This is a genomic window from Sphingomonas phyllosphaerae (assembly GCF_029623345.1).
Lineage (GTDB): Bacteria > Pseudomonadota > Alphaproteobacteria > Sphingomonadales > Sphingomonadaceae > Sphingomonas > Sphingomonas phyllosphaerae_C.
In genome coordinates, this window is record NZ_JAPYKH010000005.1 from 53,744 (window position 1) to 108,486 (window position 54,743).

General features: G+C 69.9%; 56 protein-coding genes and 1 other RNA gene (2 of these 57 running past the window's edge). 25 read left to right on the top strand and 32 right to left on the bottom strand.

The genetic code is table 11. The annotated features are described in order from the left end of the window. The 3 genes in view from QBJ89_RS06660 to QBJ89_RS06670 are tightly spaced (each overlapping or abutting the next) and all read right to left on the bottom strand, a layout consistent with a single transcriptional unit that may run on beyond the window. Positions 1–517, bottom strand: partial view of a sensor histidine kinase gene (locus QBJ89_RS06660; protein ID WP_277979747.1) — the 5' portion only. Its footprint begins 683 nt before the window's first position; the window shows 517 of its 1,200 coding nt (coding positions 1–517); it begins with the start codon at positions 515–517; the stop codon falls past the left edge of the window. After that, complete coding sequence (locus QBJ89_RS06665; protein WP_277979748.1) at positions 514–924, bottom strand: VanZ family protein; 411 nt, start codon at positions 922–924, stop codon at positions 514–516. The genes QBJ89_RS06660 and QBJ89_RS06665 overlap by 4 nt, the downstream gene beginning before the upstream one ends. Beyond that, the gene (locus QBJ89_RS06670) at positions 921–1,589 is read right to left on the bottom strand and encodes an HAD-IA family hydrolase (protein WP_277979749.1); all 669 of its coding nucleotides are present in this window, start codon (positions 1,587–1,589) and stop codon (positions 921–923) included. Before QBJ89_RS06670 ends, QBJ89_RS06665 begins: the two co-directional genes overlap by 4 nt. A 61-nt stretch (positions 1,590–1,650) precedes the next feature. Between QBJ89_RS06670 and glmU the strand changes: the two genes are divergently transcribed. Together glmU and glmS are read left to right on the top strand one after the other, a co-directional pair. Continuing rightward, the gene (glmU, locus tag QBJ89_RS06675) at positions 1,651–3,009 is read left to right on the top strand and encodes a bifunctional UDP-N-acetylglucosamine diphosphorylase/glucosamine-1-phosphate N-acetyltransferase GlmU (protein ID WP_277979750.1); all 1,359 of its coding nucleotides are present in this window, start codon (positions 1,651–1,653) and stop codon (positions 3,007–3,009) included. A gap of 1 nt (position 3,010) precedes the next feature. After that, on the top strand, positions 3,011–4,834 hold the full coding sequence (gene glmS, locus QBJ89_RS06680; RefSeq protein ID WP_277979751.1) for a glutamine--fructose-6-phosphate transaminase (isomerizing): 1,824 nt from the start codon (positions 3,011–3,013) through the stop codon (positions 4,832–4,834). A gap of 193 nt (positions 4,835–5,027) precedes the next feature. Here the strand turns inward: glmS and QBJ89_RS06685 are convergent, their stop codons facing one another. Both QBJ89_RS06685 and QBJ89_RS06690 read right to left on the bottom strand, forming a co-directional pair. After that, the gene (locus QBJ89_RS06685) at positions 5,028–6,206 is read right to left on the bottom strand and encodes a winged helix-turn-helix domain-containing protein (protein WP_277979752.1); all 1,179 of its coding nucleotides are present in this window, start codon (positions 6,204–6,206) and stop codon (positions 5,028–5,030) included. Positions 6,207–6,255: 49 nt separating this feature from the next. Further along, positions 6,256–7,164, bottom strand: coding sequence for an alpha/beta fold hydrolase (locus tag QBJ89_RS06690; protein ID WP_277979753.1), 909 nt, complete (start codon positions 7,162–7,164; stop codon positions 6,256–6,258). Positions 7,165–7,298: 134 nt separating this feature from the next. Between QBJ89_RS06690 and QBJ89_RS06695 the strand changes: the two genes are divergently transcribed. Then, positions 7,299–7,742: a MarR family winged helix-turn-helix transcriptional regulator gene (locus QBJ89_RS06695; RefSeq protein WP_277979754.1), complete on the top strand. Its 444-nt coding sequence runs from the start codon at positions 7,299–7,301 to the stop codon at positions 7,740–7,742. Further along, positions 7,743–8,657, top strand: coding sequence for an ROK family protein (locus QBJ89_RS06700; RefSeq protein ID WP_277979755.1), 915 nt, complete (start codon positions 7,743–7,745; stop codon positions 8,655–8,657). It abuts the gene before it with no gap. A gap of 630 nt (positions 8,658–9,287) precedes the next feature. Here QBJ89_RS06700 and QBJ89_RS06705 read toward each other — a convergent pair. Then, positions 9,288–11,045: a hypothetical protein gene (locus tag QBJ89_RS06705; RefSeq protein WP_277979756.1), complete on the bottom strand. Its 1,758-nt coding sequence runs from the start codon at positions 11,043–11,045 to the stop codon at positions 9,288–9,290. Continuing rightward, positions 11,042–11,290, bottom strand: coding sequence for a hypothetical protein (locus QBJ89_RS06710; protein WP_277979757.1), 249 nt, complete (start codon positions 11,288–11,290; stop codon positions 11,042–11,044). The genes QBJ89_RS06705 and QBJ89_RS06710 overlap by 4 nt, the downstream gene beginning before the upstream one ends. Positions 11,291–11,372: 82 nt before the next feature. Between QBJ89_RS06710 and QBJ89_RS06715 the strand changes: the two genes are divergently transcribed. Continuing rightward, the gene (locus QBJ89_RS06715) at positions 11,373–11,771 is read left to right on the top strand and encodes a hypothetical protein (protein WP_277979758.1); all 399 of its coding nucleotides are present in this window, start codon (positions 11,373–11,375) and stop codon (positions 11,769–11,771) included. A 557-nt stretch (positions 11,772–12,328) separates the two neighbouring features. Here the strand turns inward: QBJ89_RS06715 and QBJ89_RS06720 are convergent. From QBJ89_RS06720 to QBJ89_RS06735, 4 genes are read right to left on the bottom strand one after another with little or no spacing between them, the layout of a single operon-like run. Beyond that, a complete protein-coding gene (locus tag QBJ89_RS06720; protein WP_277979759.1) occupies positions 12,329–13,183 on the bottom strand; it encodes a magnesium transporter in 855 nt (284 codons plus the stop codon). Next, positions 13,180–13,836 (bottom strand): hypothetical protein, encoded by a 657-nt coding sequence (locus tag QBJ89_RS06725; RefSeq protein ID WP_277979760.1) that lies wholly within the window; start codon positions 13,834–13,836, stop codon positions 13,180–13,182. The genes QBJ89_RS06720 and QBJ89_RS06725 overlap by 4 nt, the downstream gene beginning before the upstream one ends. After that, positions 13,833–15,140, bottom strand: a complete 1,308-nt coding sequence (fliM, locus tag QBJ89_RS06730) for a flagellar motor switch protein FliM (protein ID WP_277979761.1) — start codon at positions 15,138–15,140, stop codon at positions 13,833–13,835. Before fliM ends, QBJ89_RS06725 begins: the two co-directional genes overlap by 4 nt. Then, the gene (locus tag QBJ89_RS06735) at positions 15,137–15,652 is read right to left on the bottom strand and encodes a flagellar basal body-associated FliL family protein (protein WP_277979762.1); all 516 of its coding nucleotides are present in this window, start codon (positions 15,650–15,652) and stop codon (positions 15,137–15,139) included. The genes fliM and QBJ89_RS06735 overlap by 4 nt, the downstream gene beginning before the upstream one ends. Before the next feature lie 189 nt (positions 15,653–15,841). Here QBJ89_RS06735 and QBJ89_RS06740 point away from each other — a divergent pair, with 189 nt between their 5' ends. The 5 genes from QBJ89_RS06740 to QBJ89_RS06760 all read left to right on the top strand — a co-directional run bounded on the left by QBJ89_RS06740 (position 15,842) and on the right by QBJ89_RS06760 (position 19,265). Beyond that, positions 15,842–16,588 (top strand): flagellar hook-basal body complex protein, encoded by a 747-nt coding sequence (locus QBJ89_RS06740; RefSeq protein ID WP_277979763.1) that lies wholly within the window; start codon positions 15,842–15,844, stop codon positions 16,586–16,588. A 38-nt stretch (positions 16,589–16,626) separates the two neighbouring features. Beyond that, positions 16,627–17,412 (top strand): flagellar basal-body rod protein FlgG, encoded by a 786-nt coding sequence (gene flgG / locus QBJ89_RS06745; protein WP_277979764.1) that lies wholly within the window; start codon positions 16,627–16,629, stop codon positions 17,410–17,412. Between the two features lie 5 nt (positions 17,413–17,417). Continuing rightward, on the top strand, positions 17,418–17,876 hold the full coding sequence (gene flgA / locus QBJ89_RS06750; RefSeq protein ID WP_277979765.1) for a flagellar basal body P-ring formation chaperone FlgA: 459 nt from the start codon (positions 17,418–17,420) through the stop codon (positions 17,874–17,876). Between the two features lie 16 nt (positions 17,877–17,892). Continuing rightward, complete coding sequence (gene flgH, locus QBJ89_RS06755) at positions 17,893–18,660, top strand: flagellar basal body L-ring protein FlgH (RefSeq protein ID WP_277979766.1); 768 nt, start codon at positions 17,893–17,895, stop codon at positions 18,658–18,660. Positions 18,661–18,962: 302 nt separating this feature from the next. Beyond that, the gene (locus tag QBJ89_RS06760) at positions 18,963–19,265 is read left to right on the top strand and encodes a L,D-transpeptidase family protein (protein ID WP_277979767.1); all 303 of its coding nucleotides are present in this window, start codon (positions 18,963–18,965) and stop codon (positions 19,263–19,265) included. Positions 19,266–19,288: 23 nt separating this feature from the next. Here the strand turns inward: QBJ89_RS06760 and QBJ89_RS06765 are convergent, their stop codons facing one another. The 4 genes from QBJ89_RS06765 to gltX form a co-directional block, all read right to left on the bottom strand. After that, positions 19,289–19,903: a glutathione S-transferase family protein gene (locus tag QBJ89_RS06765; protein ID WP_277979768.1), complete on the bottom strand. Its 615-nt coding sequence runs from the start codon at positions 19,901–19,903 to the stop codon at positions 19,289–19,291. Positions 19,904–20,016: 113 nt separating this feature from the next. Then, complete coding sequence (locus tag QBJ89_RS06770; protein ID WP_277979769.1) at positions 20,017–20,214, bottom strand: hypothetical protein; 198 nt, start codon at positions 20,212–20,214, stop codon at positions 20,017–20,019. Between the two features lie 4 nt (positions 20,215–20,218). After that, positions 20,219–21,502, bottom strand: coding sequence for a citrate synthase (gene gltA, locus QBJ89_RS06775; protein WP_277979770.1), 1,284 nt, complete (start codon positions 21,500–21,502; stop codon positions 20,219–20,221). Between the two features lie 13 nt (positions 21,503–21,515). After that, a complete protein-coding gene (gene gltX, locus QBJ89_RS06780; RefSeq protein WP_277979771.1) occupies positions 21,516–22,940 on the bottom strand; it encodes a glutamate--tRNA ligase in 1,425 nt (474 codons plus the stop codon). Positions 22,941–23,044: 104 nt separating this feature from the next. Between gltX and QBJ89_RS06785 the strand changes: the two genes are divergently transcribed. Next, positions 23,045–25,201 carry a ComEC/Rec2 family competence protein gene (locus QBJ89_RS06785; RefSeq protein WP_277979772.1) on the top strand — a complete coding sequence of 719 codons (2,157 nt, stop codon included), beginning with the start codon at positions 23,045–23,047 and terminating at the stop codon, positions 25,199–25,201. A 49-nt stretch (positions 25,202–25,250) separates the two neighbouring features. Here QBJ89_RS06785 and lexA read toward each other — a convergent pair whose 3' ends face one another. The 6 genes from lexA to QBJ89_RS06815 are packed head-to-tail and all read right to left on the bottom strand — an operon-like array spanning position 25,251 to position 30,001. Then, complete coding sequence (lexA, locus tag QBJ89_RS06790; RefSeq protein WP_277979773.1) at positions 25,251–25,916, bottom strand: transcriptional repressor LexA; 666 nt, start codon at positions 25,914–25,916, stop codon at positions 25,251–25,253. A gap of 58 nt (positions 25,917–25,974) precedes the next feature. Then, the gene (locus QBJ89_RS06795; protein ID WP_277979774.1) at positions 25,975–27,168 is read right to left on the bottom strand and encodes a molybdopterin molybdotransferase MoeA; all 1,194 of its coding nucleotides are present in this window, start codon (positions 27,166–27,168) and stop codon (positions 25,975–25,977) included. Further along, positions 27,168–27,635, bottom strand: coding sequence for a cyclic pyranopterin monophosphate synthase MoaC (gene moaC, locus QBJ89_RS06800; protein WP_277979775.1), 468 nt, complete (start codon positions 27,633–27,635; stop codon positions 27,168–27,170). Before moaC ends, QBJ89_RS06795 begins: the two co-directional genes overlap by 1 nt. A gap of 1 nt (position 27,636) precedes the next feature. Beyond that, a complete protein-coding gene (gene trpC, locus QBJ89_RS06805) occupies positions 27,637–28,422 on the bottom strand; it encodes an indole-3-glycerol phosphate synthase TrpC (protein ID WP_277979776.1) in 786 nt (261 codons plus the stop codon). Continuing rightward, complete coding sequence (gene trpD, locus QBJ89_RS06810; RefSeq protein ID WP_431522517.1) at positions 28,419–29,396, bottom strand: anthranilate phosphoribosyltransferase; 978 nt, start codon at positions 29,394–29,396, stop codon at positions 28,419–28,421. Before trpD ends, trpC begins: the two co-directional genes overlap by 4 nt. Before the next feature lie 14 nt (positions 29,397–29,410). Further along, entirely contained in the window at positions 29,411–30,001 is a 591-nt protein-coding gene (locus tag QBJ89_RS06815) for an anthranilate synthase component II (protein ID WP_277979778.1), read from the bottom strand. 159 nt (positions 30,002–30,160) lie between these two features. Between QBJ89_RS06815 and QBJ89_RS06820 the strand changes: the two genes are divergently transcribed. Further along, positions 30,161–30,592 carry a hypothetical protein gene (locus tag QBJ89_RS06820; protein ID WP_277979779.1) on the top strand — a complete coding sequence of 144 codons (432 nt, stop codon included), beginning with the start codon at positions 30,161–30,163 and terminating at the stop codon, positions 30,590–30,592. Positions 30,593–30,736: 144 nt separating this feature from the next. On the opposite strand, the gene trpE is transcribed toward QBJ89_RS06820, so the two are convergent. Both trpE and QBJ89_RS06830 read right to left on the bottom strand, forming a co-directional pair. Further along, complete coding sequence (gene trpE, locus QBJ89_RS06825; RefSeq protein WP_277979780.1) at positions 30,737–32,245, bottom strand: anthranilate synthase component I; 1,509 nt, start codon at positions 32,243–32,245, stop codon at positions 30,737–30,739. Further along, positions 32,229–34,160, bottom strand: coding sequence for a peptidylprolyl isomerase (locus tag QBJ89_RS06830; RefSeq protein ID WP_277979781.1), 1,932 nt, complete (start codon positions 34,158–34,160; stop codon positions 32,229–32,231). The genes trpE and QBJ89_RS06830 overlap by 17 nt, the downstream gene beginning before the upstream one ends. A 111-nt stretch (positions 34,161–34,271) precedes the next feature. On the opposite strand from QBJ89_RS06830, the gene tpiA reads away from it, so the two are divergent. Then, on the top strand, positions 34,272–35,021 hold the full coding sequence (tpiA, locus tag QBJ89_RS06835; protein WP_277979782.1) for a triose-phosphate isomerase: 750 nt from the start codon (positions 34,272–34,274) through the stop codon (positions 35,019–35,021). Between the two features lie 233 nt (positions 35,022–35,254). On the opposite strand, the gene QBJ89_RS06840 is transcribed toward tpiA, so the two are convergent. Next, complete coding sequence (locus QBJ89_RS06840) at positions 35,255–36,640, bottom strand: leucyl aminopeptidase family protein (RefSeq protein WP_277979783.1); 1,386 nt, start codon at positions 36,638–36,640, stop codon at positions 35,255–35,257. A gap of 77 nt (positions 36,641–36,717) precedes the next feature. Here QBJ89_RS06840 and trxB point away from each other — a divergent pair, with 77 nt between their 5' ends. Further along, complete coding sequence (gene trxB / locus QBJ89_RS06845; protein ID WP_277979784.1) at positions 36,718–37,686, top strand: thioredoxin-disulfide reductase; 969 nt, start codon at positions 36,718–36,720, stop codon at positions 37,684–37,686. 3 nt (positions 37,687–37,689) lie between these two features. Here trxB and QBJ89_RS06850 read toward each other — a convergent pair whose 3' ends face one another. Beyond that, positions 37,690–37,947, bottom strand: a complete 258-nt coding sequence (locus QBJ89_RS06850; RefSeq protein WP_277979902.1) for an acyl carrier protein — start codon at positions 37,945–37,947, stop codon at positions 37,690–37,692. Between the two features lie 160 nt (positions 37,948–38,107). Here QBJ89_RS06850 and QBJ89_RS06855 point away from each other — a divergent pair, with 160 nt between their 5' ends. Further along, complete coding sequence (locus tag QBJ89_RS06855; RefSeq protein ID WP_277979785.1) at positions 38,108–39,595, top strand: AMP-binding protein; 1,488 nt, start codon at positions 38,108–38,110, stop codon at positions 39,593–39,595. Then, positions 39,592–40,815 carry a pyridoxal-dependent decarboxylase, exosortase A system-associated gene (locus QBJ89_RS06860; protein ID WP_277979786.1) on the top strand — a complete coding sequence of 408 codons (1,224 nt, stop codon included), beginning with the start codon at positions 39,592–39,594 and terminating at the stop codon, positions 40,813–40,815. Before QBJ89_RS06855 ends, QBJ89_RS06860 begins: the two co-directional genes overlap by 4 nt. Before the next feature lie 153 nt (positions 40,816–40,968). Here QBJ89_RS06860 and QBJ89_RS06865 read toward each other — a convergent pair whose 3' ends face one another. The 3 genes from QBJ89_RS06865 to QBJ89_RS06875 form a co-directional block, all read right to left on the bottom strand. Continuing rightward, positions 40,969–41,916, bottom strand: coding sequence for an alpha/beta hydrolase (locus tag QBJ89_RS06865; protein ID WP_277979787.1), 948 nt, complete (start codon positions 41,914–41,916; stop codon positions 40,969–40,971). A gap of 305 nt (positions 41,917–42,221) precedes the next feature. Continuing rightward, positions 42,222–43,298, bottom strand: coding sequence for a 1,9-bis(guanidino)-5-aza-nonane synthase (locus tag QBJ89_RS06870; RefSeq protein WP_277979788.1), 1,077 nt, complete (start codon positions 43,296–43,298; stop codon positions 42,222–42,224). A 102-nt stretch (positions 43,299–43,400) separates the two neighbouring features. Continuing rightward, positions 43,401–44,633 (bottom strand): type III PLP-dependent enzyme, encoded by a 1,233-nt coding sequence (locus QBJ89_RS06875; protein WP_277979789.1) that lies wholly within the window; start codon positions 44,631–44,633, stop codon positions 43,401–43,403. Positions 44,634–44,805: 172 nt separating this feature from the next. On the opposite strand from QBJ89_RS06875, the gene QBJ89_RS06880 reads away from it, so the two are divergent. Both QBJ89_RS06880 and QBJ89_RS06885 read left to right on the top strand, forming a co-directional pair. Continuing rightward, positions 44,806–45,780 (top strand): threonine ammonia-lyase, encoded by a 975-nt coding sequence (locus QBJ89_RS06880; RefSeq protein WP_277979790.1) that lies wholly within the window; start codon positions 44,806–44,808, stop codon positions 45,778–45,780. After that, entirely contained in the window at positions 45,777–45,956 is a 180-nt protein-coding gene (locus tag QBJ89_RS06885) for a hypothetical protein (protein ID WP_183920463.1), read from the top strand. Before QBJ89_RS06880 ends, QBJ89_RS06885 begins: the two co-directional genes overlap by 4 nt. A 310-nt stretch (positions 45,957–46,266) precedes the next feature. Here the strand turns inward: QBJ89_RS06885 and QBJ89_RS06890 are convergent, their stop codons facing one another. Further along, entirely contained in the window at positions 46,267–46,923 is a 657-nt protein-coding gene (locus QBJ89_RS06890; RefSeq protein WP_132907843.1) for an alpha/beta hydrolase, read from the bottom strand. Between the two features lie 114 nt (positions 46,924–47,037). On the opposite strand from QBJ89_RS06890, the gene QBJ89_RS06895 reads away from it, so the two are divergent. The 7 genes from QBJ89_RS06895 to mdoH all read left to right on the top strand — a co-directional run bounded on the left by QBJ89_RS06895 (position 47,038) and on the right by mdoH (position 53,419). Next, complete coding sequence (locus QBJ89_RS06895; protein WP_277979903.1) at positions 47,038–48,105, top strand: cysteine desulfurase family protein; 1,068 nt, start codon at positions 47,038–47,040, stop codon at positions 48,103–48,105. Continuing rightward, positions 48,102–49,178 carry a cysteine desulfurase family protein gene (locus QBJ89_RS06900; protein ID WP_277979791.1) on the top strand — a complete coding sequence of 359 codons (1,077 nt, stop codon included), beginning with the start codon at positions 48,102–48,104 and terminating at the stop codon, positions 49,176–49,178. The genes QBJ89_RS06895 and QBJ89_RS06900 overlap by 4 nt, the downstream gene beginning before the upstream one ends. Beyond that, complete coding sequence (locus QBJ89_RS06905) at positions 49,175–49,486, top strand: 2Fe-2S iron-sulfur cluster-binding protein (protein ID WP_277979792.1); 312 nt, start codon at positions 49,175–49,177, stop codon at positions 49,484–49,486. Before QBJ89_RS06900 ends, QBJ89_RS06905 begins: the two co-directional genes overlap by 4 nt. A gap of 55 nt (positions 49,487–49,541) precedes the next feature. After that, positions 49,542–49,859: a hypothetical protein gene (locus tag QBJ89_RS06910; protein WP_277979793.1), complete on the top strand. Its 318-nt coding sequence runs from the start codon at positions 49,542–49,544 to the stop codon at positions 49,857–49,859. A 39-nt stretch (positions 49,860–49,898) separates the two neighbouring features. Continuing rightward, positions 49,899–49,996: signal recognition particle sRNA small type (gene ffs / locus QBJ89_RS06915), an RNA gene on the top strand. A gap of 97 nt (positions 49,997–50,093) precedes the next feature. Further along, complete coding sequence (locus tag QBJ89_RS06920; RefSeq protein ID WP_277979794.1) at positions 50,094–51,605, top strand: glucan biosynthesis protein; 1,512 nt, start codon at positions 50,094–50,096, stop codon at positions 51,603–51,605. Next, positions 51,602–53,419 carry a glucans biosynthesis glucosyltransferase MdoH gene (mdoH, locus tag QBJ89_RS06925; protein ID WP_277979795.1) on the top strand — a complete coding sequence of 606 codons (1,818 nt, stop codon included), beginning with the start codon at positions 51,602–51,604 and terminating at the stop codon, positions 53,417–53,419. The genes QBJ89_RS06920 and mdoH overlap by 4 nt, the downstream gene beginning before the upstream one ends. Positions 53,420–53,486: 67 nt before the next feature. On the opposite strand, the gene QBJ89_RS06930 is transcribed toward mdoH, so the two are convergent. The 3 genes from QBJ89_RS06930 to QBJ89_RS06940 all read right to left on the bottom strand — a co-directional run. Further along, the gene (locus tag QBJ89_RS06930; RefSeq protein WP_277979796.1) at positions 53,487–53,735 is read right to left on the bottom strand and encodes a hypothetical protein; all 249 of its coding nucleotides are present in this window, start codon (positions 53,733–53,735) and stop codon (positions 53,487–53,489) included. A 133-nt stretch (positions 53,736–53,868) separates the two neighbouring features. After that, positions 53,869–54,654 carry an SDR family NAD(P)-dependent oxidoreductase gene (locus QBJ89_RS06935; RefSeq protein ID WP_277979797.1) on the bottom strand — a complete coding sequence of 262 codons (786 nt, stop codon included), beginning with the start codon at positions 54,652–54,654 and terminating at the stop codon, positions 53,869–53,871. Positions 54,655–54,666: 12 nt separating this feature from the next. After that, a protein-coding gene (locus QBJ89_RS06940; protein ID WP_277979798.1) for a zinc-dependent alcohol dehydrogenase crosses the window boundary here: on the bottom strand, positions 54,667–54,743 show its end. The gene runs 1,102 nt beyond the window's last position; the window shows 77 of its 1,179 coding nt (coding positions 1,103–1,179); its start codon lies beyond the right edge, outside the window; it ends in the stop codon at positions 54,667–54,669.

Here is a 54,743-nt window from a genome sequence, read left to right on the forward strand (position 1 = left end):
AATCGACGCGCATCCGCTCGGCGGCATATTGGTCCGTCTGGTCGACGAGATGGACCAGCCGCAGCTCGGGCCCGAGCGCGGCGGTGCGCATCTGCCAACGCTGATCGAGCGTGCCGATGCCGACGAGGTCGACGGGATGCTCGGCGCCCTCGGCGAGATGCTCGGCCGCGCCGGGGTGACGGATCGCGACGCGCGCGTCCTCGCCCAGGATATGCTGGCCGAGCAACGCGCGCGCCGCGGCGTTGGCGACCACGACGCGGCCGGCGCGGAGCACCAGCACGGGTTCGGCGATCGCTTCGAGCGCGGCCTCGTAAGGCACCTCGGCGCGCGTCGGCTCGGGGGCGGCGTCGGCAGGCAGCTCTTCCGGGATGGTGGCGATGATCACCACTAGGGCGGCGCAGCCCGCCAGCGCGGCGAGCGGAGTCTGATAATCGTCCGCCAGTACGAGCACGACCGCGGCGGTCGCGACCGCGATCGCGATCGCGAGCCAAGTGCGGAGCGGGATCTCGTCGATCACGTGCGGCGGTGCAGCGCGGATCGTCCCAGTTGGGCAGCGGGCGCGCGCGCGGAGAGGCGGCGAAATGCCACGATCACCGTCAGCACGGCGATGATGATCAGCGTGTCGGCCAGCCAGTCCATGACGTCACAGTCGCGGTGGAGCGAGGGGATCGACTGGAATACCTCGATCAGCGCGCCGAGGAAGGACATGCGCTCACCGATCCGCAGCAGTGAGGTCGCCGGGAAAGCCAGCACCGACAGGATCGTCAGCGTGCCGAAGGCGAACATATGCTGCCATTTGTCGCTGATATGGCCCACCGACGGCGGGTGCGGCATCAGCGCCAGCGTCACCGCGCCCACGGTGGCGACGATCAGCGCGATAAGGAACAGCGGGCGCACCTGCGCCAGCGACGTGGTCTCGGTCATAGCCGCTCCAGCGTGGGGATGAGCTCGTCGAAGCCGTCGATGGTCGCCTCCGCGCCGAGCTCCTCGACGGGCTGCATCAGGAAGCCGAAACGGCAGGCCACCGCAGGCAGGCCTGCGGCATGCGCAGCCTGGATGTCGTAGATCGAGTCGCCGACGAACGCCGCCCGGCCACCGCCGCAGCGCGCCACCATCGCGTCGAGCGGCAGCCGCGACGGCTTGCCGTTGCCCGGCCCCATCGTGTCGCCGCCGATGATCGTGACGAACCGGTCGGTCAGGCCGAGCTGGTCGAGCACACAGCGCGCGAGATGCTCGAGCTTGTTGGTCACGACAGCGAGCCGGACGTCGCGCGCGGCGAGCGCGTCGAGCGCCTCGATCACGTGCGGATAGGGCTGGGTATGGACGGTGAGATGCGCCTCATAATAGTCGAGCAGCCGGCGGTGGAGCACCGCCAGCTCGTCCTCCGAGCAGCCCCCGGTCGCGGCCATCCCCTGCGCCAGCATGTGACGCGCGCCGCCGCCGATCATCGGCTTGACCTCCTCCACGCTGAGTGTCGGCCGTCCCACCGACGCGAGCGCGTGGTTGGTGGCCGCGGCAAGGTCACCCGAGGTGTCGAGCAGCGTGCCGTCGAGGTCGAACCCGACGATCGGGAAAGGGAAGTCGGTCATGCGCGCGCCGCGTTGCCGCCTCATACTGGAATTGGCAAGCAAAGGGTGGCAGGGCACGCCCATGTCGAGCCAGCCGCCCGTCGCCCCCGTCGCCATCGTCGTCCTTGCCGCGGGCAAGGGCACGCGGATGAAATCCGATTTGCACAAGGTGCTGCATCCCGTCGCGGGACGGCCGATGCTGCTTCACCTGCTCGCCAGCGCCGCCACGCTCGCGCCGGAGCGCACCGTGGTCGTGGTCGGCGCCGGGCGGGAGCAGGTCGAGGCGGCGGTGGCGCCGCTCGGCGCCGCAACCGCGCACCAGGCCGAGCAGCTCGGCACCGGCCATGCTGTGATGCAGGCCGAGGCGGCGTTGGCGGGCTTCGCGGGCGACGTGCTGATCCTCTACGGCGACGTGCCGCTGGTCGGCGCGGCGACGATGCGGGCGATGCTCGACCGGCTCCACGCCGCCGACTCGCCCGAGGTGGTGGTGCTCGGGTTCCGCCCCGCCGATCCGGGCGCCTATGGCCGGCTGATCGTCGCGCCCGGCGGCGACCGGCTCGAGAAGATCGTCGAATATAAGGACGCCAGCGCCGCCGAACGTGCGGTCGACCTGTGCAACACCGGGCTGATGGCGGTGCGCGGCGACCGCCTGTTCAAGCTGCTGGCGCGGCTCGGCAACGCCAATGCGGCGGGCGAATATTATCTCACCGACGTGGTCGAGCTGTCGGGCCAGGCCGCGGTGATCGAGGCGGCGGCTGACGAGGTCGCGGGGGTCAACAGCCGCGCCGAGCTCGCCGCGGTCGAGGCGACGTGGCAGCAGGCGCGCCGCGCGCGCGCCATGGCGGAGGGTGCGACGCTGCTCGCGCCCGAGACGGTGTGGTTCGCGCACGACACGGTGATCGGACGGGACGTCACGATCGCGCAGAACGTGGTGTTCGGTCCAGGTGTCGACGTGGCGGACGGCGCGACGATCCACGCCTTCAGCCATATCGAGGGTGCCAAGGTGGCGAGCGGGGTCGAGGTCGGCCCCTATGCGCGGTTGCGGCCGGGCGCGGTGCTCGAGGCGGGCGCGAAGGTCGGCAATTTCGTCGAGGTCAAGAACGCGGTGCTGCACGCCGGCGCCAAGGCCAACCACCTCAGCTACATCGGTGATGCCGACGTAGGCGCCAAAGCCAACATTGGCGCCGGCACGATCACCTGCAACTACAACGGCTATCTTAAGAGCCGTACCGTCATCGGGGCGGGCGCATTCGTCGGCTCCAATTCGGCGCTGGTCGCCCCCGTGACAATCGGAGACGGCGCCATCGTCGCGGCAGGTTCCGTTATTGTCCGGGACGTTACCGAGGATTCACTTGCCCTCGGACGCGCCCGGCAGGAAGAGCGCGCGGGTTGGGCGGCGCGCTTCCGCGCGTCGATGAGAGCAAAGAAGGGCGGCCAGTAGCATGTGCGGTATCGTCGGTATCCTCGGCCATGACGACGTGGCGGATCGCCTGCTCGACGGGCTCAAGCGGCTCGAATATCGCGGCTATGACTCGGCCGGCATCGCCACGGTGGTTGACGGACACATCGCGCGCCGGCGCGCCTCGGGCAAGCTGATCAACCTCCAGCGCGAGCTCGCCGCCGATCCGCTGCCCGGCCATACCGGCATCGCGCACACGCGCTGGGCCACCCATGGCGGCCCCACCACCAATAATGCGCACCCGCACGCCACCGACGAGGTGGCGGTGGTGCACAACGGCATCATCGAGAACTTCAAGGCGCTGCGCGACGAGCTGATCGCGCGCGGCCGTGTCTTCACCAGCGAGACCGATACCGAGGTGGTCGCGCACCTGATCAGCGAGAAGGTCGAGGCCGGTGCCGCGCCCGAGGACGCGGTGCGCGAGGTGCTGCCACGGCTCCACGGCGCCTTTGCGTTGGCGATCCTGTTCCGCAGCCACCCCGGGCTGCTGATCGGCGCGCGGCTCGGCTCGCCGCTGGTGGTCGGCCACGGCGACGGCGAGACCTATCTTGGCTCGGACGCGCTCGCGCTCGCGCCGTTGACACAGCGCATTGCGTATCTCGACGAGGGTGACTGGGTGGTCTGCACGCGCGACGGCGCGCAGGTGTACGACCGGGAGAACAAGCCCGTCGAGCGGCCGGTGACGATCTCGGGTGTGACCGGCGCGCTGATCGACAAGGGCAATCACCGCCACTTCATGCAGAAGGAGATCTACGAGCAGCCGATCGTGGTCGCCCAGACGCTGCGCAGCTATCTGCAGCGTTTCGAGGGGCGGATCACGCTGCCGATCCCCGACTTCGATCTCTCCGGCATCCGCCGGGTGACGATCGTGGCGTGCGGCACGAGCTTCTATGCCGGGATGGTCGCCAAATATTGGTTCGAGCAGTTCGCGCGCGTGCCGGTCGACCTCGATGTCGCGAGCGAGTTCCGCTACCGCGCGCCGGTGATGGAGGAGGGCGGTCTCGCGCTCTTCATCAGCCAGTCGGGCGAGACCGCGGACACGCTCGCCGCGCTGCGCCACGCGCGCGCCGAGAAGCAGACGATCGCGGTGGTCGTCAACGTGCCGACCAGCACGATGGCGCGTGAGGCCGACCTGCTTCTGCCGACCCATGCCGGCCCCGAGATCGGCGTCGCCTCGACCAAGGCGTTTACCTGCCAGCTCGCGGTGCTCGCCGCGCTCGCTGCCAACCTCGCCAAGGCCAAGGGGCGGTTAACCGAGGCGGAGGAGCGCAACATCGTTCGCCAGCTCGCCGAAGCGCCCGCAGCGATCAACGGCGCGCTCGCCTATGACGAGTCGATCGAGGCGATCGCGGGCACCGTCGCCGGCGCGCGCGACGTGCTTTATCTGGGGCGCGGGACGGACTATCCGCTGGCGCTGGAAGGGGCGCTGAAGCTCAAGGAGATCAGCTATATCCACGCCGAAGGCTATGCCGCGGGCGAGATGAAGCACGGCCCGATCGCATTGATCGACGAGCATGTGCCGGTGGTGGTGATCGCGCCGACGGGTCCGCTGTTCGACAAGACCGTCAGCAACATGCAGGAGGTGCAGGCGCGCGGCGGCAAGGTGCTGCTGATCAGCGACTATGACGGCGTCGAGGCGGCGGGCGAGGGCTGTGTCGCGACGATCACCATGCCCAAGGTCCATCCGCTGATCGCGCCCTTGGTCTATGCCGTGCCGGTGCAGCTGCTCGCCTATCACGTCGCGGTGGCGAAAGGGACGGACGTCGACCAGCCGCGCAATCTGGCGAAGAGCGTCACGGTGGAGTGACGCGGACGCTTTGCAAACGCCGGACCCCTCGCTCGCGTGCGCGCTCGCCTGCCTGCTGCCCTCGCCACCGACGTCATCCTGAGCTCGTCTCAGGATCTACGGTGCCTCAAACGGAACGGCGGCTGAACACGCGGCGCGGTGGATCCTGAGACGAGCTCAGGATGGTGGAAGGCATGGATCGGGTTGTTGGTACTCAATCACCGCCCGCCAGCTCGCCCAGCACCACCCGCTCAAGCCCGAGCCATGCCGCCATCCGCTCCAGCTCGGCGAGGAGCCTCGGCATCGTGTCCGCGGGCGCGCCCCGCTCTAGCGTCACGCGGCGCGCCGCCAGGACATCCTCGGCGCGCTCGGCCTTGAGGTCGACGCGCGCAACCAGGGCCTCGTCGAGAAGGAATGGAAGGACGTAATAACCGTGTTGCCGGCGCTCCTGCGGCACGTAGATCTCGATCCGGTAGCGAAATCCGAACAACCGCTCGGTCCGGCTGCGCTCCCACACCAGAGGGTCGAACGGCGCGAGCAGCGCGGCGCCGCGCACGCGCCGCGGCGGCGCGATGGCACGATGCAGCCACGCGCGTTGCGACCAGCCCTCGACTCTCGCGGGCAGCAGGACGCCGGCCTCGGTCAGCGCGGCGATGGCGTGGTCGCCCTCGGCGGGGCGGAGCCGGTAATAGTCGCGCAGATCCGCCGCGGTGGCGACACCCAGCGCGCGCGCGGCGCGCTCTACCAATGCGGCTTGCGCCTCTTCGACCGAGGGTGTCGGCAGCGCCAGCAGGTCCGACGGAAGGACTCGCTCGGGCACATCGTAGACGCGGGCAAAGCTGCCGCGCCGGGTCGCGGTGGTGATCCGGCCCGACCAGAATAGCCATTCGAGCGCGTGTTTGGTGTCGCTCCATTCCCACCAGCCGCTGCGGCTCGCGCCGCTCTCGAAATCGGCCGCGGTGAGGGGGCCTTCGGCAGCGATCCGTTCGAGCACCGCCATGGCCTGGGCGCGGTCCTCGCCAGCGAAGCGGCGCAGTCGCACATAGCCGGTCTCGCCACGCTCGGCGCGCGCCATCCGCCAGCGCAGCAGCGGGTGGAGGTCGAGCGGCAGCAGCGACGCCTCGTGCGCCCAATATTCGAACAGCCGCCGCTGCCCTCGCGGCCCCCAGGCGCTGCGCTCCAGCAGCGCGCGGTCATAGCCGCCGAGCCGCGCGAAGGCCGGAAGATAATGCGCACGCGTCAGCACGTTGACGCTGTCGATCTGGAACAGGCCGAGGCGATCGGCGGTCGCCCGTAATGCCGCCGCCCCGACCCGCAGCGGCAATCGCCGGCCGAATCCCTGTGCCGAGAGCGAGATGCGACGCGCCTCGCGCAGCGAGAGGGTCAGCGTCATGCCGCTCGTCCTGACCGAGCCGGCGGCCCGGCGTCAACCCTCCGACAGATCAGGCGGCTTGCGCCACTCCCGGTGTCGCGCCGGCACGCACGTGATCGTCGATGGCCTCGACGATCGGGGCGATCAGCTCGGGCGGCAGGGTATGCCCCATGCCATCGATCTCGAGCAGCCGCGCGCCCGGTATGGCGCGGGCAGTCTCCCGCCCGCCCGCCGGCGGCACCAGCGGGTCGTCGCTGCCGTGGATCACCAACGTCGGCGCCGTGATCGCGCGCAGCCGCTCGGTACGGTCGCCATCGGCCACGATCGCCGCCATCTGGCGCAGGAAGCCGGTGGGGCAGCGGTTGCGCAGCGTCTCGGCGCGGATCCGCTCCGCCATCAGCGCGTCCTCCATCGGAAATCGTCCGCTGACCGCGCGGCCAGCCATCGTGCCATGCGCGACGATCGCCTCGACGTCGTTGCTGCGCGGTTGTCGCAGAAGCAGCGCGGTGGCGCGCATCGACGGGCGCGAGCAGCCGGGATGCCCCGTGGTGGACATGATCGAGGTGAGCGAGGCCGCACGCTCCGGCCACCCCGCGGCGACCAGCTGCGCGATCATCCCACCCATTGACGCGCCGACGAAATGCGCGCGCTCGACGCCAAGCGCGTCGAGCACGCCGACCGCGTCAGCCGCCATGTCGGTCAGTGTGTAGGGCACAACGGGCACCCGGCCGAACTGCTTCTGCATCACGGTCCAGACGATGCTCGGCACGCCCGCGTGGTCGAACTTGGTGGAGAGGCCGACGTCGCGGTTGTCGAACCGGATCACGCGATAGCCGCGGGCGACAAGCGCATCGACCATCGCCGGTGGCCAGCGCACCAGCTGTGCACCTAGGCCCATGATCAGCAGGATCGCCGGCCCGTCGCGCGGGCCCGCCTGTTCCACGTCGATCTCGATCCCGTTCGCTCGTACCAAGGCCATCGCTTGCTCCGTCCCGGACGCGCCTCCCGCCGCACCCCTAGGCTTGTATAATAGGCGTCATATCGTCGTCACGTGAATGCAACATTTCCATTCCGGTTCCGCTGCGCCGCATCCCGTGTTAGCGCAGCGACTTTATGGCCGATCGCCTCCATCTCGACCGCTTCCTGCCCTATCTGCTGTCGGTCACCTCCAATCGGGTGAGCGATCGAATCGCGCGCGCCTATGACGCGCTGTTCGGACTATCGATCCCGGAGTGGCGGCTCGTCACGCTGATCGCGGAGCACGCGCCGATCACCCAGGTCGAACTCGGCGAACGCAGCCGGATGGACAAGGTGACGGTGAGCCGCGCCGCGATCGCGCTGACCGGGCGCGGGCTGCTCGAGCGCAGCCCCAACGACACCGACCGGCGCTCGCATCACCTGCGGCTGAGTGCGGCGGGGGAGGTACTGTACGCGCAGGTCGCGCCCGAGGCCAAGGCGCTGGAGCGGCGCATCTTCGGTCGCTTCACGGCGGCGGAGCTCGAACAGTTCACGGACATGCTGCGGCGGGTTGACGCCGCAGCGCAGGAGGAAAGTTGAATGGCGCAATTGCCGCTGATCGCGGGCGTTGAACTCGGCGGGACGAAGTGCATCGCGGTCCTGTCACGCGGGCCGGACGCGATCCTCGAGGAAGTGCGCGTTCCCACCACGCGGCCGGAGGAGACGCTGCCCGCGCTCGAGGCGGCACTCGACCAGTGGCGCGGCTTCGCGGCGATCGGCGTGGCGAGTTTCGGCCCGGTCTCGATCGACCCGCACTCCGGCGACTATGGCAAGATTACCTCGACGCCGAAACCGCATTGGGCGAACACCGACGTCGCGCGGCGGCTCGGCGCGCGCTACGACGTGCCGGTGGGCTTCCACAGCGACGTCGTCGGCGCGGCGCTGGCCGAGGCGCGCTGGGGCGCGGGGCAGGGGCTGCCCGACCTCGCTTACGTCACGGTGGGAACCGGAGTCGGCGCGGGTATGATCGCACATGGACGCCCGGTCGACGGGCTGACCCATTCCGAGTTCGGCCATATCCGCCCCCCCCGTGTCGCCGGTGACGACTGGCTCGGTGCCTGTCCCTATCATGGTGCCTGCGTCGAGGGGCTCGCCGCCGGGCCCGCGATCGCGGCACGGACGGGGATCAAGGGCGAGGCCCTCGCCGCCGATCACCCGGTGTGGGAAACGGTGGTCGGCGCGCTGTCGACGCTGTTCGCGACGCTGACGCTCACCGGTGTGCCGCGCCGGATCGTGCTGGGCGGCGGCGTGATGGTAGGCAACCCTTGGCTGCTGCCACGGTTGCGTGCGGCGACGGCGGCGAACCTGAACGGCTATGTCGCGCTACCCGAGGTGACGGACATGGACACGTTCATCGTCCCCGCCGCCCTCGGCGGCAACGCTGGGCCGCTCGGCGCGGTGCTGCTCGGCGCGTTGGCGGTAGAGAACCGGCTCGGCACTGCGTTAGCGGGGTAGATAGCGGGAGAGCGGGCGGGGCATGCCGCATGTTTCGCTCGCGAACCCCTGCTCGACTTATGTGAGTCGCGAGAAGCGCCTGTCACCGCGGGCGGCCGCTTCGTACCTGGCGCGGATCGACGCAGCAGGCGACCAGGCGATTTCTTCTAGATTCGTCTGTGGAGTCAGCGCGACGCTCCTTACCCTTCGTCACCCGGACTTGTTTCGGGATCCACTCTTCCGCGAGGTCGACGCGTCCGGACTATGCGGCGCGATTGATCCTCGACCAAGGCTGTCTTTATATTAGCGACGGGTCGAGTGAAGGAAGAGTTTCGCAGAGGGATCCCTCAAGAGAAGGCTCCGACATGTCCTGGCAGGTGAGTCTTATGCTCGATCCGCCGTCATCTCTCCCCGGTCCGGCTTTACACGACGTACAACAGCGCGGCGCAGACGGCACGTTGCGTCGAGACGTATGTCGAACGGCGGCCGATCTCCCGCGCCATGGCGTGCGCGGGAGATCGGCCCTTGATCCCTCCCGCGAGGCTTCCTCCCGCCGGGTGGTTCTTTCCACCCCGTGACCATTCCCATCGGAAGCGACGACCCCCGACCCGCCGACGCGGGCGCGCCTTCATTACGACGACAGATCGGACCTCATGTCGTAGGTGCCTCCGGCGTGACCGGCGAGTCCAGGAGCGGCGCGAGCGCATCGACCGGGCTGACCGTTGGCAGCGCCGCGAGCGCTTCCTCGAGCCGCGTCCCGCTGCCACGATTGAGCGGTCCGCTGAGTAGGCCGAAGACGCGATCACTCGGCTTGGTCTCGAATCCTGCGGCGTAGCGCTGGTGCAGCGAGCCGAGCTCGCCCATCCGGCCGAGCATCGCCAGCGCGATCGCGTGACGCAACACCACGATCTGTTCGACGTCGCTGAGCGGCGCCGCTGCGCGGGGCAGCAGTGACTGATCGGCAGTTACGAGATCAGCCCAGCGCCGCTGCTTCCACAGGATCTCGCTGCGCAGTGCGGCACTGTTCGGCACCTCCGCCAAGATCGCGACCGCCTGGTCGACCCGGCCGAGCTGCGACAGAGCGATCGCCTGGATACGCTGGCGCTCCGCGATCATCGCGGGCGTATAGTCGTTCCTCGCGGTGGTGCGCAGCAGCGTCACCGCGTCGCCCGGCTTGCCCGCGAGGATCTGCAGCGTGGCCACCCGCGCGGACAGCGGCCCCTGCGCGATATCGCTGGTGCGGTAGCGTAGCTGATAGGCGAGCAGGTCGGCCGCCTGCTGGTACAGACCGGCTTGCACGAGGCGCTGCGCAAAGGTCTCGATCAGCTGATTGCCGCTCGCGCCCGACGGCAGGATGTCGCGATAGTCCCACAGCAGGGTCGCGCTGCGCGGAAGCGGCATGGTCGCACCCGGACCGATCAACGCTTCGAGCTGGCGCTGCACCTCGGCGCGGAAGTCGGCCGGGCGGCGGTTCACGTCGAAATAGCGGAGCAGCGCGCCGCCCGCGGCGAGCGCGACGGCGTGATCGCCGCGCTCGGCGGCGAGCCGGAAGGTGAGTGCGCGCGCACGCTCCTCGATCGCATCGCTGCGCCAGGTGAAGGTGAGCGCGTCGAGCTGCTTGATCGCCGCCCCCGGCGCGAGCGACCGGTCCGCCAGGCCGACCTCGATCAATCCCAGCTTCGCGGTCGCACGATCCGCCGCGGACCCCTCGCGTTCGACCTTGCCAAAAAGCGTCCGCGCTGGGGCATATTGTCCCTGGAGCGCCTGCGCCCGTGCACGCAACAGCGTCGCGCCCGGGTGATCCGCCGGCATACCCGCGAGCACCGCCGTCGCGGCCTCGGGGCGGCCCGTTTCGAGCGCGACCGTGGCGATCGCTAGCGTGAACGGCGTCCTCGCTACCGGGGGCCTGGCCATCAGCGCCGGCGTGGCGCAGTTCACCAACGCGCGCGCTGCCTCATATTGGGCGAGCTCCGCCAGCGCGCGTAGCCGCCAGGCGCAACGCTCGGCGCTCGGCGCGTCCGTCCCGCCCGACGGCGGCGTGAGTGCGACCAGCGCTTCACTGTCGTGATGCGCCAGCGTCAGTGCGGCGCCATAGGCGATTCGGAACGAGTCGAGCAGCAGCAGATCGGGTTCGTCCTGGCGCATCGTCTCGAGCACGCCCAAGGCCTCGGCGCCGCGATCCTGCCCAATCAGGCTGCGGGCAAACGCCCAGCGCGCCGGCTGCCGCTCGCTCGCGGAAACGCTCAACGCGTGCCAGGACGCGGTGTCGGGCACGATCGGCCAAGCCGCCTTGCCGCTGGGCAGCGGCAGCCGCGCGAGCGTCGGCGCGAAGGTGGCGCCGCTCGTCTGCGCCATTGCGCCGCCGGCGGCGAGCGCCAGCGCGAGCGCCGCGCTGAGGCGCGCGCTCACGACAGCACATCCGGGATCAGGCCGAGCAGCGCCACGCCGGTACCGCCCGCGGCGGTGGCGAAGAAGAACAGGCCGATCAGCGGCCATGACGGCGCATCCTCACGGCGATCGCGGGGCGCTGTCGAGGGTTCGATGTCGAACGGGTCATCGTCCCAGCGGCGATCGCGCTGGTCGTCGCGTGACGCCGGTGTCTCACTGTCGCGGGTGATTACGCGATAGCGTGGCGGAAGGTTTCGTCCAGGCATTGACCATCCATCGAGTTGCTCGTCCTATCATAGGAGCGGATGAGCGGCGCGCGGTGGTGCCGCGACGCTTTCGGAGGATCGCTTGAGACGCTCGCTGCTGCGTGCCCTGCTGCCGCTCGTGCTGGTCGCGGCTGACCGCGGCGCCGACATCCGCGGCTATATCACCGATCGGCCGATCGTGTACGTCGATCCGATCGAGCTGCCGCTGTTCGAAGGTGGCACGATCGGCGGTCGGATGCGGGTGCGGCTGGCCTTGCAGGCGTCCGACTCCAATGGCGCGCTGCGACTCTATCAGCAGCGCCCAGAGGCACGATCGGTGCTGCTGGTCGCGCTCATCGACTTTGATCGCGCCGAATGTGGCCCGCTGGCGCCGATCAATGCCGAGCGGATGAGCGGCGTACTCAATCGCGCCATACAGCGCACGGGGCTGAGCGACGCACGCCAGGTGCTCATCCTTGAAGTGACCAGCGAGCCGGTCTGAGCGACGCTGGCTTCACGCCGGCGGGGTGGCAGGCGCGTGCGGAGGCGCGACGGGCGCGGCGCGCCGGCTTCGGTACAAACGCGGGAGCGTCAGGGTAACAGCGAATGTGCCGGCGAGCCGTTGCCGCTCAAGACCGCGGTGGCGCAAGCGTCGAGCGCGAGCGTTGATACGCCAAGCTCGTCATGCACAGCGTGATTGGTGCGCCCGACCACCGCTGCCGCTCCGATCAACGCGCCCGTCGCTACGGTCCTTGTTCGCGATGCGCGATCATCGGGAGGTTGCTAGCGCCTATGATCGGCCGCGGTGTGTCTTCGACCGACATCGTGGCAGGCAATGGCGGGAAAACGCAAACCGAACTGGCGTGCGCCGAGATGCGCTGTGCCGGCGACAAGCCGCCAAGCGACGCGGCCCGACGGGCGCCGATCATAACGGGCGATCGATCGCAGGTAAGGGCCGCTAGGACCGTACGGTCGCATCGCGCAGAGTCGGGCATACACCCGACGGCGCGGCGTCGATCAGTTCGCGTCGGCGGACGGCATGCCGCGACCGCGCGCGACCTAGGTCGCAGGTCGCGCTGATAGGCCTGCGGACCGAGCGGGCGTGCCGTTGGCGTCAGCGGGTGGGAGCGGCGGAGCAGCGACGCGCGGTGTGCTCACCCGCGGCGTGGCGGGACCCAAGCGTGGTGGGTCAGTGCGCGTCGGTGCCGGCGTCTGGGCCGCCGCCGGCCGCGGTATCGACGGTCGCGGCGCAGGCGAGAGCGCAGTGAGTCCGGCCGCACTGGCGACGCGCTGCTGCGCCACCGGCATCTCGGGCGCGGCACGTCCGGCGAGCGCGGTGCTAAGCCTGAGCGCGGCTGCAGGCGTCATCGCCCCCATCATCAGCGCCAACGACCGACCGCGCATGCGCCGCGCGACCTGTGCCTGCAGATCGATATCCAACGCCGCAAAGACAGGCGCTGCGCGGTTCGGCTTCATCGTCTGATAGACTCGCGCGAGATCCTCAATCGGTTGTGGCGCATCGCCGTGACCGCCCGCCTGATCCGCGCGCGTGCCGTCGCTGCGGCGGGCACCGAGCTGCGATTGGACCCGCTGCTCCAGCGCCAGCGCGCTCTGCTCGCGGAGCTCCGCCGCACGATTGCGTCGCGCGATCGCTTGGTCGCGCTCGCTGATGCTCTGCGCGATCGCGTTGCCGAAACGATTATCGCTCACCGCCTCGGTCGCACTTGTCCCCGCCACCGCATGCGCGATCGTCGAGGCCGCGGCAGCCCCGGCGGTGAGCGTGAGCAGCGAGGGCCGCAGCAGGCGCTTGGTCCAGCCGCGCGCCGGCACTGCTGTCGTATTGGCGGGGGTCAGGCGGCTCGCAGCCGCCACACCGGCGCGCGCCGCGCCGAGGGGAACAACTTGGTCGGTCACGATCGGAATTCCTCGGCAGCGGCGTTGGGCGACGGTTCGGTGCGATCGACCTCTCCGTTGGGCAGTTGGCCGCGCTCATCGGTCGAAGAGCGCGCTTCGGTCGACGGGACAACCGCGAGCGCTCTGCCCTGGCCATTCCGGCCACTCTTCTCCACTCGGCGCGCGCTGGTGATAGGTGTGGGCGAGGATTGGACGGGAGTCGAAGCTGCGTCGTCGCGCGCCTCGCTCGCTTCCTGCGTGGGCGACGAAGACGCCCGTACCATCGCGTCATCGGCGGCGCTCGCGTCGGCCTCACCGGCTTCGCGCGGCGCGCCCCGTGCGCCGTTCGCCGCCGCCAAGATGCGCTCGGCGACGCCGTTGCCGATGTCGATCATCAGCGACAGCTCGTCGCGCAGAGCGGTCAGCTGTGCCCGCAGGTCGCGTGCGCCGCGCACCGCCGCGTCGAGCGGCGGCCCTTCGGCGCTCAGCACCTTGGTGAGCGCGCCGAGCGCCTGCTGCGAGGTGTCGGTGGCGGCTTCGAGCGAGGCGACGACCTCGATCAGCCCGGCGTGGCGAAGCTTGTGCACGGCGCGCGAGAGCCGCACCGTCTGCACCAGCACCGCGGCACAGAACAGCGAGGTGATGACGTTGGTGATGAAGGAGAGGTCCGTCACGACGCCACCTGACCGACCGGAGTGCTCAGCCGGATCGCAGCGAGCGAACTGTGCGTGCCGATCGTCCCCGCCGCGAGCGGGACACCGCGGCACTCGAGTGCGACGCCGTCGCCGGGTGCGTGGTCGAGCGTGATCGTGCGCCCCACGCTGAGTGCGAGATAGTCTTCGATCCGCAGCTCGCGCTCGCCGAGCACGGCGTCGACCTGCACCTCGGTGTGCAACAGCTCCTCCGCGATATGGCTCTCCCACATCGTGTTGCGTCCCATCTTCTCGCCGACGAAGCGCTCGATCAGCTTTTCCCGTACCGGCTCGATGGTGGCGTGCGGGAGGACGAGATGGAAGCGACCGCCGCGACCTTCCATGTCGATGCGGAAGCTGGCCACCGCGGTGAGGTTGGTGGGCGCCGCAATCGCGGCGAAGCGCGGTGTCACCTCCACTCGCTCGAGCGCGAAGTCGACGGGCTCGATCGCCTCGAACGACTGGGCGAAGTCGTCGAGCGTCTGCTGCATCATGCGCCCGACGAGATGGGTCTCGATCGCGGTGAAGGCGCGACCGTCGATGCGCATCGTACTCGGCGCGCGGCGACCGCCCAGGAGCGAGTCGACCACCGCGTAGACAAGCGACGAATCGACGGTGATGAGCCCGTAATTGCCCCATTGCTTGGCGAGGAAAACGCCGATCATGGCGGGGAGCGGCAGATGATCCATGAACTCGGCGAACCGCATCGTGCTGACGCGCTCGGCGCGGACGTCGAGCGAGTCGGCGGTGAGATTGCGCATGCTGGTACCGAGCGTGCGCACCATCCGCTCGCACACGACCTCCAGCATCGGTAGTCGCTCGTGATTGGCGACGTCCGCCTCGATCAGCGCGCGCAACCCGGTACGCCGCGTCGGTCGCGGCGCGCTTTCGACGCCGAAGAGAGCGTCGATGCTCGCCTGGTCGAACGTGTCCGGCGCGCCACCGCTTGCACCTGGCTCGCTCGTGTCGGTCGCCTTGGCCTGACCTGAGTCATTCATGGTGTCGGTCGCAGCCGGGGTGGCGATGGGGGCGGCGCTCGCCGCCGCCGCGGCATTCGGCCGCGCCGGTGTCGGCGAGGTACCCGCGCGTGCCGCGGCATGCGAGGCGTCATCTTCGAGCGCCGTCGCTCGGGCCGCCGCGGGTGCGCGCGCGTCGCTCGATCGCGGCGTCGCGGCGGCGGTCGCACGATCGGTGTTGACGCGGTCGCCGGGCGCCGAACCGGTATGTTCCGGGCGTGCGGGGGAGGGGGTGGAGCCGGGCGCGCGGCCGTCGGGACTGGTGGTCATTGCTCGATCAGATCCTGGATCAGCACCTCGTTCACGCCATCATGGCCGAGTGCGTCGCGCAACCGCACCAGGATCTCTTCCTTGACCCGGAACACGGCGGCCGAACCGCTGAGATCCTCCGGGCGCAGCTCACGCAGGAACGACTGCAGCGTGTCGAGGATCAGCGGCATCGCCGAGGTGATCCGGCCAACCTGCGCGGAATCAGAAGCGACGATGACGAAGTGCAGTTTGAGGAAATGCTGTCGGCCGTCGGCGCTGCGCAAGGTCACCACGATCGGCGGCACGTCGACGTAGCGCGCGCTGGCCGCCTGGCCGCTTGGCTGTCCAGCCGTGTCCCCGCCGCCGAACGGCCATACGCCGGCGAGTGCCAAGCCACCGCCGATGATCAGGAGAGCGGCCAGGCCGACGATCACCGCCAGCAACAGGCGACGTTGCTCGTCGCGCGGTTCCGTCGTCACCGCCGCGGTGCCGCGGGACCGGTCGAATCTCAACACGTCGGCTCGTTCTGCCACGTCATACCTCATGCTTGGCCGCGCAATTTCGGGCGGTGAGCCACCACCCGGCGCGGTTGATCCTATTATAGGGGCGAGCCTCGGGCAGTTGTCGCGACGCGCTGGTTTTTGGTGCGAGGTCCGCGCCGATCCCGGTCGCGACGGCGGCGCCGCGGCGTGAAACGCAGGAAGGTTGGGCGAGAGAGACGAATGGGAGCCGACGTATCCACCTATGTGCTGCTGAGTCACCAGGCCGCGCTGCGGCGTCAGCTCGACGTCACCGCCAACAACATGGCGAACAGCAGCACGGTTGGCTTCAAGCGCGAGCAGGAAGTCTTTCGCGAACATGTCGAGCGCGTCCGTCGCGCCCCGATCGAGGACGCCAAGCGCCTGTCATTCGTGTTGGATTACGGTCAGGTGCATGACTCACGCGCGGGCGCCTTCCAGGCCACCGGCAATCCGCTCGACGTGATGATCGACGGCCCGGGCTACCTCTCGGTGGAGGATGCGAGCGGCGTGACCGCTTACACGCGCGCCGGGTTCATCACGCTGCTCACCAACGGTGAGCTCGGCACGCCCTCGGGCGCGCCGCTGCTCGACGAGAACGGCCGCCATATCACGGTACCGCCGGAGGAGCAGGGCAGTCTCGCCATCGCCGAGGACGGTACCGTCTCGACCAGCGCCGGCCCGATCGCGCGGCTCGCGGTAACCCAGTTCGACGAGATGCGCGTGAACGAGCGCGGCGACGGCCTGCTCACCGGCGCTGGCGGGCGGCTGCTGCCGGCGGCTGAGACGCGTCTGCGGAGCGGTGGCGTCGAAGGCTCGAACGTGCAGCCGATCATCGAAACGACCAACATGATCGAGGTGCTGCGCGCCTATCAACGTACCACCGAGGCCGCCGCCAACATCGACACGTTGCGCAAGCTGGCGATCTCGCGGCTCGCCAAACCCGACTGATCACCTTTCCGATCCACTCTCTTCACAGGAAAACCTAGATGCGCTCCCTGTCGATCGCCGCGAGCGGAATGCTCGCGCAGCAGACCAACGTCGACGTCATCGCGAACAATATCGCGAACATGAACACCACCGCCTTCAAGCGGCAGCGGCCCGAGTTCGAGGATCTGTTGTACGAGCAGGTGAGCCGGCCCGGCGCGGCGACCAGCGCTGACGGCACGCGCGTGCCGGCGGGCATCCAGCTCGGCAGCGGCGTGCGCGCCGCGGGCGTATATCGCGTCCTCGAACAGGGTGCGACCACCGAGAGCAAGAGCAAGTTCGACATCGCGATCCTGGGCCAGGGTTACTTCCGGATCGCGCTGCCCAACGGCGAGGTCGCTTATACCCGTTCGGGCGCGTTCAAGCTCTCGGACCAGGGCGAGGTGGTGACGACCGACGGCTATCGCGTCCAGCCCGACATCACGATCCCGAACGGCGCCACCGACGTGTCGATCAGTCCAACCGGGCTCGTTCAGGTCAAGCTGGCGGACCAGGTGCAGCTGCAGGATGTCGGCCAGCTCGACCTCGCCACCTTCGTCAACGAGGCGGGGCTGGAGGCGCTCGGCTCGAACCTGTTCCAGGAGACCGAAGCCTCGGGCCAGCCGACGGTCGCCAACCCAGGGCAGCCGGGTTTCGGCTCGCTCAAGCAGGGCTATCTTGAGGCGTCGAACGTCAACCCGGTGGCCGAGATCACCGCGCTGATCAGCGCCCAGCGCGCCTATGAGATGAACAGCCGGATCGTGAAGACGGCCGACGAGATGCTCGCCACCACAACGCAGCTGCGGTGAGGGCGATGCGGATCGGGTTCGCCCGCCTCATCGTCGCACTCCTGCCGCTGGCGGGAGCCTCTTCGGCGGCGCAGCCCGCGGCACCAGCGGCACCGGTCGTGCTCGCGCAGCCGGTCGCCGCCGGAGCGGTGATCGGTGCCGACGACCTGCGCGAATGGGGAGTGGGCGATCCGCCACCGATGCGCGGCGCGCTGGCGGCGGCGAACATCGTCGGGCGCGCCGCGGCGCGCCGGCTCGCTGCGGGGATGGTCGTACGCGAAGGCGACGTGCGCGCGCCGCAGGTGATCCAGCGCGGCGAACCTGTGACGATCGTGCTGCGCAGTGGCGCGCTGACGATCAGCACGCAAGGCCAGGCACTCAACGCCGCGGGATTGGGTGAGCCGGTCCGGGTGATGTGCGATCCCACCAAGCGGACGCTCTCGGGCCGTGCCGAAGCGCCGGGCCGCGTCGTGGTCGCCGGGTGAAAGAAGGAACAGCGTGATGAGACTGCAGCCCTACCGCGGCGCCCTGCTGCTGACTGCGATCGTGCCGCTGCTCGCCGGCTGCGGCTCGGTCGGCCGGCTCAAGGCGATCGGCAAGCCGCCCAAGATCGAAGCGGCGGAGACACCGGTCGCCCCGACGGTGACACCGTCGCTCGGCGACCGAGCGCAATATGGTCGAGATCCGGCAACGATGACCGAGCCGGGCGGCAGCGCTTCGCTGTTCCGCACTGGCGCCGGCGCCTTCTTCCATGACCAGCGTGCCTCACAGGTCGGTGACATCCTCACGGTGCGGATCAGCATCGCCGACAGCGCCACGCTCGACAATAAGTCGAGCCGGGCGCGAAGCGGCAGTGACAGCATCGGCCTGCCCAATTTTCTCGGGCTGGAAAATACGCTGAAGAAAGTGCTGCCGTCGGGCGCCAACCCGGCGTCGCTGATCGACACCAAGAACGCGTCGGGTAGCACCGGCACGGGCAACACGTCGCGCAGCGAGCAGATCAACACCGTGGTCGCTGCCACGGTCGTTGGAGTGCTGCCTAATGGCAACCTCGTGATCCGCGGTCACCAAGAGGTGCGGGTCAATTTCGAGCTGCGCCAGCTGCTCGTCAGTGGCATCGTCCGACCGCAGGATATCGCGCGCGACAATAGCGTGCTGAGCAGCCAGATTGCCGATGCCCGCATCAGCTATGGCGGTCGCGGGCAGATCACCGACGTGCAGCAACCACGCTGGGGTCAGCAAGTGATCGAGGCGGTCTCACCCTTCTGAGCAAGACGGGCGCACGTCTAGGCCCTTCGTGCCACTCGTGAGGACGTGATCGGCAAATCGCGAAGCGGTCGCCGGTCACGTCGCGGTCTTGGCTGGCCTTGGTCCGGGACTTGGCGACGAGATGCGCGCGCGACGATGGTGAGCCGAGGTTTGTGAAGAGGCGATGAGCAAGCCTATCACGGCCTGCCGCACCCGTCCTGACCTCATCACTCCGCTGCGACCTGCTTCGTTCGCCGCAAGGATATCGTGGCGACCGAGCGATGGGGCGGCGCACACCTATCTGACTGGGGCGCGGTAATTTGATGGGGCGGGTCAAATTCCTCTTTCCCAACGATGAGGGCAACTACCTCCACGACACGCCGGACCGCGACCTGCTCGACCGCATTGACCGTCATCTCAGCAACGGTTGTATCCGGCTGGAGAAAGCGCCGGTGCTGGCGCGCTGGCTCACAGGTCGTCCGCTGCCGGTGTCGACGCGGATGCCGGAGCAGGCGGTGGCGCTCCAGGTGCCCGTTCCGGTCTTTCTCACCTATCTCACCGTAACCGAGAGCAAGACGCGTGTGGCGTTCCACGACGACACTTATGGTCGCGACGCCGGAGGTTGAGGCGCCACCCACGCCAGCGTCGCTCAGCCGGAATTCGCCAGGAAGGCGGGTAGGGCGGCGGCCCGGAGCGACAGTGCCGCCAGCGCGGGCGCGCGTTGCAGCGTGACGATGTCGGGGACGGTGGCGCGCGTGAACTGCCAGGCAATCGCCGCGGTGATGTCGGCTTGGAGCGGACGGCCCTCGGCGAGCCACTCGTCGACCTTGGAATAGCAGGCGTCGAGCAGGGTGTAAGCCGCGATCAGCTGCGCCTGGATCCGCTCCAGCCAAGGCTGATGCTGCTTCTCGGCCGGCCGCAGCCGACGCTCATAGGCGATCTGCATCGTCTTCTCGCAGGCGGCCAGCGCCAGGCCGATGACCCGCTGCGCGGCGACATAGTCGTCCACCGCGGCGGGCGTGAGATGACGCTCGATCGGGGTGAGGCGCTCGGCATAGGCGAGGATCAAAGTCGAGTTGATCAGCTGGGTGCCGTCATCCAGCACCAGCGTGGGCGCCTTCACCACGGGATTGATCGCGGCAAAGGCGTCCAGGTCGCGGAATACTGACAAGGGCTCGAGCGCGAAGGGCAGGTCCATCATCGCCAACGACACCGCGACGCGGCGGACATAGGGCGAGTCGAGCATTCCGATCAGACGCATCATCGTCTCCGCCCCGTTCCTTAGCCAAAGGCCGCGACGACAACTCTAACGATCGCTCGACTTCCTGTCCTACGGGGGGCGACCCGAGGTGGCCGATCCCCGGTGAAGCGAGGGGCTTAGCGCAGCCGTCGCGCCAGGAGGATCAGCAGCAGCCCGCCGATCGCGAGCGCGCTGCCGTAATCGGCCCACACTCGCTGATCGAGCATGAAGCTCGACCGCGGCCAATGGATATAACCTAGCCCCTGGCCGATCCAAAGCACACCCATCAGCGCCATCGCGGCGCCGAGCACGATCAGGATCGGCCGGAGGCGCATCGGCTCAGCGCTGCGTCAGCGGCACGTAGCTGCGCTGCGTCGGCCCGGTGTAGAGCTGACGCGGGCGGCCGATCTTCTGATCAGGGTCGGTGATCATCTCGTTCCACTGTGCCACCCAGCCGACCGTGCGGGCCAGCGCGAACAGCACGGTAAACATGCTGGTCGGGAAGCCGATCGCCGAGAGGATCACGCCCGAGTAGAAGTCGACGTTCGGGAACAGCTTCTTCTCGACGAAATAGTCGTCGTTGAGCGCCAGCTCCTCGAGCCGCAGCGCGGTTTCGAACAGCGGGTCCTGCACGTTGAGCGCCTCGAACACCTCGCGCACGGTCTTTTGCATTACCGTCGCGCGCGGGTCGTAGTTCTTGTAGACGCGGTGGCCGAAGCCCATCAGCCGGAACGGATCGTTCTTGTCCTTGGCGCGCGCGATGAACTCGGGGATGCGCTCGGGCGTGCCGATCTCGTGCAGCATGTTGAGCGCCGCCTCGTTGGCGCCGCCGTGCGCCGGCCCCCACAGACAGGCGATGCCCGCCGCGATGCAGGCGAACGGGTTGGCGCCCGACGAGCCGGCGAGCCGCACCGTCGAGGTCGAGGCATTCTGCTCGTGATCGGCGTGAAGGATGAAGATCCGGTCCATCGCGCGCTCGACCGCGGGGTTCACCTCGTAGGGCTCGGCCGGCACGCCGAACGTCATGCGCAGGAAGTTGCCCGTGTAGCTCAGCGAATTGTCGGGATAGAGGAAGGGCTGGCCGACGCTGTACTTGTACGCCATCGCCGCGATCGTCGGCATTTTGGCGATCAGCCGGTGCGACGCGATCATGCGCTGCTGCGGATCATGAATGTCGGTCGAATCATGGTAGAAGGCGCTCAACGCACCGACGACGCCGCACATGATCGCCATCGGATGCGCGTCGCGACGGAAGCCGCGGAAGAACTGTGCCAGCTGCTCGTGCACCATGGTGTGGCGTGTGATCGTGTGGCTGAAATGGTCGAGCTCGCCTTGGTCGGGCAGCTCGCCGTTGAGCAGGAGGTAGCAGACCTCCATGAAGGTCGACTGCTCGGCCAGCTCGCCGATCGGATAGCCGCGGTGGAGCAGCACGCCCTCGTCACCGTCGATATAGGTCAGCTTCGACTGGCATGAGGCCGTCGAGGTGAACCCCGGATCATAGGTGAAGGCACCGGTCTGCGCGTAGAGCTTGCGGATGTCGACCACATCGGGGCCGACCGAGCCCGACAGCACCGGATACTCGAGCTCCTTGCCCGACAGGGCGAACTGGGCTGCTTCGGTCATGGATGATCTCCTGTCAGGCTTTGTGGTCCGCGATCCGAGCGAGGCTCTCGTCGCGCCCTAGAAGGACGAGTACGTCGAAGATGCCGGGCGAGGTCCTCCGCCCGGTGAGCGCGGCGCGGAGCGGCTGGGCGACCTGCCCCAGCTTGACTTCGGCCGCCTCGGCCACCTGCCGCACCGCGGCTTCGGTGGTCTCCGTATCCCAGTTGTGCACTGCGTCAAGCACGCCGTGCAGCCGCGCCAGCAGCGCGGGCGCCTCTCCTGCCAGCAGCGGCGCCGCATCGGCGTCGATCGCGAGCGGACGCGTTGCGAAGAGAAACGCAGTACCCTCTGCGAGCTCGTTGAGGTTGGCGGCGCGCGGCTTCAGCGCCGGCATCGCCGCGGCGAGTGCGGCACGACGCGTGTCGTCGTGATCGAAGCCGAGCTTCTCCGCAACTAGGTCGGCGAGCCGCGAATCGTCACTGGCCCGGATATAATGACCGTTGAGATGCTCGAGCTTCTTGAGATCGAATCGGCTCGGCGATTTGCCCACGGCGTCGAGGTCGAACCAGCGGATCGCGTCCTCGCGCGCGATGATCTCCTCATCGCCATGGCCCCAGCCGAGCCGCAGCAGGTAATTGTCGAGCGCCTCGGGGAGGATGCCCATCTCGTCGCGGTAGGTCTCGATGCCGACCGCGCCGTGGCGCTTGGAAAGCTTGGCGCCGTCGCTGCCGTGGATCAGCGGAATGTGCGCGTAGACCGGGTCGGGCCAACCACCCTCAATCGCGTTCATCGCGCGGTAGATCGGCAGCTGGCGAAAGGCGTTGTTCAGATGGTCGTCGCCGCGGATGACGTGCGTGACCCCCATGTCGTGGTCGTCGACCACGACCGCGAGCATGTAGGTCGGCGTGCCATCGGAGCGCAGCAGCACAAGGTCGTCGAGCTCGGCGTTCTGGACGGTGACCTCACCCTGGACGCGGTCGTCGATCGTCGTCGCGCCCTGGGTCGGCGCGCGCAGGCGGACGACATAGCTCTGGTCCGCAGGCCAGTCGGTGCGGTCGCGCCATGGCGAGCGGATCCGCAGCGGCTGCTTGGCCGCCTGCGCCGCAGCCCGCATCGCGTCCAGCTCCTCGGCGGTGAGATAGCAGCGATAAGCGTGCCCGGCCTCGATCATCCGGTGAGCGACCTCAGCGTGGCGGTCGGCGCGCGCGAACTGATAGACTTCCTCGCCGTCCCAATCGAGCCCGAGCCAGCGCATGCCATTCAGGATGGCGTCGATTGCCGGCTGGGTCGACCGTGCGCGATCGGTGTCCTCGATCCGCAACCGGAAGGTGCCGCCATAATGCCGCGCGAAGAGAAGGTTGAACAGCGCGGTGCGCGCGCCGCCCAGGTGAAGGAACCCGGTCGGTGACGGGGCGAAGCGCGTGACGACGGCGCGCTCTTTGATCTCGGTTGCGCTCAAGCGCGCGTGCTCCCAGGCTGGATGGTCGGATGGCTCGACCGGCCGCGCTCGCCCCTAGCAAAGCCTCTCTCCCGCATCAAATCGCGTCCCGTGCCGGCAACGCTTTGGAACGATGGCTGGAAGCGGAGCGCGACCAACTATTTCTCTGGCTGCCGGTAGCGCTGGGCGCAGGCGCGGCGGGCTGGTTCGTGCTGCCGGGGTGGCGCGAGTGGGTCGCTTTGATGCTCCTCGCGCTCGGCGTCGCCTCGGCCGCGGCGGCGAGCTGGCGCGGCGGGCGCGCGGCGCCGTTCGCGGCGATGCTGGGGCTGGCGGTCGCAACGGGGACCGGACTGGCCTGGGCGCGCGGGGACCGAGTTGCTGCGCCGACGCTCGATCGGCCCGCGGTGGTGCGGCTCGCCGGCATGGTGGAGAAGGTCGAGCCGCTGCCCGCGCGCGGGCTGGTGCGCGTGACGTTGGGCGCGCTGCGCTGGGAGCGGCGACCGCGCCGCGTGCCGCTGCACGTGCGGGTCAGCCTGCCGCAACGCGCGGTGCCCGCCACGCTCGGCGCGGGCGCGACGATGATGCTGCGCGCGCGGCTGATGCCGCCCGCGCCGCCGGCGGTGCCGGGCGCCTATGACGCCGCGCGCGCGGCGTGGTTCGACGGAGTCGGAGCGAGCGGGCGCGGCTTCGAGCCTGTTGCCTTGCGCGGGTTGGGCGCGCCCGGCGTGCGCGATCGGCTCACCGCGCATATCACCGCTGCGCTCCCAGGAAGTGTTGGCGGGATCGCGGCGGCGCTGGTGACGGGTGACATGGGCGCGATCGAAGACAGCGACTCGCTCGCGATGCGCCGCGCCGGGCTGGCGCACCTGCTCTCGGTCAGCGGGCTGCATATCACCGCGACGGTAGGGATCGTGATGGCGGCCGTGCTCCGGCTGCTCGCGCTGTCGCGGCGCCTGGCGCTGACCGGACGACTCCCGCTCGTGGCCGCGGGAGCCGGGGCGGGGGCAGCGATCGGTTATACCTGGCTGACCGGATCGCAGGTGCCGACGATCCGCAGCTGCGTCGCCGCGCTGATGGTGCTCGCCGCTTTGGCGCTCGGGCGCGAGGCGCTGACGCTGCGGCTGGTAGCGATGGGAGCGCTGGTCGTGCTGCTCGCCTGGCCCGAGGCGGTGGTGGGGCCGAGCTTCCAGCTTTCCTTTGCCGCGGTCGCTTCGATCGTTGCGCTGCACGAGCATCCGCGCGTCCGTGCCGCGCTGCTGGCGCGCGACGAACCTTGGCCGCGCAAGTGGCTGCGCGAGGCGGTGTCGCTGCTCGTCACCGGCGCAGTGGTCGAGCTCGCGCTGATGCCGATCGCCGTCTTCTATTTCCACCAGGCCGGCGCCTATGGCGCGATCGCCAATATCGTTGCGATCCCGCTGACCACCTTCGCGATCATGCCCTCGGTCGCGCTGGCACTGCTGCTCGATCCGGTCGGCTGCGGTGCGCCCGCCTGGTGGCTGGCGGGGCGCGCGATCGCGCTGCTGTTGTGGATTGCGCACACCGTCGCCGCGCTGCCCGGCGCGGTCCGCGCGATCCCGGGGATGCCGCTCGGCGCCTTCGCCACGCTGGTGGCCGGCGGCGTGTGGTTCGCGCTATGGCGGACGCGGTGGCGCTATCTCGGGCTGGCGCCGCTTATCGTCGGGGCGGCCTGGACGCTGGCGACGCCCGCGCCCGACCTGCTCGTCACGGGGGACGGGCGCCATCTCGCGGTGCGTCAGGCCGACGGCGGCCTGGCACTGCTGCGCGACCGCGCGGGTGGCTATGTCCGCGACGCGCTCGCGCAGAACGGCGGGATCGACGGCGTGCCGGGGCTGCTCAGCGAATCGCGCGAAGCACGCTGCAATCGCGATCTCTGCTGGTGGCAGCGCCGTGTCGCGGGACGCTGGCGGCGCGTGCTGGCGACGCGCAGCGGCTATACGGTGCCGGCGGTGCGGCTCGCGACGCTATGCGCCGGCGCCGATGTGGTGGTGAGCGAGCGCTACCTGCCACGGCGCTGCCGCGCGCGTTGGCTTACGCTCGACCGCGCCACGCTGGCGCGCACCGGCGGGGTGGCGATCACCTTCGCGGACGAGCACGTGGTGGCGGTCCGGACGAGGAGCGACGAGCACCCCTGGATTACAGCGGCAGAGGCGCCGCAGCATGTCCCTGCGCATAAGGGAAGGCAGGAGCTTAGGCTCTGCCGCCACCGGCCTCGGCTTCCTGCATGTGCAGGCGCACCGCGGGATCGGAGAGCGGTTGACTAAGCGGCGCTAGGCCGAACCCCAATCGCTCCGAGGAGGCTGCGACCCACGCTCAATCGTAGCGACGCAGAATCCCCGCCAGCTTGCCCTGCACGCGCACCTGGGTCGGCGCATAGCGCTGCGGATCGTAGGAGCGGTTCGCGGGATCGAGCCGGATCATCGCGCCCTCACGACGGAAATATTTGAGCGTGGCCTCACTCTCGTCAATCAGCGCCACCACGATCTCGCCGTCGCGCGCCACTTCTTGACGGCGGATCAGCGCATAGTCGCCATCGAGAATGGCGGCGTCGACCATCGAGTCACCTGCCACCTCAAGCGCGAAATGCTCGCCGCTGCCGAGCAGCGCGGCGGGGACGGGGAGGGTGGTCGCGCCCTCGAACGCCTCGATCGGCACGCCGGCGGCAATGCGGCCGTGGAGCGGGATCTCGACGACGTCGTTGGCGGGCACGGCCGGCTCCACCGGCGCCCGCTTAGCCGGGGCGGCGGCGCGCTTGGGTTCGCCGCGCTCGGGCGCCTTGAGCACCTCCAGCGCGCGTGCGCGATTGGGCAGGCGGCGGAGATAGCCCCGCTCCTCGAGCGCGCTGATCAGCCGGTGCACACCCGACTTGCTCTTCAGCTCAAGCGCCTCCTTCATCTCCTCGAACGAGGGCGACACGCCGCTCTCGGCGAGCCGATCCTCGATGAAGCAGATCAGCTCGTGCTGTTTGCGCGTCAGCATGTTCACACTCCCCACTCGCGAACGGATGCGGAACCTTTATGGAACACGATGGGCCTCGTCAAGCGATGACGAGGATTTCCGCCGAGTCGCCCGCGCGTGCCGCCGGGGCGTTGGGCGGCCGCACGATCAGGCAGGTCGAGCGCGCCAGCGTGCGCAGCATCGAACTGTCCTGGATCGTCGAGGCGTAGGCGCAGCCGTCGCGCAGCTCGGCGCGGAGATAGTCGCTGCGTTCGCCGTTGCCGGGCAGGTCCTCGCCGAGGATCGCGCTGGTCGCGGACGGGAACGGATCGGCCGCGCCGGCGATATGCGCCACCAGCGGGCGGACGAAGAGCAGCGCGGTGACGAAGGCCGAGACCGGGTTGCCGGGCAGCCCGACGACCGCCAGCCCACCGCGCCGCCCCGCCAGCATCGGCTTGCCCGGACGCAGCGCGATCCGCCAGAAATCGAGTGTTACGCCGGCCGCCGCCAGCGCGGGACGTACCAGGTCATGGTCGCCGACCGACGCCCCGCCGGTGGTGACCAGCACGTCGGCGTCGACGGCGGCGAAAGATCGGGTGAGCGTGTCGAGCCGGTCGGGCAGGATGCCGAGGTCGACGATCTCGGCACCGGTGTCGGCGAGCAGCGCGCGCAGTAGCAGCCGGTTGGACTCGGGCAGCGCCTCTCCCGGCGTGCCGGGTTCGACCAGCTCGTCGCCGGTGGCCGCCAGCGCGACGCGCACCGGTCGCGCCACCGCGACCCGGCCGACACCACCGGTGGCCGCTACGGCAATCCGCGCGGGGGTGAAGCGCTCGCCGCGTGCGACCAGCACGTCGCCTTCGCCGAAATCGAGCCCGCGCGCACGCACGTTGCGCCCCCGATGCGCCGGGCCCTCGCCGTCGAGCGTGACCTGATCTCCTGCGCGTCGCGCCTCTTCCTGGACGATTACCGTGTCACTGCCCGCGGGCATCACCGCGCCGGTAAAGATCCGTACCGCCTCGCCGGGCGACAGCTCGCCCGGATAGGGCGCTCCGGCCGCGCTCTCGCCGACGACGCTGAGTGGGCCGGGCAGGTCGGCGTAGCGCAGCGCATAACCGTCCATCGCCGAGACGTCGCGCGCGGGCTGAGTACGCCGCGCCACCACCGATGTCGCGGCCCAGCGCCCGAGCGCCTCACCGAGCGACACCTCGACCAGCGCGACCGGCGTGCCCAGCGCCAGCACGCGCGTCTGTGCCTCGGCGACGGGCAGCAGCGCGGATCGCGGCGCGAGCGCCATCAGGCGCGCCACTCGCCCGAGCGACCGCCACTCTTGGCGAGCAGGCGCACCCCGCCGATCACCATGGCTTTGTCGAGCGCCTTGGCCATGTCGTAGACGGTGAGCAGCGCGACCGACACCGCGGTGAGCGCCTCCATCTCGACCCCGGTCTTGCCGTCGGTAGCGACGGTCGCGGACGCGGTGACCCCGCCCTCATCGACCGTGAGATCGAGCGCGACACGGCTGATCGGCAGCGGGTGGCAGAGCGGGACGAGCTCGCTGGTACGTTTGGCCGCCATGATTCCGGCGACGCGCGCCACGGCAAGCACGTCTCCCTTGGCAACCGCGCCGTCGCGGATCGCGGTGGCCGCCTCCGGCGCCATGTCGATCCGCCCGGTCGCCAGTGCCTCGCGCCGCGTCACCTGTTTGCCGCCGACGTCGACCATGTGCGCCGCACCGGCGTCATCGAGATGGGTGAGCCGCGCCATCTCAGGCGATCAGAGCGCGGGTTGCCGCCGCCACATCGGATTGGCGCATCAGCGCCTCGCCGATCAGGAAGCAGTGGACGCCGTGGGCTGCGAGCGAGTCGAGGTCGGCGCGCGTGCTCAGGCCGCTTTCCGCCACCAGCAGCGTCCCCGGAGGCGCTTGCTCGGCCAGATCCCAGCTGCGCCGGACGTCGACGTCGAAGCTGCGCAGGTCGCGATTGTTGACCCCGATCAGCCGCGAGCGGAGCCGCGCCGCGCGTTCCAGCTCGATGATGTCATGCACCTCGACCAGCACGTCGAGCCCCTGCTCGATCGCTGCGGCTTCACACTCGGCGAGCAGCGCGTCGTCGAGCGCGGCGACGATCAGCAGGATCGCGTCCGCACCGATGCTGCGCGCCTCCAGCGCCTGCCACGGATCGACCGTGAAGTCCTTGCGCAGCACCGGCAGGTCGCAGGCGGCGCGGGCAGCGATCAGATAGTCCTCGTGCCCTTGAAAATAGGGCGCGTCGGTCAGCACCGAGAGGCACGAGGCGCCGCCTGTGGCGTAAGCGCGCGCGTGCGCCGGCGGATCGAAGTCCTCGCGGATCAGCCCCTTTGACGGACTGGCCTTCTTGATCTCGGCGATCAGCGCGTGCCGCCCCGCAGCGACGCTCTGCTCCAGCGCCGAGCGGAAGCCGCGCGGGGCAGTCTGTGCCACGGCGCGCTCGCGCAACGCGCTGTCGCTCACCGCGGCACGGCGCGTGCGCACCTCGTCGCGCTTGGTGGCGCAAATATCTGAGAGGATGGTCATGCGTAGGCGATCCAACGGTCGAGCAGCGCGCCCGCGTCGCCGTGGTCGAGCGCCTCGGCGGCGCGCGCCGCGCCATCGCGGAGGGAGGAGTCGCGGCCTGCGAGCACCAGCGCCGCGGCGGCGTTGACGAGCACCGCGTCGCGATACGCGCCGCGTTCACCGTTGAGCAGCTGGCGCAGCGCGAGCGCGTTATAGGCCGGGTCGCCGCCGCGGATCGCCGGAGTCGGATGGCGCGCGACGCCGGCGTCTTCGGGAGTGATTCGCGTCGGCAATGCCACCGCGCCGATCGAGACCACGTGCGTCGGGCCGGCGCCGGAGATCTCATCGAGCCCCTCCTCGCCCGCGACGACCAGCGCCGCCTCGCTGCCGAGCTGCTCCAGCGCCTCGGCGTAGATCGGTGCGTAGTCGGGCCGTGCGATGCCGATCAGCTGGCGCGTGACGTGCGCCGGATTGGCGAGCGGCCCCATCAGGTTGAAGATCGTGCGCCGCCCGACCCTGCGGCGGATCGGGGTGATGCGCCGCATCGCCGGATGGTGGTTGCCCGCGAACAGGAAGCAGATGCCGAGGTCGCGTAGCGTCGCTTCCGCCTGCGCGCCAGCACGCTCCATGTCGAGCCCGAGCGCCTCGAGCGTGTCGGCCGCGCCCGCCTTCGACGAGGCGGCGCGATTGCCGTGCTTGGCGACGGGCACGCCGCACGCTGCGACGACGAGACTCACCGCAGTCGAGACGTTGAGCGTGTGCTGGCCGTCGCCGCCGGTGCCGCAGACGTCGATCGCGCCCGCCGGCGCAGTGATCGGGATCATCCGGTCGCGCAGCGCGCGCGCCGCTTCGGCGATTTCGACGCTGGTCTCGCCGCGCAGCGCCAGCTGGAGCAGGAAATCGGCGATCGCCTCCTCGCTCGCGCGTCCGTCCAGAATATCGGCGAAGGCCTGCGCCGCACTCTCGCGTGACAGCGGCGAGGCCGGGTCGGGCATCAGCGTGACGATGCTCACGCCGCCACCCGAGCGACGTGGTCGATGCCGGCGAGCCGCAAGAAATTGGCGATCAGCGCATGGCCGTGCTCGGTGGCGATGCTCTCGGGATGGAATTGCACGCCGTGGATCGGCAGCTCGCGGTGGCGTAGCCCCATCACCGAGGCGTCGGCCGCGGTGGCGTTGACCGCGAGCGCGTGGGGCACGTCGGTGACGATCAGCGAATGGTAGCGCGTCGCGGTGAAGGGCGAGGGCAGTCGCTCGAACACGCCGGTGCCGTCATGCTCGACGGGGCAGGTCTTGCCGTGCATCAGGCCGCCGCGCACGACGCGGCCGCCGAAGTGCTGGCCAATCGCTTGATGGCCGAGGCACACCCCGAACAACGGCCGGCGCGCCTCTGCACAGGCCGCGACCAACTCGAGGCTGATGCCGGCCTCGTTTGGCGTGCACGGCCCCGGCGAGATCAGGATCGCGCGTGCGCCGCTTGCCAGCGCTTCGGCCGCGGTCAGCTCGTCGTTGCGCACCACGCGGACCTCGGCACCCAGCTCCATGACGTAATGGACCAGGTTCCAGGTAAAGCTATCGTAATTGTCGACCACCAGGATCATGCCGACCGCCATAACCGATGCGGGGCGCATCGCAACACGCCGCTGCGCCGCAGTGGTGAAAGGATTCTTGCGCGGCGGCAAACAATCGACATAGCGGGGCCACCACTCGTGCGGAGCCAGCGGCTAAGGCATGCGTTGTGGTCAGCGAGGAGAAGGTCAATGCTGCGTACGCTAGTCGTGATGGTCGCTGGTCTCGCGCTGCCGCTCACCGCCGCGGCGCAGACCGAGAGCGCGGGGGATACAGGTCGGGCGCCGCAGCGCGTGCGTAGCGTCACGCTGTCGGGTAACGAACAATGCCCCAAGTCGCAGGGCGATGAGGTGGTGGTGTGCAGCCGCATCAACCCCGATGAGCAGTTCCGCATCCCCAAGGAGCTGCGCAACACCGCCGAGCCGGCGGCGAAGAACCAGGCCTGGACCAATCGCGTCGCGGTGGCGGACCGCGCCAGCCGGGTGAACGGCGGCGTGCCGGACAGCTGCTCGCCGGTCGGCGCCGCAGGTCAGTCGGGCTGCGCGCTCGCGATCAACAACGCCTTTGCCGCCGAGAAACGCGCCGCGGAGAAGAATGACTCGATGATCCCGGGCGGCCGCTGACGTCCAGGGGGTTCCGTCATCCCTGACGTGGTCCGGGATTCGGCGCGTGGCCTATTCAGCGATTTGTTGCTTCCGCGGCGGCGTCTATTCCGCCCGACGTCGGGACGACCACCTGAAGCGAAGCCAGGACCACTCCCGAGCCCTTTATTGACCGAAGGTCGGCTCGCTCGCCTGACGGATCGCCTCGCGCGCCGCGGCCAGCAACGCACCCGACTTCGCCTCGCACTCGCGCTGCTCGGAGGCCGCATCGCTGTCGGCGACGATGCCCGCCCCGGCCTGCACGTGGATCATACCGTCCTTCACCACGGCGGTGCGCAGCACGATGCATGAATCCATCGAACCGTCGGGCGAGAAATAGCCGACGCCGCCGGCATACGCGCCGCGCTTCTCCGGCTCGAGCTCGGCGATGATCTGGCAGGCGCGCACCTTGGGCGCACCGCTGACCGTTCCCGCGGGGAAGCCGGCGAACAGCGCGTCGATCGCGTCGTGCCTGGGGTCGAGCCGGCCCACCACGTTCGAGACGATGTGCATGACGTGGCTGTAGAACTCGATCCCGTAGCTATCGGTGACCTGCACCGTACCCGCCGCGGCGACGCGACCGACGTCGTTGCGGCCGAGGTCGAGTAGCATCAGATGCTCGGCGCGTTCCTTCTGGTCGGCAAGAAGGCTGTCGCGATTGGCGGCGTCCTCCGCCGCGGTGCGTCCGCGCGGGCGCGTGCCAGCGATCGGGCGTATCGTCACCTCGCCGTCGCGCGCACGCACCAGGATTTCGGGGCTTGAGCCCGTCAGCGCGAAGCCGGGCAGGTCAAGATGGTAGAGGAAGGGCGACGGGTTGACCCGCCGCAGCGCGCGATAGAGTTCGAAAGCGGGGAGCGGGAAGGGCGCGGTGAAGCGCTGCGCCAGCACCACCTGGAAGATGTCGCCGGCGGCGATATAGTCCTTCGCCGTCGCAACCATCTCGCCGTAGCGCCCCGCCGGCAGCACCGGCGCGAGCGCCAGCTCGGTCGCGTCGGTCCGTATCGGTACGGGCAGTGCGCCGTGCGCCAGCCGCGCCTCGACGGCGTCGAGCCGCTCCATGGCACGCGCCACCACCGAGTCCGGCTCGTCCTCCGACGGCCACACTGGCGCAACGAGGTAGAGCGCGTCGGCGAGCCGGTCGAACACCAGCACCACCGTTGGTCGTACGAACATCAGGTCGGGCAGACCGAGCGGGTCAACCGGAGCGGCGGGCAGCTTCTCGACCAGCCCGACTGTCTCATAGCCGAAATAGCCGACGAGACAGGCGAGCGCACCGGGTAGCTCGGCCGGCACGTCCATGCGGATGCTCGCCACCAGCGCGCGCAGCGCCGCCAGCGTCGGCTCGGGACAGGGCGCGAATGTGGCGCGATCGTTCAACCAGTCGCGGTTGATCTCGGCATGCTCGCCCTGCGCGCGCAGCACCAGGTCGGGAGCGAGTCCGATCAGGCTGTAGCGCCCGCGCACCGCGCCGCCCTCGACCGACTCGAGGAGGAAGTCGCCGCGACCCGGCTCGATCAGTTTGAGCGCGGCGGCGACCGGCGTCTCGGTGTCGGCGATGCGACGACGCCACACCAGCGCGGGGCGGCCCCCTGCCAGCGCGGCGCGGGCCGCGGCGGCGCTATTGTCCTCCGCCACCGACCAAATCCTGCTTGAGCTGCGCGATAGCGTCGTCGAAGCGCTTGGCACCCTGCAGCTTGGCCACCGCATTGGCGAATTGCTGCGCATATTCGGGACCGATCGCACGGCCGAGATCGGTGCGTGTGGCCTGGATCAGCGGCGGCTGCTTGCGCGCGTCACCCGGCACCACCTGATTGAGCTTGAGCACCAGCCAGCCCTTGCCGTCTGGCGATGGCACCGCGCGCGCGCTGCCGGGGGCCATGCTGAACAGCGCGGCGAGCACCGGGTTGACCTGGCCGCGCGCGGTGATCTCGCCGCGCGACGCACTGATCGGCTGGACCGGGGGCGCCTTGACCCCCGATGCCGAGAGCGCGACCGGCAGAGCGGCGCCCGCGTTGACCTTCGCCACCAGCGCGCTCGCCGCCTGCTGCGCCGCCTTGGCGGCGCGATCGGCAGTGAGGTCGGCGAGGACTCGCGCGCGCGCCGCGGCGAGCGGCACCGGCGTCGGCTGTACCACGCGATCGAGCGCGACCACCGCGAAGCTGCCGTCCTCCCCGAGGTTGACCGTGGTCGGCGTGTCACCCTCCTCGGCAGCGAAGGCGGCGGCGACGATCGGCGCCATGCCCGCGTCGGCCGGGGTCTGCGGCTGGTCGGGGTTGGTGCCGTTCTGCAGCAGCGCCGGCGTGCTCTGCGCGGCGAGTTTCTGGTCGTTCACCACCTCGCTGATATTGGCATTGTCGGCCAGCGAGTCGTCGACCTTGTCGCGGACCGCGCCGATCGCCGCCTTGGTCTTGCTCGCGCGCAGCTGGGTGACCAGCTCGTCGTGCGCCTGCGCCAGCGTCTTGCCGGAATCCTGGGTGACCTTGTCGACGCGTGCGACGACGAAGCCGATCGCACCGCGCACCGGCCCGACGACGGCGCCGCTGGCCGCGGCCGCGATTGCCTGCGCCACCGCGGGCGAGCTCTGCGTCGCAAGCGCGCCCTGGTCGACGCCGGTGATCGTGCGCGGCTCCAGTCCGGCGGCGCGTGCCGCGGCGGCGAGCGGCGTGCCCGCCTTGACCTTGGCGGCGAGCGCGCCCGCCGCCTTCTCGTCGAGCACGGTCACCAGCGTGACGTCGCGCAGCGTCTTGGGCGCGTAGGTCGTCTTGGCGGCGTCATAGGCCTTCTGCACCTCGGCGTCGCTCGGCGTCACCTGGCCGGCGACCTGCTGCGGGCCGACGACGGCGTAGCGGATCACGCGCCGCTCAGGCGTGGTGTAACGCGAGATGTTGCGCTTATACCATTGCTGCACCTCGGCATCGCTCGGCGCGGCACCGGTGGGCGCGGCCGGCACGAAGGCGACCTGGCCGGTGCGGCGCTCGAGCAGCAGCGAGGCGTAGGTGAGCGCGAGCTGCTGCGGCACCTGGTGCGCGCCGATCGTCGGCTGGGTGAGGAACTGTACCATGATCTGGCGCGCGAACTGCGCCTGCACCTGCGCGTCGGTGAAACCACGCTGCGCGATCAGCCGCTCATAGGCCTGCTGGTCGAACTGGCCGGTCGCGCCGGCAAAGGCGGGGATCGCCTTCAGCTCACTGCCGATCAGTGCGCGGCTGACCCGCATGCCCTGGCCGCGCCCGAAGGTCTCGAGCGCGAGTGCGCTGACGTTGCGGTTGATCACCGCGTCGAGCCCGCCGAGCTGGACGAACTGCGCCATGTCGAGCGTCGGCTGCTCCTGCCGCGCCTGGGTGAGCTCGTCGCGCGCCTGTTGGCGAACGTCCGCGGCGGTGACGCTCTCACCGCCGACGCTCGCGATCGGGTGGCCGACCAGCCCGGTGCTGCTCGCCAGCCCGGTCACGTCGCCCGCCGCGAAGGCGAGCGCGATGACGATCAGGACGCCGAAGGTGACGATCACGCCGACCTTGGAGTGGATGATGCCGCGGAAGAAGGTGAGCATAAGTGAGCGGGGACCGGATAAAGGAGAACGCCGCGTCCTAGGGACAAGCCGAGGTGGCATCAAGCCGCGCGGCCGGTTATCGCGGAGCCGAAACGAGAAGAGGGGAGCGGGATGACGCGTCGCAAGCTGGTCGCCGGCAACTGGAAGATGAACGGCAGTCGCGCTGCGCTGCGCGAGCTCGAGGCGATCGCCGCCGTCGCGACCGAGACGCCGGCGGTGGACGTGATGGTGGCGGTGCCGTTCACGCTGATCGCGCCGGCGTCGGAGCGTGTGCCGGCGCTGATGATCGGCGCCGAGGACGTGCACGAGGCCGACAGCGGCGCGCACACCGGCTGCGTCTCGGCGGCGATGGTGCGCGAGGCGGGCGCCCGCTTCACCATCGTGGGTCATTCCGAGCGGCGCCACGACCAGCATGAGACCAGCCAAGACGCCTGGGCGAAGGCCGCCGCGGCGCACCGCCAAGGTCTGCACGTGATCCTATGCTGCGGCGAGACCGGGGCAGAGCGCGACGCCGGCCGGGCCGAGCGCGTGGTACAGGCGCAGATCGAGAAGTCGCTGCCCGAGAATGCCGCGGGCGACTGGCTCACGCTCGCCTATGAGCCGCGCTGGGCGATCGGCACGGGTGCGACCCCGACGCTGGAGGACATTGCTGCGATCCACGCCATCGCGCGCGCCAAGATGCGCAAGCTCATCGGCGACGCGGCCAGCAGTGTGCGGATCCTTTACGGCGGTTCGGTCACGGGCGACAATGCGCGCGCGATCCTGGCGACGCCCGATGTCGACGGTGCTCTGGTCGGTGGCGCGAGCCTCACCGCGGCCAAGTTCGTGCCGATCATCGCCGCCGCGGCGGCGGCGGTGTAGCGGGTGTACGCGCGGGGCGGGAGGCGCCGCTCCCTACCCAATGTTTCAATGATGATGTGGCTGCACGGACGTTACGCCACCTCCACCTCCGTCATTTAGGACGTGGTCCGGGTTCGCGCCGTCCGCGAGAGAAACGCTGTCTTGGTGTGGGAAGGGTGGATCCCGGACCACGTCCGGGATGACGACGTGATGGAAAGCGAGGAGGAGCGGTAGCACTGCAGCGCCCGCTCACCTCAGCCGAACCGCGCCTTCAGCAACGCATAAGCCGCGCGCAACCCGTAGGCCTCACCGCCACGTGGGCGCGCCGGCTTGGCGGTCGGGCGCCAGGCGAAGGTGTCGAGATGCGCCCAGGCCAAGGTCGCGGGTACGAAGCGGCGCAGGAACAGCGCCGCGGTGATCGCGCCCGCGAAACCGCCGTCGGGCGCGTTGACCAGGTCGGCAACGTCCGACTTGAGCATTTCGTCATAGCCGCCCCACAAGGGCAGCCGCCACAGCGGGTCGCGCACCGTCTCCGACGCGCCGAGCAGCTCTGCGGCGAGTGCCTCGTCCTGCACGAAGGTGGCGGGCAGATCGGGCCCCAATGCGACGCGCGCGGCGCCGGTCAGCGTCGCGAAGTCGATCAGCAGGTCGGGCGCCTCCTCCACCGCGCGCGCCAGCGCATCGCCCAGGATCAGCCGGCCCTCGGCGTCGGTATTGGTATTCTCCACCGTCAGCCCGAGCCGCGTCTGGAGCACGTCGCCGGGGCGAAAGGCACTGCCCGAGATCGCATTCTCCACCGCCGGGATCAGCACATGCAGCCGCATCTTGAGCCGCGCCTGCATCACCAGTCCGGCCAACGCCAGCGCGTGCGCGGCGCCACCCATGTCCTTCTTCATCAGCCGCATGCCGGCGGAAGGCTTGATGTCGAGCCCGCCCGAGTCGAAGCACACGCCCTTGCCGACCAGCGCCACACGCGGGTGCGCCGGATCGCCCCACAGCAGCTCGATCAGCCGCGGCGCGCGCTCGCGGCTCGCCGCCTGGCCGACCGCGTGGATCATCGGATAGCCGGTCGCGAGCGCATCCCCGCGCGTGACCGTAACGCTCGCGCCATGCGCCCGTGCCAGCGCGTCCGCCTCGGCCTCCAGCTCGGCGGGGCCAAGATCGCTCGCACCGGTGTCGACCAGGTCGCGCACCCGCGCGGTGGCAGCGGCGATCCGCACCGTCTCGTCGACCGCTCCGACATCGCTGGTCAGCAGCACGCGCGGCCGCGCGGGCTCGGCCTTGCGGTAACGCGTGAAACGATGCTGCGCGAGCAGCCAGCCGAGCCCGGCGGCGCCCAGCGTCGGCTCGCCGGCGAGGCGATAGCTGCCCTCGGGCAGCGTATCGCCCAGCGAGGCGAGCCGCCACGGGGATGACGGCTCTTCGTCGCACACCAGCAGGGCGCCCCAGTCCTCGGCGCCGTCGCCGGGCAGGATCGCGCGGTCGCCCGCCTTGCCCGTCACCCGCGCCGCCACCGCGGCCGTGCGCGCCCGCGTCGGCTGGGTGGCGAGCCAGGCGTCATACGCGTCGGGGTGGACGACGTGGAGCAGCCGCGCGGGCTGGCCACGATCGGGCTGGAGAAGCGCTGAAAAGTCGATCATCGCGCGACCAAAGCAGGACTTGGGCGGCTGCGCAACGCACGGTTCCCTTCGCGCGACCGGCACCTTACATCGCCGCCATGACCACGCACACGACTCGCATGCTGATCCTCGGTTCGGGCCCGGCCGGCCTCTCGGCGGCCATCTACGGCGCGCGCGCCGGCATGGCGCCGATCGTCGTCCAGGGCATCCAGCCCGGCGGCCAGCTCACCACCACCACGGACGTCGAGAATTATCCGGGCTTCCGCGAGGTGATCCAGGGCCCCTGGCTGATGGAGCAGATGCAGGCGCAGGCGGAGCACGTCGGCACGCGGCTGATGTGGGATACGATCGTCGAGGTCGATCTGACCCGCCGCCCGTTCCGGCTGATCGGCGATGGCGGCGACGTCTACGAGGGCGAGGTGCTGGTGATCGCCACCGGTGCCCAGGCCAAGTGGCTCGGGCTCGACAGCGAGGATGCGATGAAAGGCAAGGGCGTCAGCGCCTGTGCCACCTGTGACGGCTTCTTCTACCGCGGCAAGAAGGTGGCGGTGATCGGCGGCGGCAATACCGCGGTCGAGGAGGCATTGTACCTCACCAACCATTCTGACGACGTCACGCTGATCCACCGCCGCGACTCGCTGCGCGCCGAGCGCATCTTGCAGCAGCGCTTGTTCGCGCATCCGAACATCACGGTGCTGTGGAACAAGGAAGTGCGCAACTTCGTCGACGGCGGCGGCAATGCCGGCCTCGTCGCGCTTGAGCTCGAGGATACCCGCACCGGCGAACCTTCGCGGCTCGATGTTGACGGCGGCTTCGTCGCCATCGGTCACCATCCCGCGACCGAGCTGTTCCGTGGCCATCTCGCGCTCGACGACGACGGCTATATCGCGGTCGAGACCGGCTCGACTCGCACCAGCGTGGCGGGCGTGTTCGCGTGCGGCGACGTGATGGACAAGGTCTATCGCCAGGCGGTCACCGCGGCGGGCACCGGCTGCATGGCCGCGCTCGACGCCGAACGCTTCCTCGCCGCCGCGGAGTTCGCCGAGCTCAGCGAGGCGGCGGAATAGCGCTCAGATCAGCGCCTTGCTGGCGGCGAAGCGGGTCAGCGCGCCGAACGTCTCGAGCATCTCGCCGTCGACCTCGTCGTCCTCAATGACGATGCCGAGCCTGTCCTCCAGCTCGGTGAGCACGCCCGCGACCGCCATGGAGTCGAGTTCGGGCAAAGCGCCGAACAGCGGCGTGTCCGCGCGGAAGGTGTCAACCCGCTCGGGGGACAGCGCCAGCACATCGGCAAGTACTGCGCGCACCGTGGTCTCGACCTCACTCATGCCGTCCGGGATCACGCTGCCTCCTCGCTCGCGCCGCGGCGAGCGGCGATGCGCGCGGCGTTAGGCGGCGACGCGGTGGAGCGCAACCGGGTCGCTTCCCACCATGCGCGATGACGCGCGCGCTACTGTCGGCGCACGATCCGCTTTAAAGGCTGATGTCATGGTTCCGCTCGATCCCGTTCCGCTCCCGATCGATCATGTCCTGCGCGGCGAGCCGGACACGATCGCGCTGGTCGATCGCGCCGGCACGCTCACTTACGCGGAGGTGGAGGAGGCGGTGGCGCGGCTCGCCGGCTGGCTTGACGCGCAACGGCTCGCGCCCGGCACCCGCGTCGCTACCTGGCTGCCGAAGACGCGCTTGGCCTGCTGGACGCCGCTCGCCACTGCCCGTGCGGGTCTGGTCCATGTGCCGATCAACCCGTTGCTCAAGCGCGCGCAGGTCGCGCACATCCTCGCCGACAGCGGCGCCGCGCTGCTGATCACGCACGCACCGCGCGCCGCCACGCTGGAGCACGGCGACCTGCCCGCCAGCTGCGTGCTCCACGTCGACGTCGGGCAGGGCGACGCACTGCTACGCTCGCGCGCCGACCCCGACCTGCTCGCGGCGCTGCTCTACACCTCGGGTTCGACCGGTCGGCCCAAGGGCGTGATGCTGAGCCATGCCAACCTGTGGCTCGGCGCGATCAGCGTGGCGCACTACCTGGCGATCACCCCGGACGATCGCGTGCTCGGCGTGCTGCCGCTAAGCTTCGACTATGGCCAGAACCAATTGCTGTCGACCTGGGCGGCGGGGGCGAGCGTCGCGCCGCTTGACTATCTGACGCCACGCGACGTGGTGAAGGCGATCGAGCGCGTGGGCGCCACCACGCTTGCCGGGGTGCCGCCCCTGTGGGTGAAGCTGCTCGAGGCGGAGTGGCCGGAGGCGACGGCGGCGCGGCTGCGGCGGCTGACCAACTCGGGCGGCGCGCTCACGCCGGCGCTGGTGCGCGGTCTGCGCGCGCGCTTCCCCGAAGCACGTCTCTTTCCGATGTACGGGCTGACCGAGGCCTTTCGTTCGACCTATCTCGACCCGGCGCTGGTGGATGATTATCCCGAGTCGATTGGCCGCGCGATCCCCTTCGCCGAGGTGCTCGTGATACGTCCGGACGGCACACGCGCGGCGGCGGACGAACCCGGCGAGCTGGTCCATGCCGGGCCGCTGGTGGCGCAGGGGTATTGGCGAGATGCGGAGCGTACCGCGGCGCGCTTCCGCCCCGCGCCGCCCTTCGCGCGCGCGGGCGGCATGGCGGTCTGGTCAGGGGATACAGTGGTGGAGGGCGGCGACGGGCTGCTCCGCTTCGTCGCGCGCGCCGACGAGATGATCAAGACCGCGGGCAACCGCGTCAGTCCGCAGGAGGTGGAGGAAGCAGTGACCGCAGGCGGCGAGACGAGCGAGGCAGTCGCGATTGCCGTGCCCGACGCACGGCTCGGCCAGGCGATCCTGGTGGTCGCGCGCGGCGACGGCGGTGCTGAGGCCGGACTGCGCGATCGATTGAAGCGCGAGCTGCCTGGCTTCATGCAGCCGGCGCGCTTCCTGTGGCGTGCCGAGCTGCCGCGCAACGCCAACGGCAAGCTCGACCGCACCGCGCTGCGGGAGGAGTTCGCGTGAAGCCGATGGGGCCGCTGCCGCCCGCCTTCGCGCACCAGCAGGGGGCGCTGACGATCGCTGGCGAGAATGCCGAAGCGCTGGTGGCCGCCCGAGGTTCGCCTCTGTTCGTCTACGACCTGACCGCAGTCGCGGCGCAGGTGGCGCGTTTCCGTACCGCGATGCCTGGCGCGGTGGGGCTCCACTACGCCATCAAGGCCAATCCGATCGCGCCGCTGCTGGCGGCGATGGCGCCGTTGGTCGACGGGCTTGACGTCGCCTCCGGCGGTGAGCTCCATCGCGCGCTCGCGGTGAAGTCCGCCGCCGCAGTGAGCTTCGCCGGACCGGGCAAGCGCGATGACGAGCTGGCAGGGGCGATCGCCGCCGGTGCGACGCTCAACATCGAGTCGGCGGGCGAGGCGCGGCGCGCCCTCACGCTTGGGGAGCGGCTCGGGATCGCCCCGCGGGCGGCGGTGCGGGTCAACCCCGACCTCGAGCTGCGCGGCTCGGGGATGAAGATGGGCGGGCGCGCCTCGCCCTTTGGGGTGGACGCCGACGACGCCGCCGCGGTGGTGCGCGCGCTGATCGCGGGTGGGGCGACATGGCGCGGCTTCCATATTTTCGCAGGGAGCCAGGCGCTCGACGCCGCCGCGCTGATCGAGACCCAGGCGGCGACGCTCGCGCTCGCGGCGCGGCTGGCTGATGCAGTCGGCACCGCGCCGCCGCTGGTGAACCTGGGGGGCGGCTTCGGCGTGCCCTATTTCGCGGGAGACGTGGCGCTCGACGTCGAGCGGGTCGGTGAAGCGCTGGCGGAGTCGCTGGCGCGCCGCGCCGACGTGCTCGCGGACAGCGGCTTCGCGCTCGAACTGGGCCGCTGGCTCGTGGCGGAGGCGGGGGTGTATCTCACCCGCGTGGTCGACCGGAAGGTGAGCCGCGGCGAGACCTTCCTCGTCGTCGACGGCGGGCTGCACCACCAGCTGGCCGCCTCGGGCAATTTTGGCGCTGTGGTACGGCGCAACTATCCGCTCGCCGTGGCAGGCCGGATGGGGGCGGCGGGCGAGGAGGAGGTGAGCGTCGTCGGTTGCCTCTGTACCCCGCTCGACCGGCTGGGCGATCGCTTGCTGTTGCCGCGCGCGGCGGAGGGCGACGTGATCGCCGTGTTCCTCGCCGGCGCCTACGGCCTCACCGCAAGCCCGAGCGCGTTCCTCGGCCACCCCGCGCCCGCGGAGGTTGTGGTCGGTTGAACGGAGCGCGGCGTCATGCGGCCGCGTTTATGGTGGCGAGGGCGCCTGGACCATCGTTCTCGCGGTAAGATGGCCCCCGGATCAAGTCCGGCATGACGCTTCCTGAAGAGGCAAGCGCCTTTTACGGCTCGGGCGCGCGGCGCGGAACATCGATCATGCCGCCGCCAGCACGCGCTTCGTCCAAGCATCGAACAACTGCGGCCAGCGCGATCCCGGCAGTTCGGGCGGCAGGTAAGCCGGGCCGAATCCGTGCCCACCCTGCTGGAAGAAATGCGCCTCCACCGGCACCTGGGCGGCCTGGCAGGCGGTGAGCATCGCCATCGGCTCGGTCAGCGGCACCATTGTATCGTCGAGCGCGTGCGCGATGAAGATCGGGGGCGTGTCGCGACGCACCCGCCGGTTCGTGTCGAACCGCGCCGCCGGGCGGGCGCCCACCCGCATTCGGTCGCCGGTGATCACGGGATAGACCAGCCCCGCGAAGGTAGGGCGCGCGTCGCCCGCATCGGCACCGTCGACGGGCTCGTATACCGGATCCATCGACGCGGTGGCGAGACTGGCCGCGAGCAGCCCGCCCGCGGAGAAGCCGACCGTGCCCAGTTTCGCCGGATCGACGCCGTAGCGCGCGGCATCGGCGCGAATCAGTCGCATCGCGCGCTGTGCGTCCTGTAAGGGCACGTCCTCGCTCTCCAGCCAGCCCTCGCCGGGAAGCCGATAGGCCAGCACGAAGACGGTGACGCCGAGCGGGGTGAAGACCTCGGCGACGTTGATCCCCTCGTTCTCGACCGAGAGGAAACGATAGCCGCCGCCGGGCATCGCCAACACAGCGCGGCCATCGGGCTGCGCCGCGCGATAGACGCCGACGACCGGCTCGGCGACACCGCGCAGGTGCAGCTCGCGGCGCGGCGGAGTGCCTTCCATGCGGTTGTCCGGGGTGGGGAGGCGGCGCGGCGCGTTGGGCGGCTGTTTCGGCCAGAGCCGGAAGTTCTCGGCCGGGGGCCAGGCAGTGTCCCGCGCCGCCCCCTGCGCCAGCGCGCGCGGCGCGGCGGCGAGTGTCGCCAGTCCGGCGGATGCGCCCATCATCGTGCGTCGATCGATCCGCATCTGCGCGCTCCCGCCGCGATTGTCCGTGTGGGCGGGTCTATGGGATGGCGGAGCGTGTAGGCAAGTGGCCGTCGACCGCCGGCGAGCGCCGCTTAGGCGATATGCGCAGAGACGCGGAGTCGCAGAGAAGACGCGTCCGGCGCAGAGCGCGCACATCATCGCTCCCAGCAGGGTTGTGCCGATCGCTGACGTGGCGAACGACTTCTCTGCGTCTCCGCGCGATCATCCTTCTACCAAGCCGTCATACGAGAGGCCCCCGCCGGATCGCTCCGACGGGGGCCTCGACGCTCGGACTGGGCCGCGTCTCAGGCGAACAGCTTCGACCAGGCGCGGGTCGGACGATCCTTCCACAGCCCGCGGTGATACGCGTCCGAGGCCAGCAGCGGCATCACCGAACCGGCCTCGGCGAACACCATCTGCTCGATGCCGGTGTTGACCTTGCCCCAGCTCGCAGCTTCCTGCAGCGTGGACGACGAGCAGGCGCCGTCGCGCACGTCGGCGACGGTGATCTGCACGGCATATTTGTGCACCGCGACGTCCTCGTGGCCGAGGATCTCAGCGCACACCACAGTGTCCTGGATGAAGTTCTTGGGCACGCCGCCGCCGATCATCAGCAGGCCCGTCGTGCCCGCCTTGATCTTGATCTCGGTGAGCTCACGGAAGTCGGCCACCGCGTCGATCATCAGATAGGGCTTGCCCGCCTTGGCCGAGTCGACCTGGTGCTTGACCAACCCGAAGCCCGCCGAGGAATCGACGAACGCCGGGCAGAAGATCGGCACGTCATGCTCATAAGCGAGCTTGACCAGGCTGTTCTCCTTCTTGCCGTGCTCGACCAGATACTTGCCCATCTCGCGGATGAAAGCGCGGCTCGAATAGGCCTTCGGCTCCAACGACTCGGCGATCTCGAAGATCGTGTGGTCGACGTTCTGGAGCGCCTCCTCGTCGATGTACGTGTCGTAGATGCGGTCGATGTAGAGCGAGCGGAGCGTGTCGTCGTCGGGGATCTCGAGCGCCTGATAATGCTTGTGGCCGAGGCCCTCGAAGAAATCCATGTCGACGATGGTCGCGCCCGTGGCGACGATCACGTCGACCATGTTGTTGCGCACCAGCTCGGCATACAGGTCCATGCAGCCGCCGGCCGAGGTCGAGCCGGCGATCACCAGACACACCGTGCAGTCCTTGTCGGCCAGCATCTGGTTGTAGATCTTGGTGGCGCGGCCGAGATCGCGGCTGGTGAAGCTCATGTCGCTCATCGCGTCGATGATCGGGCGCGCGTCGAAGCTCTTGATGTCGACGTGCTTGACCTGCTTCGACAGCAATTCCGCCTTGCGCGTGTCGTTGATCGTCGCCTGATCGTGCGAGGGGGCGAGGGTGTCGGTCATGGGGTGCTCCCATTGGGGTACACGTCGTTCACGGGGACGCGGAAACCCATCTGACGGCGGCACGCCAAAGCGCGCCGCCGCCAATTCCTTGTAGTCGTAAGGTTACAGCTTGACGACGTTGCTCGCGACCGCGGGTTCCACCACGGTATAGAGCGATTGCATCGGTTCGTCGGTCGCGATCACCGTCTCGTCCGAGCCGAAGCCGTTGAACGCGGTGCGCATCGCCGACCCATAAGCGCCCAGCATGCCGATCTCGACATAGTCACCGACCGTGATGTCCGCGGGGAGCGGGAAGGGCCCGGGCATATGGTCGAGGTCGTCGCAGGTCGGCCCCCAGAAGCTGAACGGATGGTCGCGGACGGTCGATTCCGGCTCGCGCAGCAGCGCCACCGGATAGCGCCAGCCGATATGCGCCGCGTCGAACAGCGCGCCATAAGCACCGTCGTTGATGTACAGTTCCTCGCCGCGGCGCCGCTCCACGCGTACCACCACCGAGCTGTACTCGGCACAGAGCGCACGACCCGGCTCGGCCCATAGCTCCGCCGAATAGCTGATCGGCAGGCTCTCGAACGCGCGATGGATCGTCTCGAAATAGCGCTCCAGCGGCGGCGGGGTCATTCCCGGATACGCCGAGGGGAAACCGCCACCGACGTCGATGACGTCGACCGTCACCGCCGCGCCGACGATCGCCTGGCGCACGCGCTCCATGGCATTGCTGTACGCCTCGGGCGTCATCGCCTGTGAACCGACGTGGAAGCAGATGCCGAGCGCGTCCGCTACCTGGCGGGTCGCCAGCAGCAGCTCGCGCGCCTCGTCCGGCGCCACGCCGAACTTCGACGCGAGGCTGAGCTTGGAATGCTCCGACGATACGCGCAGCCGAACGCAGAGCGTCAGGTCCGCGGCGCCGCGGGTGGCGCGCACGATCTTCGCCAGCTCTTCCATGCTGTCGAGCGAGAAGGTGCGGACGCCGTGGGTGAAATACGCCTCGGCGATGGCCTCCTCGGCCTTTACCGGGTGCATGAAGCACAAGGTCGCCTGCGGCAGCGTCCGTGCGACCAGGCGCACCTCCGCGATCGAGGCGACGTCGTAAGACGTCACGCCGTTGTCATAGAGCGTGCGTAGCAGCTCCGGGCTCGGATTCGCCTTGACCGCATACATGGTCCGGCCCGGAAACTTCTCCGTGAAGAAGCGGGCGGCCCGTGCCGCGGCATGCGGACGAACGATCGTCACCGGCTGAACCGGGTGACGGGCGGCAATGTCGAGGGCCCCGACGACGAAATCGGCGGGAACGGTCGAGAGGGGCGCTAACCCCAGCGCGCGATGATGCTGGTGCAACTCAAGGGACCTCCAATTGCCTTGCGGCATACGGTGACAAAAGCTGCCTTGCGGTTGGAAGTCCCATGGGGCAGCGGAGGCGCGAATTAGGATCGCTGGACCGCCTTGTAAAGTGGTTCGGTGGACGAAAGGTTCAAATGTGACTGTTCTGCGACAACCGACGCGAGCGGGGGTGCGCGACGCCGCCGCCAAGGTCGCCGCCATCCTCCCGCCGACTCCCATATTCGTCCGTGAAGTCAACGGGGTAGACGTGGTGTTCAAGGCCGAGTCGCTGCAGCCGATCGGCGCCTTCAAGGTGCGCGGCGCCTGGCATCGACTGACCGCCTTGGACGACGAAGCGAGGCGCAGGGGCGTCGTGGCGTTCTCCTCGGGCAATCATGCGCAGGGGATCGCCTGGGCAGCGCGCCGGCTCGGCATCGCCGCGACGATCGTGATGCCCGCCGACGCGCCGCGGGCGAAGCGCGAGTCGACGCTCGCGCTCGGCGCCGAAGTGGTCGATTATGACCGCGCGACGCAGAGCCGCGAGGCGATCGCGGCGCGGCTCGCCGAGGCGCGCGGTGCCACGCTGGTGCCGAGCTTCGACGATCCCTGGGTGATCGAGGGGCAGGGCAGCGCCGGGATCGAGGCGGCGCGGCAGATCGAGTCGCTCGGCCTGCCCGCGCCGCGCCGCGTGGTGGTGCCGTGCGGCGGGGGCGGGCTGGCGGCCGGGATCGCGCTGGCGCTGCCCGAGGCGGCGATCACCTTGGTCGAGCCCGAAGGCTGGGACGATATGCGCCGCAGCCTTGAGGCGAGCTGGATCGAACCGGTCGGCGCGCACCCACCGCCGACCGCGTGCGACTCGCTCCAGACCAAAGAGGTCTCGCCGCTGACCTTCGACGTGCTGTCGCGCCGCGACGCGATCGGCGTGGCGGTGAGCGAGCGCGCGATCCGCGAGGCGCAGCGCTGGGCGGCGGCGCAACTGCGGCTGGTGATCGAGCCCGGCGGCGCGGTGGCGCTGGCGGCGCTGCTGACGGGGCAGGTCGCCGCCGAGCCGGGTACGCTCGCGATCCTGTCGGGCGGCAACGTCGACGCGGCCGCCTATGCCGCGGTGCTCGCCGGCGAGCCGATCGACGTCGCGGCGACGCACGAGTCGGCAGAGCCGGTATGACGCCCGCGTTCGGCAGTATCGCTGCGGCGGCGCCCGCCTTGGCGATGCTGGGCGCGCTCGCCTGCCTGATCGGCGGAGGCTATCTGATCGCGACGCGGCGCGACCGCACCAAGGGAGTATTGATGCTGGTGATGGCCGCGGTGCTGGTCGGCAACGTGTTGATCTGGGTGGCGTGAGTTCGACACCGTCGCGCGAATGTTGCGAATGTTGAGTCGCTGCGCGTTGGAGCGTGGAGCAGATGTTGATCTGGCGAGGGAGCAGGGTGAGGGCTGGGCGCATCCGCGACGCGTATCGCGGCGGCGGTGCTGTAGGACAGCGCTCAACTCTAGCGAAAATCCTCCCCGGCATGGGGAGGGGGCGGTGCCCGCCCGGCGTGGTGGAGGGGCTGTCCCCACAAGCGCCGCGCCCGCGGAGGCCCCCTCCACCAGGCTGCGCATCGTCCCCCTCCCCGCTATGCGAGGAGGGTTTAGGAGGCCCGGTCGCGAGTCACTTGATCGGCGAGTTCGGATCCAGCCGCATGTCCAGATACGTGTCGACCGACCGCATCAGGTCGTCCATCTCGTGCTCGAAGAAGTGGTTGGCGCGCGGGATCACGTCGTGGTGGATGGTGATGTGCTTCTGCGTGCGCAGCTTGTCGACCAGCTTCTGCGAGGCGAGCGGCGTCACCACCTCGTCCTCAGCGCCCTGGATGATGATGCCCGATGAGGGGCACGGCGCCAGGAAGCTGAAGTCGAACATGTTCGCCGGCGGCGCGATCGAGATGAAGCCGCGGATCTCGGGTCGGCGCATCAGCAACTGCATGCCGATCCACGCGCCGAAGCCGAAGCCCGCCACCCAGGTGGTCTGCGCCTCGGCGTGGAAGCTCTGCACCCAGTCGAGCGCGGCGGCCGCGTCGGAGAGTTCGCCGACGCCATTGTCGAACACGCCCTGGCTCTTGCCGACGCCGCGAAAGTTGAAGCGCAGCGTGGCGAAACCCCGGCGCTGGAAGGTCTTGTAAAGCTCCTGCACGATACGGTTGTTCATCGTTCCGCCCGCGTTGGGGTGCGGGTGGAGGATCATCGCGACGGGCGCGCGCGGGCGCGGCGCTGGGGCGAAGCGGCCCTCGATACGGCCTTCGGGTCCGGGGAAGATGACTTCGGGCATGGTCACTCGTCTGGAGGCGGGGCGTTGGGCCCGGCGAGAATGGCGCTATATAGGCCGCGCGCCCGATAATGGAACGATTGGTTGACCGAACCCTCATCCCTCGACGACACGGCCCTGCGCGACGCCCCTGCGACGGATGCGCCGGTCTACCTCGATCACGCCGCGACCGCGCCGCTCATCGCCGCTGCCCGCGCGGCCATGGTCGAGGGCATGACGCACTGGGCCAACCCGTCGTCGCCGCACGCCGCCGGCCGTGCCGCGCGCGCCGCGCTGGAGCGCGCACGCGGGCAGGTGGCGGCGGCCTACGGCTGGCGGCACGAGACATTATTCACCAGCGGCGCCAGCGAGTCGCTCGCGATCGCGCTGGGCCGTGCGGTGGCAGGGCGGCGCGTGGTCAGCGCGGTGGAGCACGATGCCGCTCTGCGCGCGGCGGGGGCCGCCGAGGTGCTGCCGGTCGATCCGCTCGGCCGCGTCGACCCGGCGCGGATCGGTGACGTAGCGGGCGCGGTCGTCGCGGTGCAATGGTGCAACAGCGAGACCGGGGTACGCCAGCCGATCGCCGCGATCGCCGCGGCGGTCCACGCGCGCGGCGGCATCCTGCTGGTCGACGCGGCGCAGATGCCCGCCTCCGACGAACTCACCGCTCATGCCGACCTGGTCGCGCTGTCGGCGCACAAGCGCGGCGGTCCGCCCGGCATCGGCGTGCTGCTGGTGCGCGACCTGGCCGTACTCCACCCGAGCGGCGGGCAGGAGCGCGGCTATCGCCCCGGCACCGAGAACCTGCCCGGCGCGCTCGGCTATGCCGCCGCGCTCGCCGAGCCCGAGCCCGATCATGGCGAGCTGCGCGCCCGACTCGACGACCTGATCCGCCGCTCGGGCGGCGAGGTGGTCGGCGCGGCCGCCGAGCGCCACCCTGCGATCGGCTCCTATCGCATGCCCGGGGTCGCCGCGGCGGCACAGCTGATCCGCTTCGACCTCGATCGCATCGCAGTGTCGGCGGGTAGCGCCTGCGCCAGCGGCAGCCTCAAGCCCAGCCACGTGCTACGCGCGATGGGCTGGAGCGAGGAGGCCGCGCGCGAGGTGGTGCGCGTGAGCTTCGGCCGTGCCACCACCGCCGCCGAGGTGGAGCGTTTCGCCGCCGCCTGGCGCGCGGTGGCGCGGACGCGGCGGTTCGCGGCATGACCTACCTCGACTATCAGGCGACCACACCGCTCGCGCCCGAGGCGCTGGAGGCGATGCTGCCGTGGCTGCGCGACCAGCACGCCAACCCCCATTCGCCGCATCGACCTGGCCGCGCCGCGCGCGCGGCGGTGGAGCTCGCGCGCGACCGCGTCGCGGCGCTGCTGCCCCTGGGCGGGCGACTCGCCTTCACGGGGGGCGCGACCGAGGCGCTCAACTGGGCGGTCAAAGGCGCGCCGGCCGGGCGGGTGGTGACGATCGCGACCGAGCATGCCGCGGTGCTCGACAGCGTCGCGGCGCGCGGCGACTCGGTCGTGCTGCCGGTCGGCACCGGTGGGCTGGTCGATCTCGCCGCGGCCGAGCGCGCGATCGTGCCCGGGGTGGCGCTGGTCGCGGCGATGCTGGTCAACAACGAGGTCGGCGTGATCCAGCCGCTCGACGCGCTGGCGGCCATGGCCAAGCGCGCAGGCGCGCTGCTGCTGTGCGACGCGGTGCAGGGGTTCGGCCGCGTGGCGATCCCCGCCGCCGCCGACCTCGTCGCGGTATCGGCGCACAAGGTGTACGGACCTAAGGGCATCGGCGCGCTGTGGATCCGCGACGGCGTGACGCTCGCGCCGCTGCTCCACGGCGGCGATCAGGAGGGCGGTCGCTCGGGCACTCTGTCGCCCGCGCTCTGCGCCGGATTCGGGGCGGCGGCGCTGCTGCTCGCCGAGCGACGCGAGGCCGACGCCGCGCACGTCGAGCGGCTGTGGCAGGTGGCACGTGAACGGCTGCCCGGCTGGACGGTCAACGGCACCACCGAGGCGCGCTGCCGCGGCAACCTCAGCGTGCGACGCGACGGGGTCGACGTGGCGCGGCTGATGAGCGACGTGCGCGACGTCGCCTTCTCGGCCGGGTCGGCCTGTGCCAGCGGCTCGGGGCGGAGCAGCCACGTGTTGCGCGCGCTCGGGCTGAGCGAGGCCGAGGCGCGCAGCACGATCCGGCTCGGGTTCGGCCGCTACACGCGCGAGGACGAGCTCGCGGCGGCGCTCGACCGGCTCGACGTCGCCGCGCGCGCGCAGCGGATCGCGGCATGAGGGTGTGCTTCACCGATGGCGGCGCGGTGCGCGAGATCGAGGCGGCGCCGGGCGAGCGACTGCTCGACGTGGCGCGGCGCGACGGTCAACCGCTGGAGGGGACCTGCAACGGCGAGCTGGCGTGTGCGACCTGCCACGTCATCGTCGCCGCGGAGGACTTCGATCGACTGCCACCGGCAAGCGAGGAGGAGGAGGACATGCTCGACCTCGCCCCCGACGCGCGACGCACCAGCCGGCTCGCCTGCCAGATCGTGCTGACCCCCGCGCTGGATAAGCTTTCGGTTCGATTACCAACAAGTTCAGCATGAGTGCAGCGCGACTCCGCGATGGTCCTCGCACAGGGACATGTGAGGAGTGTTGCACATGAGATGGATGATGATGGGCCTCGCCGGCGTACTCGCGGCGACCTCGCTGGCACCGGCGGCGGAGGCGCAGCGCTGGCGCGACGACGATCGCGGCTGGCACGACAATGGCCGCCATCGCGGCTGGGACCGCGGCGACCACCGCCGCTGGGACCGCGAGCGCCGCTGGCGCGACGACCGCCACTGGCGCGGCGACGGCCGACGCTATGGTTGGAACGGCTATGGCCGTGATCGCGGGTGGGATCGGGGCCGTACCGTGTGCCGCTGGCAGGACGGGCGCTACGGCCCGGTGAAGCGGTGTTTCCGCGTCCGCGGCTGACGCGGGCTTGATCGCGCCGCCCGGCTCCGCCATATGGCGCGCGGGAGTCGGGCGGACGTGGTCGTCGCCAACCTGGTCAGGTCCTGACGGAAGCAGCCACAACGATTTCGCCGCGGGTCGTTCCGGCTCCCACCTTTCCCGGCATCGCGACCGACCGCTCAGCTTGTCACCTTACCGGGTCGACACATCGCTGCGGCGTTGCAACAAAGCGGGGCGTCGCCTGTTTCGCTACGCATGCGAAACTTCTCCCGACGGGACCTGATCAGCACGGCCGGCGGCGCTTCGCTGGTCTCCAGCCTTTCCTGGGCCGTGCCCGGCCTCAGCCAAAGCGGGGGTGGCGAGACACCGTTCTCCTGGGCCATCCTGCAGCAGCGTGCCGCCGCGCTGGCCAAGCGCCGCTACCAGCCGCCGCGCGAGAGCGCCGCGGCGAAGACGCTCGACTTCGACGACGTCGGCACCATCCGGTTCAAGCCCGATCGCACCGTCGCGGGCGGCATCCGGCTGTTTCCGCTCGGCAACGGCGCGGTCACGCCGGTCGCGATCAACCTGGTCGAGAACGGTCGCGCACGCCCGATCGTCTTCTCGCCCGAGCTGTTCGAAGGCGGCAAGGTCTCGCCACCGCCGGGCTTCGCGGGTTTCCGCGCGATGGAGACGGGGCGCGAGAGCGACTGGCTCGCCTTCCTCGGCGCGTCCTATTTCCGCAGCGCCGGGTCGCAGGACCAATATGGCCTGTCGGCGCGCGGCATCGCGGTCGATACCGGGCTGACGCGGGAGCAATTTCCCAATTTCACCGAGTTCTGGATCGAGCGCGGCGGCGACCAGAGTTTCACGATCTACGCGCTGATGGACGGCGAGAGTCTCACCGGCGCCTATCGGTTCGTCAGCCGCCATCCCAAGGCAGTGGTGCAGGACGTCTCCTCGGTGCTGTTCCTGCGCCGCGCGGTCGAGCGGCTCGGCGTCGCGCCGGTGACGAGCATGTTCTGGTACGACGACCGCACGCGCCGCGGCGCGACCGACTGGCGCCCCGAGATCCACGACTCGGATGGTCTCGCGCTAATCAGCCGCGCGGGCGAGCGCGTGTGGCGGCCGCTGCGCAACCCGCCGCAGCCCGCCACCGACAGCTTCGCCGCCGACGACGTGCGCGGCTTCGGGCTGCTCCAGCGCGACCGCAACTTCGACCATTATCAGGACGACGGCGCCTTCTACGACAAGCGGCCCAACCTGTGGGTCGAGCCGCGCGGGTCGTGGGGGCGGGGGCGCGTGATGCTCTACGCCTTCCCGACCGACAGCGAGACGGTCGACAATGTCGTCGCTTTCTGGACCCCGGCGGCGCCGGTGCGCGCGGGCCAACGGCTCCAGTTCGACTATCGCCTGACCTGGACCTCGGACGACCCGAGCCTCGACCGTGCCGCGCACGCCGCCGACGTGTGGGTCGGCGCGGCGGGGCGACCGGGACTACCGGCGCTGGCGGGTGCGAGCAAGCTGGTCGTCGACTTCGCCGGCGAATCGCTCGCCGGTCTCGATCGCGACAGCAAGGTGACCGCGGAGATCGGCGTTACCCGCGGTACGTTGCTGCACAGCGCCGTCTACCCCGTCGTCGGCCAACGCAACCGCTGGCGTGTCACCGCCGACATCCGCCCCGCGGCGGAGGGCGGCACCACCGGCCCGGTCGATGTGCGGCTGTACCTCAAGCGCGGTGAGGCGGCGCTGAGCGAGACCTTGCTCGTGCCGATCTACCCGGCGTGAGCGCGCTGCCGCCGCGGCTCCCCCCCGAGGCACCGCTCGCGATGCCCGAGCAGCGCTTCGACGGATCGCCGCCCGTGCCGTCGGCGCCCCCGCCGATCGTCGGCGCGATCGGCTCGCCGACCGACGTGCTCGCGCGCCGCGCCATTCTGGTGCTGCTGACGCTGGTGCTGGCGCTGTTCGCTTCCACCTCGCTCAAGGAATCGGTGCTGAGCGACGGCATCGGTGTGACCGACGCGCTGCTGCTCGCGATCTTCTTCCCGCTCTTCGCGCTGCTCGCCTTCGGCTTCATCAACGCGACCGTCGGCTATGTCGTGTTGACCACCGGTCTCCATCCCGGGTTCCGCCCGGTGCCGCGCTGGTCCGAGCCCTTGCACGGGCGCACCGCGGTGCTGATGCCGGTCCATAACGAGGACGTCGCCGACGTGTTCGGCCGGCTCGCGCATATGGCGGACGCGCTCGAGCGCGCTGGTGCGGCGGGATCGTTCGATTTTTTCGTGCTGAGCGACTCCGCCGCCGACAACGAGGCAGCGGAACTCGCCGCCTGGGAAATCCTTTCGCGGCGCAGCGCCTGCGCGATCTATTATCGTCGGCGCACGGAGAATGTCGGGCGCAAGCCGGGCAACATTGCGGAGTGGTTGCGCCGCTTCGGCGCTGGCTACGACTATATGCTGATGCTCGACGCCGACAGTCTGATGGGCGGCGAGACGATCCTCGGCATGGCGCAGATCATGGACCGGCGTCCTGCCGTCGGTCTGCTCCAGACCGTGCCGCAGGTGATCGGCGCGCGGACCCTGTTCCAGCGCTGGATGCAGTTCGCCAGCCGCATCTACGGCCCGATCGCCACCGCCGGGCTAGTGTGGTGGTCCGGTCCGGAGGCGACCTTCTGGGGCCATAACGCGCTGATCCGCGTCCGCGCCTTCGCCGACAGCTGCGGCCTGCCGGTGCTGCCCGGCCAGCCGCCGTTCGGTGGCACGATCATGAGTCACGATGTCGTCGAGGCGGCGCTACTGCGGCGGCGCGGCTGGCGCGTGCACATGGTCATGACGGAGGACACGTTCGAGGAATACCCGCCGACGATGATCGACGCCGCAGTGCGCGATCGACGCTGGGCCCAGGGCAACCTCCAGCACCTCGCGCTGCTTCACGCCTCGGGCTTCCACTGGATCAACCGCTTGCAGCTGCTGCTCGGCGCCGCGGGCTATCTCGCCTCGCCGCTGTGGCTGCTGCTGATCACGGTGAGCGTGGTGCAGGCGGTGCGTGGCGAGCGCGGACTGATGTCCGGCGATTCGACCGGCACGGTGCTGTTCGTCACGCTCGCGCTGTTGTTCGGACCGAAGCTGCTCGGCGTGCTCCACGCGATCGCAGACGTGCGGCTGCGGCGATCGATGGGTGGAACGGGCGCGATCCTGCGCTCGGTTGCGCTCGACGTGCCGCTCTCGACACTCGCGGCTCCCGCGATCGCGCTGACCCAGACGATCGACCTCATCGGCATCACGCGCCAGCGCCGCGCCGACTGGCAGCCGCAGAACCGTCGCGGCGACTCGCTGGCAATGGCGGCGATCCTGCCGCGCTACCGCTGGCATCTCGGATTGGGACTGCTGCTGGCTGCGCTAACGCCGCTGATGCCGCTCACCGCTTTGTGGCTCGCGCCGGTCACGCTCGGGCTGCTGCTGTCGCCGCTGATCGTGCAATGGACCGCAAGCGAGCGCTGGGGGCGTCGCGTTGCGGCGGGGCGGCTGTTTCTGACCGACGTCGGCGTGCCCGAGCCGCAGCCGCTGCCGATCCTTGAGGAAGCGGCGGGTCGGGGCGCCTGACCGTCCCACGAAAAAAGGGAGCGCCCAGCTGGGCACCCCCCTTCCTCGTCACGAACGATCGAGCAGCTCAGTTGCTGTCCGAATCGTTGCCGTCGTCGGCGATGATGATGATGCCGGCGACGACCGCCGCGGCGGCCACGGCCGCCACGATCAGCCCGCCGCCCGCGAGCGCCTTGCTGTCCTTCGAGGTCGTCCTGCCGGCGCGAGCCGACTTGGCGACCGACAGGCTCGCTGCCGGGTTCGCCGGCGCCGCGACCGCCGGAGCGACCGCGAGCGAGGCGGCAGCGGCCGCGACCAGATACTTACCAAACGTCATTACTTATCTCCCCGGGAGGAGGAGCTCGTTTTCCATGTCATCGCTGATAAGGCAATTCTGAACTGACCCAAAACGCGACCGGTTGATGACGAGCAGCGGCCACGTGACGCGTTTTGCTCGCGATCGATCCTGCTCATTCCTTCGCGGTGCCGGGCTCCGCCATGTTGCGGTGCATATGCGCGGTAACCTCCGCTGGGAGGACGTGCGCCGCCGCGGCCTGGAGCTTGTTCTTCCAGCCCGACACGATCGAGTGCTTGCCCGCCATCAGCGCGTCCCAACCGTCGCGCGCCACTTTGGCGGGATCGGACTTGCTGTCCGAGGTGCCGACGTTGGTGTCCATCATGTCGGCGCGATCGAAGAACTCGGTGTCGACCGGGCCGGGCATCAGCGTGGTGAGGGTGATGCCCTCATGGTCCTTCAGCTCGTCTCGCAGCGCGTCGGTGAAATGGTCGACGAACGCCTTCGTCCCATTGTAGACCGCCTGGAAGCTGCCCGGGATGAAGCCGGCGATCGAGCCGGTTACCAGCACCTTTCCGTCGCCGCGCGCGGCCATCTGTTGCAACACCTTCTGAAGCAGATAGGTGGTGCCGGTGATGTTGGTGTCGACGACACGCTTCCAGTCGGCAACGTCCTGGTCGAGGAAGGCACGGCCGAGCCCGACCCCCGCGTTGGCACAGAGCAGGTCGATCGGCCGCCCGCCAGCGGCGGTGAGCAACTGGTCGACACCCGCGATGGTGGCGAGATCGGCCTCCACCGAACTGACCTGCGTACCAAATTGCTCGAAGTCAGCGGCGGCGGCGTCGATCAGCGGTTCGTCGGCGACGACAAGGATATCGTATCCGTCCTGCGCCGCGAGCGTCGCCAGTTCGAACCCGATGCCCGTGGAGGCGCCCGTGATAATCGCGAATTTGTACGCCATATTTGTCTCTCCTCAGTCCAGACCGGGTTTGAGCACGATCTTGGTGACCTCGTTCTGCTGGTCGTGGAACATTTTGTAGCCCTTCGGGC

Excerpts from the sequence above, each read along its gene's own strand:
- QBJ89_RS06665 (WP_277979748.1), bottom strand. The coding sequence starts at position 924 with ATGACCGAGACCACGTCGCTGGCGCAGGTGCGCCCGCTGTTCCTTATC.
- QBJ89_RS06670 (WP_277979749.1), bottom strand. The coding sequence starts at position 1,589 with ATGACCGACTTCCCTTTCCCGATCGTCGGGTTCGACCTCGACGGCACG.
- glmU (WP_277979750.1), top strand. The coding sequence starts at position 1,651 with ATGTCGAGCCAGCCGCCCGTCGCCCCCGTCGCCATCGTCGTCCTTGCC.
- glmS (WP_277979751.1), top strand. The coding sequence starts at position 3,011 with ATGTGCGGTATCGTCGGTATCCTCGGCCATGACGACGTGGCGGATCGC.
- QBJ89_RS06685 (WP_277979752.1), bottom strand. The coding sequence starts at position 6,206 with ATGACGCTGACCCTCTCGCTGCGCGAGGCGCGTCGCATCTCGCTCTCG.
- QBJ89_RS06690 (WP_277979753.1), bottom strand. The coding sequence starts at position 7,164 with ATGGCCTTGGTACGAGCGAACGGGATCGAGATCGACGTGGAACAGGCG.
- QBJ89_RS06695 (WP_277979754.1), top strand. The coding sequence starts at position 7,299 with ATGGCCGATCGCCTCCATCTCGACCGCTTCCTGCCCTATCTGCTGTCG.
- QBJ89_RS06700 (WP_277979755.1), top strand. The coding sequence starts at position 7,743 with ATGGCGCAATTGCCGCTGATCGCGGGCGTTGAACTCGGCGGGACGAAG.
- QBJ89_RS06710 (WP_277979757.1), bottom strand. The coding sequence starts at position 11,290 with ATGCCTGGACGAAACCTTCCGCCACGCTATCGCGTAATCACCCGCGAC.
- fliM (WP_277979761.1), bottom strand. The coding sequence starts at position 15,140 with ATGACCACCAGTCCCGACGGCCGCGCGCCCGGCTCCACCCCCTCCCCC.
- QBJ89_RS06740 (WP_277979763.1), top strand. The coding sequence starts at position 15,842 with ATGGGAGCCGACGTATCCACCTATGTGCTGCTGAGTCACCAGGCCGCG.
- flgG (WP_277979764.1), top strand. The coding sequence starts at position 16,627 with ATGCGCTCCCTGTCGATCGCCGCGAGCGGAATGCTCGCGCAGCAGACC.
- flgA (WP_277979765.1), top strand. The coding sequence starts at position 17,418 with ATGCGGATCGGGTTCGCCCGCCTCATCGTCGCACTCCTGCCGCTGGCG.
- flgH (WP_277979766.1), top strand. The coding sequence starts at position 17,893 with ATGAGACTGCAGCCCTACCGCGGCGCCCTGCTGCTGACTGCGATCGTG.
- QBJ89_RS06760 (WP_277979767.1), top strand. The coding sequence starts at position 18,963 with ATGGGGCGGGTCAAATTCCTCTTTCCCAACGATGAGGGCAACTACCTC.
- QBJ89_RS06765 (WP_277979768.1), bottom strand. The coding sequence starts at position 19,903 with ATGATGCGTCTGATCGGAATGCTCGACTCGCCCTATGTCCGCCGCGTC.
- QBJ89_RS06770 (WP_277979769.1), bottom strand. The coding sequence starts at position 20,214 with ATGCGCCTCCGGCCGATCCTGATCGTGCTCGGCGCCGCGATGGCGCTG.
- gltA (WP_277979770.1), bottom strand. The coding sequence starts at position 21,502 with ATGACCGAAGCAGCCCAGTTCGCCCTGTCGGGCAAGGAGCTCGAGTAT.
- lexA (WP_277979773.1), bottom strand. The coding sequence starts at position 25,916 with ATGCTGACGCGCAAACAGCACGAGCTGATCTGCTTCATCGAGGATCGG.
- QBJ89_RS06795 (WP_277979774.1), bottom strand. The coding sequence starts at position 27,168 with ATGGCGCTCGCGCCGCGATCCGCGCTGCTGCCCGTCGCCGAGGCACAG.
- moaC (WP_277979775.1), bottom strand. The coding sequence starts at position 27,635 with ATGGCGCGGCTCACCCATCTCGATGACGCCGGTGCGGCGCACATGGTC.
- trpC (WP_277979776.1), bottom strand. The coding sequence starts at position 28,422 with ATGACCATCCTCTCAGATATTTGCGCCACCAAGCGCGACGAGGTGCGC.
- trpD (WP_431522517.1), bottom strand. The coding sequence starts at position 29,396 with ATGCCCGACCCGGCCTCGCCGCTGTCACGCGAGAGTGCGGCGCAGGCC.
- QBJ89_RS06815 (WP_277979778.1), bottom strand. The coding sequence starts at position 30,001 with ATGATCCTGGTGGTCGACAATTACGATAGCTTTACCTGGAACCTGGTC.
- QBJ89_RS06820 (WP_277979779.1), top strand. The coding sequence starts at position 30,161 with ATGCTGCGTACGCTAGTCGTGATGGTCGCTGGTCTCGCGCTGCCGCTC.
- QBJ89_RS06830 (WP_277979781.1), bottom strand. The coding sequence starts at position 34,160 with ATGCTCACCTTCTTCCGCGGCATCATCCACTCCAAGGTCGGCGTGATC.
- tpiA (WP_277979782.1), top strand. The coding sequence starts at position 34,272 with ATGACGCGTCGCAAGCTGGTCGCCGGCAACTGGAAGATGAACGGCAGT.
- QBJ89_RS06840 (WP_277979783.1), bottom strand. The coding sequence starts at position 36,640 with ATGATCGACTTTTCAGCGCTTCTCCAGCCCGATCGTGGCCAGCCCGCG.
- trxB (WP_277979784.1), top strand. The coding sequence starts at position 36,718 with ATGACCACGCACACGACTCGCATGCTGATCCTCGGTTCGGGCCCGGCC.
- QBJ89_RS06850 (WP_277979902.1), bottom strand. The coding sequence starts at position 37,947 with ATGAGTGAGGTCGAGACCACGGTGCGCGCAGTACTTGCCGATGTGCTG.
- QBJ89_RS06855 (WP_277979785.1), top strand. The coding sequence starts at position 38,108 with ATGGTTCCGCTCGATCCCGTTCCGCTCCCGATCGATCATGTCCTGCGC.
- QBJ89_RS06865 (WP_277979787.1), bottom strand. The coding sequence starts at position 41,916 with ATGCGGATCGATCGACGCACGATGATGGGCGCATCCGCCGGACTGGCG.
- QBJ89_RS06870 (WP_277979788.1), bottom strand. The coding sequence starts at position 43,298 with ATGACCGACACCCTCGCCCCCTCGCACGATCAGGCGACGATCAACGAC.
- QBJ89_RS06885 (WP_183920463.1), top strand. The coding sequence starts at position 45,777 with ATGACGCCCGCGTTCGGCAGTATCGCTGCGGCGGCGCCCGCCTTGGCG.
- QBJ89_RS06890 (WP_132907843.1), bottom strand. The coding sequence starts at position 46,923 with ATGCCCGAAGTCATCTTCCCCGGACCCGAAGGCCGTATCGAGGGCCGC.
- QBJ89_RS06900 (WP_277979791.1), top strand. The coding sequence starts at position 48,102 with ATGACCTACCTCGACTATCAGGCGACCACACCGCTCGCGCCCGAGGCG.
- QBJ89_RS06905 (WP_277979792.1), top strand. The coding sequence starts at position 49,175 with ATGAGGGTGTGCTTCACCGATGGCGGCGCGGTGCGCGAGATCGAGGCG.
- QBJ89_RS06910 (WP_277979793.1), top strand. The coding sequence starts at position 49,542 with ATGAGATGGATGATGATGGGCCTCGCCGGCGTACTCGCGGCGACCTCG.
- QBJ89_RS06920 (WP_277979794.1), top strand. The coding sequence starts at position 50,094 with ATGCGAAACTTCTCCCGACGGGACCTGATCAGCACGGCCGGCGGCGCT.
- QBJ89_RS06930 (WP_277979796.1), bottom strand. The coding sequence starts at position 53,735 with ATGACGTTTGGTAAGTATCTGGTCGCGGCCGCTGCCGCCTCGCTCGCG.
- QBJ89_RS06935 (WP_277979797.1), bottom strand. The coding sequence starts at position 54,654 with ATGGCGTACAAATTCGCGATTATCACGGGCGCCTCCACGGGCATCGGG.